General features: G+C 72.9%; 36 protein-coding genes and 1 pseudogene (1 of these 37 running past the window's edge). 18 read left to right on the forward strand and 19 right to left on the reverse strand.

What is annotated here, in order from left to right:
* Positions 1–90 precede the first annotated feature (90 nt).
* Complete coding sequence (locus ABGB01_RS19735) at positions 91–1,365, reverse strand: LamG-like jellyroll fold domain-containing protein (RefSeq protein ID WP_347774999.1); 1,275 nt, start codon at positions 1,363–1,365, stop codon at positions 91–93.
* Here ABGB01_RS19735 and ABGB01_RS19740 point away from each other — a divergent pair.
* Together ABGB01_RS19740 and tuf are read left to right on the forward strand one after the other, a co-directional pair.
* Positions 1,300–1,968, forward strand: coding sequence for a phosphotransferase (locus tag ABGB01_RS19740; protein WP_347775001.1), 669 nt, complete (start codon positions 1,300–1,302; stop codon positions 1,966–1,968). The two genes, ABGB01_RS19735 and ABGB01_RS19740, sit on opposite strands and share 66 nt — an antisense overlap.
* 255 nt (positions 1,969–2,223) lie before the next feature.
* Positions 2,224–3,374: pseudogene (tuf, locus tag ABGB01_RS19745) on the forward strand (elongation factor Tu).
* A 147-nt stretch (positions 3,375–3,521) separates the two neighbouring features.
* On the opposite strand, the gene ABGB01_RS19750 reads toward tuf, so the two are convergent.
* Both ABGB01_RS19750 and ABGB01_RS19755 read right to left on the reverse strand, forming a co-directional pair.
* Positions 3,522–6,290, reverse strand: a complete 2,769-nt coding sequence (locus ABGB01_RS19750; protein ID WP_347775003.1) for a glycoside hydrolase family 2 TIM barrel-domain containing protein — start codon at positions 6,288–6,290, stop codon at positions 3,522–3,524.
* Between the two features lie 64 nt (positions 6,291–6,354).
* Positions 6,355–7,509, reverse strand: a complete 1,155-nt coding sequence (locus tag ABGB01_RS19755; RefSeq protein WP_347775005.1) for an amidohydrolase family protein — start codon at positions 7,507–7,509, stop codon at positions 6,355–6,357.
* A 206-nt stretch (positions 7,510–7,715) separates the two neighbouring features.
* Here ABGB01_RS19755 and ABGB01_RS19760 point away from each other — a divergent pair, with 206 nt between their 5' ends.
* The 7 genes from ABGB01_RS19760 (at position 7,716) to ABGB01_RS19790 (ending at position 13,952) form a co-directional block, all read left to right on the forward strand.
* Entirely contained in the window at positions 7,716–8,090 is a 375-nt protein-coding gene (locus tag ABGB01_RS19760) for a YbaB/EbfC family nucleoid-associated protein (protein ID WP_347775007.1), read from the forward strand.
* Positions 8,087–8,992 (forward strand): hypothetical protein, encoded by a 906-nt coding sequence (locus ABGB01_RS19765; RefSeq protein WP_347775008.1) that lies wholly within the window; start codon positions 8,087–8,089, stop codon positions 8,990–8,992. The genes ABGB01_RS19760 and ABGB01_RS19765 overlap by 4 nt, the downstream gene beginning before the upstream one ends.
* 9 nt (positions 8,993–9,001) lie before the next feature.
* Positions 9,002–9,361, forward strand: a complete 360-nt coding sequence (locus ABGB01_RS19770) for a hypothetical protein (protein ID WP_347775009.1) — start codon at positions 9,002–9,004, stop codon at positions 9,359–9,361.
* 146 nt (positions 9,362–9,507) lie between these two features.
* A complete protein-coding gene (locus tag ABGB01_RS19775) occupies positions 9,508–10,512 on the forward strand; it encodes an NAD(P)-dependent oxidoreductase (protein WP_347775010.1) in 1,005 nt (334 codons plus the stop codon).
* A complete protein-coding gene (locus tag ABGB01_RS19780) occupies positions 10,499–11,188 on the forward strand; it encodes a PIG-L family deacetylase (RefSeq protein WP_347775011.1) in 690 nt (229 codons plus the stop codon). The genes ABGB01_RS19775 and ABGB01_RS19780 overlap by 14 nt, the downstream gene beginning before the upstream one ends.
* Positions 11,185–12,129 (forward strand): methionyl-tRNA formyltransferase, encoded by a 945-nt coding sequence (locus tag ABGB01_RS19785; protein WP_347775012.1) that lies wholly within the window; start codon positions 11,185–11,187, stop codon positions 12,127–12,129. Before ABGB01_RS19780 ends, ABGB01_RS19785 begins: the two co-directional genes overlap by 4 nt.
* Entirely contained in the window at positions 12,114–13,952 is a 1,839-nt protein-coding gene (locus ABGB01_RS19790) for an NAD-dependent epimerase/dehydratase family protein (protein ID WP_347775013.1), read from the forward strand. Before ABGB01_RS19785 ends, ABGB01_RS19790 begins: the two co-directional genes overlap by 16 nt.
* A gap of 72 nt (positions 13,953–14,024) precedes the next feature.
* Here ABGB01_RS19790 and ABGB01_RS19795 read toward each other — a convergent pair whose 3' ends face one another.
* Genes ABGB01_RS19795 through ABGB01_RS19805 form a run of 3 tightly spaced genes read right to left on the reverse strand, consistent with a single transcriptional unit; the run spans position 14,025 to position 17,438 of the window.
* Entirely contained in the window at positions 14,025–15,917 is a 1,893-nt protein-coding gene (locus ABGB01_RS19795) for a N,N-dimethylformamidase beta subunit family domain-containing protein (protein WP_347775014.1), read from the reverse strand.
* Entirely contained in the window at positions 15,914–17,194 is a 1,281-nt protein-coding gene (locus ABGB01_RS19800; RefSeq protein ID WP_347775015.1) for a condensation domain-containing protein, read from the reverse strand. The genes ABGB01_RS19795 and ABGB01_RS19800 overlap by 4 nt, the downstream gene beginning before the upstream one ends.
* A gap of 10 nt (positions 17,195–17,204) precedes the next feature.
* Positions 17,205–17,438 (reverse strand): acyl carrier protein, encoded by a 234-nt coding sequence (locus tag ABGB01_RS19805; protein WP_347775016.1) that lies wholly within the window; start codon positions 17,436–17,438, stop codon positions 17,205–17,207.
* A gap of 147 nt (positions 17,439–17,585) precedes the next feature.
* Here ABGB01_RS19805 and ABGB01_RS19810 point away from each other — a divergent pair, with 147 nt between their 5' ends.
* The 4 genes from ABGB01_RS19810 to ABGB01_RS19825 are packed head-to-tail and all read left to right on the forward strand — an operon-like array spanning position 17,586 to position 32,252.
* The gene (locus ABGB01_RS19810) at positions 17,586–19,040 is read left to right on the forward strand and encodes an AMP-binding protein (RefSeq protein ID WP_347775017.1); all 1,455 of its coding nucleotides are present in this window, start codon (positions 17,586–17,588) and stop codon (positions 19,038–19,040) included.
* A 2-nt stretch (positions 19,041–19,042) separates the two neighbouring features.
* Positions 19,043–20,554, forward strand: coding sequence for a condensation domain-containing protein (locus ABGB01_RS19815; protein WP_347775018.1), 1,512 nt, complete (start codon positions 19,043–19,045; stop codon positions 20,552–20,554).
* Positions 20,551–26,907, forward strand: coding sequence for an amino acid adenylation domain-containing protein (locus ABGB01_RS19820; RefSeq protein WP_347775019.1), 6,357 nt, complete (start codon positions 20,551–20,553; stop codon positions 26,905–26,907). Before ABGB01_RS19815 ends, ABGB01_RS19820 begins: the two co-directional genes overlap by 4 nt.
* Positions 26,904–32,252, forward strand: a complete 5,349-nt coding sequence (locus tag ABGB01_RS19825) for an amino acid adenylation domain-containing protein (protein ID WP_347775020.1) — start codon at positions 26,904–26,906, stop codon at positions 32,250–32,252. The genes ABGB01_RS19820 and ABGB01_RS19825 overlap by 4 nt, the downstream gene beginning before the upstream one ends.
* On the opposite strand, the gene ABGB01_RS19830 is transcribed toward ABGB01_RS19825, so the two are convergent.
* From ABGB01_RS19830 to ABGB01_RS19845, 4 genes are all read right to left on the reverse strand, one after another.
* On the reverse strand, positions 32,223–33,404 hold the full coding sequence (locus tag ABGB01_RS19830; protein WP_347775021.1) for a 2-oxo acid dehydrogenase subunit E2: 1,182 nt from the start codon (positions 33,402–33,404) through the stop codon (positions 32,223–32,225). The genes ABGB01_RS19825 and ABGB01_RS19830 overlap by 30 nt on opposite strands.
* Positions 33,397–34,554, reverse strand: a complete 1,158-nt coding sequence (locus tag ABGB01_RS19835; RefSeq protein WP_347775022.1) for an alpha-ketoacid dehydrogenase subunit beta — start codon at positions 34,552–34,554, stop codon at positions 33,397–33,399. Before ABGB01_RS19835 ends, ABGB01_RS19830 begins: the two co-directional genes overlap by 8 nt.
* Entirely contained in the window at positions 34,551–35,432 is an 882-nt protein-coding gene (locus ABGB01_RS19840; protein WP_347775023.1) for a thiamine pyrophosphate-dependent dehydrogenase E1 component subunit alpha, read from the reverse strand. The genes ABGB01_RS19835 and ABGB01_RS19840 overlap by 4 nt, the downstream gene beginning before the upstream one ends.
* Before the next feature lie 153 nt (positions 35,433–35,585).
* Positions 35,586–38,981, reverse strand: a complete 3,396-nt coding sequence (locus tag ABGB01_RS19845; protein WP_347775024.1) for a phosphodiester glycosidase family protein — start codon at positions 38,979–38,981, stop codon at positions 35,586–35,588.
* A 97-nt stretch (positions 38,982–39,078) separates the two neighbouring features.
* On the opposite strand from ABGB01_RS19845, the gene ABGB01_RS19850 reads away from it, so the two are divergent.
* Complete coding sequence (locus ABGB01_RS19850; RefSeq protein ID WP_347775025.1) at positions 39,079–40,278, forward strand: cytochrome P450; 1,200 nt, start codon at positions 39,079–39,081, stop codon at positions 40,276–40,278.
* 21 nt (positions 40,279–40,299) lie between these two features.
* Here the strand turns inward: ABGB01_RS19850 and ABGB01_RS19855 are convergent, their stop codons facing one another.
* The 4 genes from ABGB01_RS19855 to ABGB01_RS19870 are packed head-to-tail and all read right to left on the reverse strand — an operon-like array spanning position 40,300 to position 45,892.
* Entirely contained in the window at positions 40,300–42,705 is a 2,406-nt protein-coding gene (locus ABGB01_RS19855; RefSeq protein ID WP_347775026.1) for a hypothetical protein, read from the reverse strand.
* Between the two features lie 53 nt (positions 42,706–42,758).
* A complete protein-coding gene (locus tag ABGB01_RS19860) occupies positions 42,759–43,610 on the reverse strand; it encodes a carbohydrate ABC transporter permease (RefSeq protein ID WP_347775027.1) in 852 nt (283 codons plus the stop codon).
* A complete protein-coding gene (locus tag ABGB01_RS19865) occupies positions 43,607–44,602 on the reverse strand; it encodes a sugar ABC transporter permease (RefSeq protein ID WP_347775028.1) in 996 nt (331 codons plus the stop codon). Before ABGB01_RS19865 ends, ABGB01_RS19860 begins: the two co-directional genes overlap by 4 nt.
* A gap of 3 nt (positions 44,603–44,605) precedes the next feature.
* The gene (locus ABGB01_RS19870) at positions 44,606–45,892 is read right to left on the reverse strand and encodes an extracellular solute-binding protein (protein ID WP_347775029.1); all 1,287 of its coding nucleotides are present in this window, start codon (positions 45,890–45,892) and stop codon (positions 44,606–44,608) included.
* A gap of 352 nt (positions 45,893–46,244) precedes the next feature.
* Between ABGB01_RS19870 and pulA the strand changes: the two genes are divergently transcribed.
* Both pulA and ABGB01_RS19880 read left to right on the forward strand, forming a co-directional pair.
* Positions 46,245–48,923 carry a pullulanase-type alpha-1,6-glucosidase gene (gene pulA, locus ABGB01_RS19875; protein WP_347775030.1) on the forward strand — a complete coding sequence of 893 codons (2,679 nt, stop codon included), beginning with the start codon at positions 46,245–46,247 and terminating at the stop codon, positions 48,921–48,923.
* A 198-nt stretch (positions 48,924–49,121) separates the two neighbouring features.
* On the forward strand, positions 49,122–49,760 hold the full coding sequence (locus tag ABGB01_RS19880; RefSeq protein WP_347775031.1) for a hypothetical protein: 639 nt from the start codon (positions 49,122–49,124) through the stop codon (positions 49,758–49,760).
* 31 nt (positions 49,761–49,791) lie between these two features.
* Here the strand turns inward: ABGB01_RS19880 and ABGB01_RS19885 are convergent, their stop codons facing one another.
* The 5 genes from ABGB01_RS19885 to ABGB01_RS19905 are packed head-to-tail and all read right to left on the reverse strand — an operon-like array spanning position 49,792 to position 55,793.
* The gene (locus ABGB01_RS19885) at positions 49,792–51,768 is read right to left on the reverse strand and encodes a sugar isomerase domain-containing protein (protein WP_347775032.1); all 1,977 of its coding nucleotides are present in this window, start codon (positions 51,766–51,768) and stop codon (positions 49,792–49,794) included.
* Positions 51,765–52,709 (reverse strand): BadF/BadG/BcrA/BcrD ATPase family protein, encoded by a 945-nt coding sequence (locus tag ABGB01_RS19890; protein WP_347775033.1) that lies wholly within the window; start codon positions 52,707–52,709, stop codon positions 51,765–51,767. Before ABGB01_RS19890 ends, ABGB01_RS19885 begins: the two co-directional genes overlap by 4 nt.
* Positions 52,706–53,536 carry a carbohydrate ABC transporter permease gene (locus ABGB01_RS19895; RefSeq protein ID WP_347775034.1) on the reverse strand — a complete coding sequence of 277 codons (831 nt, stop codon included), beginning with the start codon at positions 53,534–53,536 and terminating at the stop codon, positions 52,706–52,708. Before ABGB01_RS19895 ends, ABGB01_RS19890 begins: the two co-directional genes overlap by 4 nt.
* Complete coding sequence (locus tag ABGB01_RS19900) at positions 53,533–54,522, reverse strand: sugar ABC transporter permease (protein WP_347775035.1); 990 nt, start codon at positions 54,520–54,522, stop codon at positions 53,533–53,535. The genes ABGB01_RS19895 and ABGB01_RS19900 overlap by 4 nt, the downstream gene beginning before the upstream one ends.
* Positions 54,501–55,793, reverse strand: coding sequence for an extracellular solute-binding protein (locus ABGB01_RS19905; RefSeq protein WP_347775036.1), 1,293 nt, complete (start codon positions 55,791–55,793; stop codon positions 54,501–54,503). Before ABGB01_RS19905 ends, ABGB01_RS19900 begins: the two co-directional genes overlap by 22 nt.
* Positions 55,794–55,914: 121 nt before the next feature.
* On the opposite strand from ABGB01_RS19905, the gene ABGB01_RS19910 reads away from it, so the two are divergent.
* Complete coding sequence (locus ABGB01_RS19910; protein ID WP_347775037.1) at positions 55,915–56,688, forward strand: GntR family transcriptional regulator; 774 nt, start codon at positions 55,915–55,917, stop codon at positions 56,686–56,688.
* A 152-nt stretch (positions 56,689–56,840) separates the two neighbouring features.
* Positions 56,841–57,671: the 5' portion of an endonuclease/exonuclease/phosphatase family protein gene (locus ABGB01_RS19915; protein ID WP_347775038.1), read on the forward strand. It continues 213 nt past the right edge of the window; only the first 831 of its 1,044 coding nucleotides appear in the window; the start codon lies at positions 56,841–56,843; the stop codon falls past the right edge of the window.

Genomic DNA, 57,671 nt, shown 5'->3' on the forward strand with positions numbered 1-57,671 from the left:
TCCGAAGTCGATCTGTCGCAAGACCAACTTCTACCAGGGGCTTTACGCTTCTCGATCATCGGGGGCGCCGGCGTCGGGGCGGCCCGAGGATCACACTCTGTCGCGGGGGCTTACGCGGAAGGGCTCAGTGATTCGCTGCTTGTCTGCGATGCAAGTGGCGGAGTTGCTGAGGCGTACAGACATAGGGCGGCCTGCCGCCTCGGGGAAACCTCCCGGATAGAACTGGTCCACCTTGATCCACGCCTTTATCTGGCGGCTATGGATCCCCGTCTCACCACGCGCTGCCGTCGGGTTCGGGTCGGATGCTTCGTGGCCCACGTATGTGTGGACGACGATGCTGATGCGCGCCGACCATTTGATTCCGGTCTGTACATCGTTCTCGGTCAGAGTTTCGCCGATCCGGCCGGTGTAGCAGACATTGAACGAGTTCTTGATCCAGCGCCACCTAGGGTAATTTGCGTGTCTGCTCAGCTGGCAGTCGATCTGCTTCGCGATGCGGTCGTAGGGAAAAGGCATACCGGCTGCCTGGACCGCCTGTGTACCGGTGGACGATTCGGCAGTGGGTGCGCTGGCGCGAGTCTGAGCCTGCTTTGTCTGTGTGGCCTGGCTGGGCAACGAATCGCCAACAGGCGTATTCATGTCGGCCAGCGGTTGGGCCAACCCCTGCTGCTTGACGGTGAGGTGCTGCCAGCGCGTCCAAGCCCTCGTGGTTCTGGAGTCGGTGATGCGGGCTCGCCATCTCACGTCTTCGTCGGCCCGCAGCTTGCCCTTGGCAACCTGCAGCGTTACCTGGGAGTCGCCGGGCTTGGCGGTGGCGTGGCCGGACCAGATCAGCCGCGTGTCCGATGTTGTCCTGCCCGCCTTGATGGACTTGCTGGGTGTGCGGGCGATTTCCACTTCCACTTTTGCCTCGCCGTCGCGCCCGGCAGACAGCCACGTGGTCAGGCGGGGAGTGAGGGTGGAGGCGACAGTGACGCCGTCCACGGTACGGCTGCCGTCCACCGTCAGCTTCTCAATCGAGGGGACAGGATCCGCGGCCGCGTGCATACGCCGTTGCTGCGCTGCCGCGATCGTTGCAGCGGTACCGACAGGAGCCCTCATGTCGGCCTGGACCTCTGCCGCGGTCTGGACGCGGTTGTAGACGCGCACCTCATCGATCAGGCCACTGAAGAACTCGCCCCAGAAGCTGTTGCCACCGAGGCGCAGCTCACCGCCTTCGTCAACGAGATGGTCAGGTCGGTGCGGCGTACGTTCGCTGGCCGGACTGCCACCGGTCGGGTGCTCACTCGTGGGCCCGACGTGAGCGAAGTGCTGAAGGTGGCGCGGGCGGCGGGCGTTCCGGCGCCCACGTACGAGCTGGTCCATCCGCCGGTCGTCGTCCAGGAGCTGCTGCCCGGCGCGCCGGCGCACACGCCCACGGCGGAGACCGTCCGTTCCATGATCGAGATCAACCGGCGGTGCCGTGGTGTGCTCGCGGGGCGCTCCGATCTGCCGGGGCACCAGCTGTACCTGCGGGAGGACGGGCCCGGTTACTGCCTGCATGAGCCGCTGCGCGGCAACGACGACCGGACGCGGCGGCTGCTCGACGAGGTGGAGGAGATCGGCCAGGCGTTCCCCGGCACCCTTGAGGGGGACGATCTGGTGCACATCGACTTCCATCCCGAGAACGTGCTGGTGGACGCGGCGGGGGCGGTCACCGGCGTGATCGACTGGGACGGCGCTGTCCGCGGCGACGCCGATTTCGACCTGGTCACGCTCCGTTTCGACCTGGCCGGCCGCGCGCCCCACCTGCTGGCGGACGTCCCAGAGACGGGTTCTGGCACGGGTTCTGGCACGGGTTCTGGCACGGTGGCGCTGGCCTGCTGGGCGCACATGAGCCTGCGCCTGGTCGACTGGGCCATCCGGCATCACTCCGCCTCCGATGTCACCCACTGGCTCGACCTGGCCCACCGGCTCAGGCCCCGCTGACGAGAGCCTCGCGAAGGGCGCACGGCGATGCGCACGGGAATAATGTGTTGCGTTCCCGTGCTGATCCACGCACTATGTTCCGCATGTTCCCGCGCGCTCACCTGACGACGCCCGCCCTGCCGGCGGGCGCGTTCGAGCGTGCCTGCGACGGCCTGGAGCGCTGACCTCTTCCCGTTCGTCCTGAAGTGACCCGGCGGGGGGAGGTCGACCGGCCCTGACGGGTCACGAAGCTCGGGAGTCTCAAGAGAGGGAATCATGGCCAAGCAGGCCTACGTGCGCAACAAGCCGCACCTCAACATCGGCACGATGGGCCACGTCGACCACGGCAAGACCACGCTGACCGCCGCGATCACCAAGGTGCTCGCCGCGCGGGGGCAGGCGACGTTCACGCCGTTCGAGCGGATCGACAGGACCCCGGAGGAGGCCTCCAGGGGGATCACGATCAACATCTCGCACGTCGAGTACGAGACCGCCACCAGGCACTACGCGCACGTGGACATGCCGGGGCACGCCGACTACGTGAAGAACATGATCACGGGGGCGGCGCAGCTCGACGGCGCGATCCTCGTCGTGTCCGCGCACGACGGGATCATGCCGCAGACCAGGGAGCACGTGCTGCTCGCCAGGCGGGTCGGCGTCGAGCACCTGGTGGTGGCCGTCAACAAGGCCGACGGCGCCGACCCGGAGCTGCTCGACCTGGTGGAGCTGGAGCTGCAGGATCTGCTGAGCGGGCAGGGCTACCACGGCGTCCCGATGGTGCGGGTGTCCGGGCTGCGGGCGCTGGAGGGCGACCCGGTCTGGACGGCTTCGGTCGACGCGCTGCTCACGGCGGTGGACGAGCACATCCCCGTGCCCGTGCGGTACGTCGACGCGCCGTTCCTCATGCCGGTGGAGAACGTGCTGACGGTCACCGGCCGCGGCACGGTCGTCACCGGCGCCATCGAGCGTGGCGCGGTGCGCGTCGGCGACACGGTGGAGGCCGTCGGGTTCGGCGAGGGGTTCGGCGCCGTCGTGACGGGCGTGGAGACGTTCGGCAAGACGATGGAGCGGGGCGAGGCCGGCGACAACGCCGCCGTGCTGCTGCGCGGCGTGCGCCGCGAGCAGGTGCGGCGGGGGATGGTGCTGGCCGAGCCGGGCAGCCAGCGGGCCCGCTCGTCGTTCACCGCCCGCGTCTACCTCCTGACCGCCGAGGAGGGCGGGCGGCGCAGGCCGATCGTGTCCGGGTACCGGCCGCAGTTCTACGTGCGCACGAGCTGGCGCTGCCCGAGCCTGCGCAGCCCGGCGACACGGTCGAGGTGGCGGTGGAGCTGGGCAAGGCGGTGGCGCTGGAGCCCGGGCTCGGCTTCGCGATCCGCGAGGGCGGGCTGACGGTCGGCGCGGGCACGATCCTCACCGTGCCCGGCTGACGATCCCGTCCCGGACCGGTCAGCCTGGTCAGGCTCGGCCGGTCCGGACGGTCTCGCGGGTGCGCGGCGACGGCGGCCCTGCCTGCCGTCGTCAGGTCGGGGTGCGAGGGCCGGGTCCCGCGGCGCGCGGGGCCCGGCCTGCCGGGGTCAGGTCCGGTCGAAGCGGATCCGGAGCGTCGACCGGCGTGCCCGCAGCTCGTACGCGGGCAGCACCCCGGGGCCGCAGGTGGCGGTGCCGACGCCCTGGTGCGCGAGGTCCAGGTGGAGGTGGACGCGGTCGTCCGCCACCAGGTCGGGCCGGTGGCGGGCGCGGGTCAGCGCGTCGTTGCTCCACGGCCGCGCCGCCATCCCGAACACGGGATCCCCCGTGACCCTGAACCCGCCGAAGTCGGCCCACCGCACCTCGGCCCGGTGGCCGTTCTCCTGCGGCTGGACGTACGGCGTCTGGAGCTCGTCGATCGTGGCCGACCAGCGGCCCATGCGGGCGGCCAGCCCGGTGTCCGGGTACGCCTCGCCGGGCCCCATCCCGAACCACGTGACCCGGTCGAAGGTGCGGGGCAGCGACATGGTGACGCCGAGCCGCGGGATCGGGTCGCGCCAGTCGCCGGTGGGCTCGATGTCGAGGAGCAGCCGGAGCCCGCCGTCGAACGTCCACCGGTACGTCGCCCAGATCCCGTGGTCGGTGGCCGCGGGCGCGACCCGGGTGCGGACGGTCAGCTCGTCGCCCTGTTCGACCGCGTCGACCCGGTGGGTGAGCCGGTGCAGGCCGAGCCCGCGCCAGGCGCCTTCGAGCCCGCCGTACCTGTCGTTGTCGGTGGGCGGCCGCCACAGGTCGAGCCGCGGGCCTTCGACGTCGATCCCGAAGAGCCGGACGAGCCGGCCCGAGGCGGCGTCGAACGCGCAGTCGCCGGCGGTGATCTCCGAGGCGCCGTGCACGAGCGCGGCGGCCGGCCGCTCGAAGCGGGCGGGGTGCCGGACGAGCAGCGCCTGACCCCACGCGACCTCGTGGCCGGCCCGCGCCCACGGCTCGTCGCGGGCGAGCACGGCGCGCACGGTGAGCCACCGTTCGCCGTCGGGGCCGCTCGCGTCGGGCACCTTGCACTCGCCGCCGCCGGCGGGCACGTCGAGCCGGTGCTCGGCGACGGCCTCGCCCTCCACCTCCACAGAGGCGACGAACTCCAGGTGGGACAGGTCGCGGAAGCCGTGTCCGTTGACGATCCGCACGACCCCGTCGCCGAACTCGAACCGGACCGGCTCGAACACCTTCTTCAGGTCGAGCAGCCCGGGGGACGGCGTGCGGTCGGGGAACACGAGCCCGTCGATCACGAAGTTCGAGTCGTGCACGGGCTCGCCGTAGTCGCCGCCGTAGGCGTACTCGTGGTCGGGGTGCTCGAGCCCGTGGTCGATCCACTCCCAGACGAACCCGCCGGCCAGCCGCGGGTAACGCTCGAACAACTCCTGGTACTCGGCCAGCCCGCCGGGCCCGTTGCCCATGGCGTGGGCGTACTCGCACTGCAGGAACGGCATGGCCCGCCGCCGCGCGTCCTGGCCGGGGTCGTCGAGCGCCTCCTCCTCGTAGCGGCCGATGGCCTCGACCTCGGCGTGGGAGGCGTACATGCGCGAGTAGACGTCGGTGTGCGCGCAGGAACGGTCGCCCTCGTAGTGCAGCGGGCGGGACGGGTCGCGCTCGCGGGTCCAGCCGGCCATGACGGCGAGGTTCCTGCCGACGCCCGCCTCGTTGCCGAGCGACCACATGATGACGCTGGGGTGGTTCTTGTCCCGTTCGACCATGCGGCGCATGCGGTCGAGCAGCGCGTCGGCGTAGCGGGGGTCGTCGGTGGGGTTGCCGTGCCAGCCGACCTGGCCGAATCCGTGGGTCTCGAGGTCGCACTCGTCGATCACCCACAGGCCCAGCTCGTCGCACAGGTCGAGGAAGGCGGGGTGCGGCGGGTAGTGGCTGGTCCTGACGGCGTTGACGTTGTGCCGCTTCATCAGCAGCACGTCCTCGCGCATCGTGTCGTAGGTGACCGCGCGGCCGTGCCGGGGGTGGAACTCGTGCCGGTTGACGCCCTTGAGCAGCAGCGGGCGCCCGTTGGCGAGGAGCACACCGTCCGCGATGGAGATCGTCCGGAAGCCGACGCGCAGGTGCACGGACTCGCCGGGGCAGGTCAGCACGGCGTCGTACAGGCGGGGTGTCTCGGCCGTCCACGGCTCCGCCTCGACCGTGATCTCGGCGCCCGGCTCCAGCCCTGCCACGCCGAGATCGGGGACGCTCAGGGTGCCCTCGCCGTCGAAGCGGAGCGTGCCACGCCCGTCAGCGTAGGAGGCGTGCACGAAGACGTCGGCGGTGGAGCGGGTGAGGGTGACGTCGCGGAAGATGCCCGGCAGCCACCACATGTCCTGGTCTTCCAGGTAGCTCGCGGCCGACCACTGGTGCACGCGCACGGCGAGCACGTTGCGTCCCGGCTTCAGCCACGGGCCGGCGTCGAACTCGGCAGGCACCCTGCTTCCCGTCCAGAAGCCCAGCTCGTGGCCGTTGAGCCAGACCCTGGCGAAGGATTCGGCGCCCTCGAACCGCAGCCGCCCGCCCGTCCACCCCTCGGGCAGGTCGAACGCGCGGCGGTAGTCGCCCGTGGGGTTCTCCCCGGGCACCCTGGGCGGGTCGACGGGGAACGGGTAGGAGACGTTGGTGTAGGCGGGGGCGCCGTGGCCGTGCAGCGGCCAGTGGCTGGGGACGGGCAGGTCGTGCCAGCCGGCGTCGTCGTAGTCGGGCCGGGCGAAGTCGTCGGGGACGTCGGCCACGGGCGAGAGGCGGAAGCGCCACGTGCCGTTGAGGTCGACGGCGGGGGCGTCGGAGCGGAGGGCCGCGCGTGGTTCGAGCAGGCCTGAACCGGGGCGGAAGCTTTCGAGGTCCATCGCCGCCGAGCCTAAGGCTTCGCGGCGGTTTCGTCATTGTCGCGTTGTCTGTCCGGTGCTCCGTTCACGTGCCGGGGCCCAGGTCGTAGACGCGGCGGGCGTTCTCCACGCCGATCATCGTGGCGACCCGTACCGCCTGGGCGGCCGACCACTCCCCCTCGGCCACGAACCCGCCCACCACGCGTGCCATCGCCCGCCGCCACAACACGGCTCCGAGAAGGTGCAGCTCGGCCGGGCCCCAGGCGTCGGAGGAGAAGAGCACCTTCGAGAACGGCGCCACCTCAAGGCTCTCGGCCACCAGCGCCGTGCTCCGCGCCCCCGTGTGGGTGACGCCGAGCCCCACGTCGAAGAAGACGTTCGGGTACGCCTCCGCCAGCAGCCCCGCGTGCCGGTGGTAGGGGTAGCAGTGCAGCAACATCAGCGGCACCCCGGTGGGCTCGGCCCGCTCGATGAGGCCGCGCAGCAGCAGCGGGTCGGAGCGGCGCAGGTCGATGTCGGGGTCGCCGTAGCCGATGTGGAACTGCAGGGGCAGCCCCCGGTCGAGCCCGGCCCAGATCAGGTGCCGCAGCAACACGGGATCGTCCAGCCGCCCGCCTCCCCCGGCGAGCCAGCGCCCGGCGGCCTCGGCGACCTCCGCCGCCGCGGGCGGCTCAGGGTCGAAGTCGAGCCCGTGCCGGTAGGCGACGATGGTCTTGAGCCCGCGCGCCGTGCGCGTGCGCTCCCACAGGGCCTCCGCGAACCGGCCGGCGAACGCGCCCGCCTCGCATCCGGCGGCGGCGACCTGCTCGGCCACGGTCTCCAGCCGCACCACCTCGTCGGCGGGCGAGCCGCTGGCCTCGGCCATGCCGGCAGGACCGAGGAGCTCGTCGCCGCGGTAGCCGGTCTCGACGAGGAAGTGCCCGGCGCCGCAGGCCGTCAGCAGCAGCCGGTTGACCTCGCCGGTGCCGAGCCTGGCCCGCCTGGCCAGGTATTCCTCCGGCGCGCAGTGCGGGCCGAGGCCGAGCACGGGCGCGCAGTGGCGCAGGATCGCGTGGCCGAGCTGGGAGTCGAAGCGGGTCATCCACTCGGGCACCGGCCGGTCGGACTCGCCGATCATCTCCTCGAACGCCCTGCGCGGCAGGTCATGGGTGGTGGCGCCGTGCACGTGGTGGTCGACCAGCGGCAGCTCGTCGATGACCCGCGCGAGGCCGCTGGGCACGAGGTCGAGCTCCATGGACATCGGCGATGTCTCCCAAGGTCAGCGTAGGCGACCAGGATAGGCGCAGCACCGTGCCCGCCGGGGTTCACGCGCCGCCGTCCCGCGGATGGCCAAACGCAAAAGGTCCGGGACGTCCATATATGTCCGGCTTTGTTTGTGGATAAGGTAGAAGATCTTCAATGACAGCAGCGACGTGCCAAGGCAGGGTTGTGAGCCAGGAGACGGGGATGACACCACCGGCGGATCCTCTCGACGCAGCAGGAGATCAGGAGCTCGGGAGGCTGCTCAAGGGCTACCACGAGGACGTGGCGGCGCTGGAGCGGCTGAACGAGCAGGTCACCGCGGTCAGGGGCCGCGGCGAGGCGGCGCAGGGACGGGTGGTCGCCGAGACCTCACAGACCGGCGGGCTCACCGGGCTCACCATCGACCCGCGTGCCATGCGCCTCGGCTCGGACGCGCTGGCGAAGGCCATCCTGGAGGCGGCGGGCGAAGCGGCACGCGACGCCGAGCAGGCGGCGGCCGACCTGGTGACTCCGTTCCTCGCCGGGACACCGCTGGACGACGGCATGCAGGACGACCCCCGCGGGGGTCGCAGACGTTGAAGTTCAACTTCGGCCGCGCGGGGATCCTCGGTTTCGGGACCCTCGGTCTGGCCGGCTTCGTCTCCCAGATGCTCGCCGTCGACTATCCGAAGGGGGACCCCGCCAAGGCCCGCCAGGCCGCCGCCGTCTGGAGGCGGCTCGCCGACCGCATCGAGCGGAGCCCGCACCGTACCTTCCCCGCGGCCGAGGCCGTCTGGCGGCGCAACGGCGGTGACGGGGTGGACGCCTACAAGCGCGCCGTGACCGCCGATCTGTATCCCGCGGACGAGAGCGCGGGATACGCCGCCAGGCTCGCCCGCCGCTGCCGGCAGAACGCCTCGGCCTGCGAGGAGTTCGCCGACGTGATCGACGCGGCGCGGCGCACGTACGAGACGCTCGCCATGGCCAACTTCGCCAGCTTCGTCTACATCGCCACCTTTCCCTGGCAGGCGGGAGCGGCGTACCAGGTCACCCAGTTCCTCATGCGCCGGGCGCAGGCGGGCATGCTGGCGAAGCTGCTGGAGCACAGCATCGCCAGGATCGTGCTGAGCAAGCTGACGGAGTACTCCCTCGGCAGCGCCATCTTCGCGGTCGGCGACGTGTCGGTGATGGCGGGGGTCAAGGCGCTGCGGGGCGAGGACGTCGGATCGTTCCAGGAGAACGCGACGCGGGCGCTGAAGGAGTTCGCCGCGTCGGTCGCCTTCTACGGCGTCTTCGACGCCGCGGCGCCCCTGATGAAGAGGGTGAGCGCCAACCCCGACGTGCAGTACTTCCTGAGCCGGCTGGCCGGGGGATCGATCGGCTACGGCCCCACGTACGACGTTCTGAGCGGAGAGACGGGCTCCGAGCTCACCCCCACCTGGAAGGAGACCATCGGCAGGACGCTGGTGTATTTCGCCATGGCTCACAAACCCGCGCGCTGAAAGGACCACATGGAGATCGACCGACCGGGGATCGAATCGTCGGCGGAGGAGTTCGAACTCGAGGCCGGCGAGTTCGCCGCGTTCGTCCAGCTGATGGGGGAGGAACTCAACGCCATCGGCGACTTCTGGGGCGACGGCAAGGAGGGCGTGACCTTCTTCAAGGGCCAGGGCGGCGGCATGGGGTACGAAGCGGTCACGGGGCAGGTCATGGAGGGTATCGACGTGTTCCACTCCGCGCACCACGAGATCGCCATGCGGCTGCGGGCGATGTCCGGCAGCGTCACGGTGGCCGACTGGGAGAGCGTGGCTGCCCTCCTCCGGGCCCTTCCTCCACCCGACCCCGGCACGCCCGTCTGGGGCACGATATAGCCGCGTGGACGTGCCGATCCCTGCCCCGGTGAAAAGTTGTGGCCATGGGTGACAAGAAGGGCGAAAACTGTTTTAATCCCGCCTAGATGACAAAGGGGCCACATGGCCCCGTGTGACCGTTTTCCTCGAGCGGGAAAGGCGGGTCCGTGCGAGCACCAGGTGGCGAAGTCGTCATCACCGGCGGTCTCGGTTTCATCGGCTCTCATCTCGTGGACGCCTACCTCGCGGCCGGCCACCGCGTACGGATCATCGACTCGAACGCCGGCGCGGTCATCGACGGCGAGGACTACGACGGCGACCCCCGATGCGCCGTCATCCGGGAGCGCGTCGAGGACTACCTGGCCGCGGGCGGCGACTTCGCGGGCGTGGACCGGGTCATCCACGCCGCCTCCTACGTGGGACCGGCCAGCATCCTGTCCCGGGCGGGACGGCTCGGCCACGACATCATCGGGAGCACCGCGCCGGTCATCGAAGCGTGCATGAACGCCGGGGCGCCGCTGTGCGTGTTCAGCTCCGCCGAGGTGTACGGCCGCAGCGGCGTCCTGGACGAGAAGGACGACATCGTCGTCCCGACGCAGTACAACACGCGCATCGAGTACGCGGTCGCGAAGACCCTGGCCGAGGCGATGGTCTGCAACAGCCGCAGGCACGGGTTGCGCGGGATCGTCATCCGGCCGTTCAACGTGGCCGGGGCGCGGCAGTCGCGGGCCGGCGGGTTCGTGATGCCGACGTTCGTGCAGCAGGCGCTGGCCGGCCGGCCCATCACCGTCTTCGCGGGCGGGGACCAGATCAGGGCGTTCATCGCGGCCGGCGACCTGACGGGCTTCCTCACCGGCTACATGGACCTGGCGCTGCAGGGCGACGAGGTCATCATCAACGTCGGCAACCCCGCCAACGCCGTCACCATCATGGACCTGGCGGAACGCGTCAAGAGCCTGCTCGCCAGCCCCTCCCCCATCGTCAGGGTGGACGGCAGGAGCGTGCACGGCCCCCACTACGCGGAGGCCGAGTCGTTCCACAAGATCCCCGCGCTCAGGGCGGCCACCGACCTGGGCTGGCGGCCCCGGATCCCGCTCGACGAGCTGATCCTGACCACCGCCGACTATTACCGTGCCAGAGAGGACCGAAGGGCAGTGAATGCGCCGCTTTGACCGCGTCTTGGTGATCTCCCCCCACGCCGACGACGAGGTTCTGGGCTGCGGCGGCCTGATGGCGGCGCAGGCCGACGCCGGAGCCGAGGTGCACGTCCTGTACCTGGCCGTGGACGGCATGCGCCACTACGGGCTCGACGGGGCCACCACCTACGGCCAGCGCCTCGACGAGATCGAGACCGTGCGCGAGCTGCTCGGCTTCACGTACGAGATCGCGTACGGGGACCGCGGGCTGACCGAGCGGCTCGACACGCTGCCGCGCAGGGAGCTGGTCGACCTGTTCGAGCAGGCGCTCAACGAACGCCGGCCCGACCTGCTGCTGCTGCCCAGCTTCGCCGACTACGACCAGGACCACTGCGCGGTGTTCCACGCCGCCTTCGCCGCGGCCCGGCCGATCGCGCCGCAGTTCGGCAAGTGGCTGGTGCCCAACGTCCTCATGTACGAGATGTCGAAGATCCAGTGGGCCTCGGAGCCGATCCCGCGCTCGACGGCGTACTGCGACATCGGCGCCCACCTGCGGCGCAAGCTCGGCGCGTTGCGCGGCTACAAGAGCCAGCACCGGCCCTCGCCGCACATCAGGAGCGAGGAGTCGGTGACGGCGCTGGCCACGCTGCGGGGGGCGGAGATCGGCGTCGCCCACGCCGAGGCGTTCGGGGTGCTGAGGGAGGTCCTGTGAAGACGTTCGCGTTCGCCACCGGCATGGAGTTCGCCGCCCCGGCCGTGGACGTGCTGGTCGCGCAGGGCACACCGCCGTCGCTGCTGATCGGCTACCCGCCGCGGCTCAGCCACCGCTCCGGATACGCGCCGCTGCGCGAGGCGTCGGACAAGCACGGCATCCCGCTGCTGGAGACGGACGACATCAACGACGGCCAGGCCTACGAACGGGTCAAGGACATGGACCTGTTCGTCATCGCGGGATGGTCGCAGCTCGTCCGCGAGCCGCTGCTGTCGGCCTGCCCGAGGGGGTCGATCGGCCTGCACCCCACCCGGCTGCCCGAGGGGCGGGGTCGGGCAGCGCTGCCGTGGACGATCATCAAGCGGCTCACCACGAGCGCGGTCAGCCTCTTCTTCCTGGACGAGGGCGCCGACACCGGTGACCTGATCGCGCAGCGGGAGTTCACCGTCAGCCGGCGCGACGACGTCACCGCGGTGTACCGCAAGGTCACCGAGATCAACATCGACCTGCTGGCGACGTACATCCCGCTGCTGCTGGACGGGCGGGTGGTGGCGCGGCCGCAGGAGCCCGGCGGGTCGTGGTGGGAGAAACGGCGGCCCGAGGACGGGGTGATCGACTGGTCGCGGCCCGCCTCCGACCTCTACGACTGGGTGCGCGCTCTGGCGGCCCCCTACCCGGGCGCGTTCACGTCCGTGGCGGGACGGCGGCTGTACGTGCACAGCGCCGACCTCATCGAGCTCGGCGGGCCGGTCGTAGGGGCGGAGCCCGCGGGCACGGTGCTCGCGCCCGTCTGGTCGACCGGCACCGGCGGGATGCTGGTGGCGTGCGGGTCAGGGCTGCTGGTGGTGCGCGAGGTCCAGTGGGAGGGCGGCGAGCGGCGTGACGCCCTCGACCTGCTGGAGTCGGACGAGCTCGCGGTCGGCGCATGCCTGGGCACCTGAAGCCGTCCGGCGGCCCGCCCCCCGGCGCGCGGCACGCCGGCGGCACGGATCCGGAAGGGCGCGTGCGGCTGACCGGTGCGGTGATGGCGCATCCCCGGCGCAGGGAGGCGGCCGCCCGGCTGGCCGGGGACGTCCTGGACGTGGTGACCGACCCCGATCCCGCGGGCAGGCCCTCGGCGTTCCGTACCTCGCTGCTGGCCTGGTCGAGCATCCCCGAGCACGCCACCCACCACGTGCTGCTGCACGACGACATGGCCCTGTCCGGCCGGTTCTTCGAGCGCGCCGAACGCGCCGCCCGCGCCATGCCGGGCGCCGCGCTGGCCCTGTTCGCGTTCTGGAACTCGCGCAACGGCGCCGCCGTGCGGATGGGCGCGCTGGCCGGGGCACGCTGGGTGCGCGGGGCGGGCGAGTACACACCGGTGGCGGCGCTGCTGCTGCCCAGGAACGTCGCCGCGGGGTACGTGGAATGGGCCAGGGGCCGGGGCGAGACCTGGCCCGACGACGTGCTCATGGGCCGCTACCTGCGCCAGGCCGGGGTGCCGGTGTACGTGGCGGTGCCGAACCTGGCCGAGCACGAGGACCTGGCCAGCCTCGTGGAGAACGACTTCCAGGGGGTGCGCCGCTCCCCGTGCTTCTTCGCCGACGACCCGCCGGCCGGCGCGGGCGAGGAGCGGGTGCTCGACCGGCTGCCGGTGATCCCGTTCTTCAAGCGCGGCGTGGCCCAGTGCGCGGTACGCGTGCCGGAGTCCGGCCGGTGGCGGGACCTGCGCTGCGACGACTACCTGGCGGGCCTGGGGATCGACGCGGGCTCGCTGCGGAACCAGGCAGGTGCGGGACCGCACTTCCCGCTGTGGCTCACGGCGTACACGATGGGGGTGGTCCACCGCGGGCCGCGCGGGGACGCGCGGGTCGTGGACGAGGCGCTGGCCACCATGGGCCCCGGCGGGCTCTGCCACGAGCTCGGGGCGCGCGAGCTCGCCCGGCTGTGGCCTGGGTTGCACGAGGTCGCCAGGGCCGGCCTCGAGGCGGGGCTGGCGGGCGCTCCGGCCGTCCTCACACCACCGGTCGCTTCCGAGCGTTCGGAGGTGGCCGTGAGCGGCGCGGCGACGTTCGTCCGGCAGCACGTGGCGGACGCGCTGGCCGACCGGGGCTTCCGCCTGTCCGGCGGCGACGGGGGCGACGCCGGCGTCGTGGTGCACGTCTGCGCGCTCGGCTGGGACGCGGACGCGGACCCCGAGGAGGAGGTACGGCTGGCCCGCGCCGCCTTCGCGGGCGGCCGGGGCGGGGTGCTGCTGAGCTCGTGCCACGTCTATCCGGCGCGGAAGTGGGTGGACGAGGAGACGCCTGTCGACCCGGCGGCCACACCCCTGGCCCGGGCCCTCAGCGCCGTCGAGTCGGCCGCTCCGGGCTCCGTGGTGCTGCGGCTCGGCGAGCCGTACGGGCCCGGCATGCCCCAGCGCGGGGCGGTGGCGGAGCTGGTGCTGCGCTCGTCGCTCAACCGTCCGGCGCCCGTCGACGGCCCTCCCGTGCAGCTCGTGCACGTGCTGGACGTGGCTCAGGCGGTCCTGGCGGCGCTGGAGAAGGGGGTCGCGGGACGGGTGTACAACGTCGCGGGGCGGCGGCGGTGGCGCATGCGGGATCTGGCCGAGGCGGTGTCCAAGGCGGTGCGGCCGGTTCACATGGAGACGTCGGAGAGTCCCGGCGGGCCGCTGGTCAACGTGGAGCGGGCGGGCGTGGAGCTGGGCTGGCGGGCCGGGGTGACGCTGGACTACGGGCTGCACACGTTCGCGCAGTGGCTGGCGTACGAGAGCGACCGCGCCTGACCCGGCCCCGGAGAGCACCCGCGCCCCGCCTTCGCCCGCCGACCTCCACCGGCCGCGCGTGCCCGGTCCCGGTCAGGCGATCGGCCGCCAGCGGAGGGTGCCGTCGGGGCCCGTGCCGATGAGGCGGCCGGACGCGGCGGCGAGGACGGTGTGTCCGGCCGCGGGGCCCAGATCCTCCCAGGGGGTTTCGTGGCGGTTCACCGATCTGGTGAGGATACGGTCGCCCGCGACGCCGAACAGCCTGCCGTTCATCGCGGCCAGGGTCCCTGGGCCGGTCCCCGGGCCGGTCGTTGCGCCGGGCGTTGCGCCGGGCGCTGGGCCGATCAGGGTCCAGTCGTGTGCGGGGAGCCGCCGGATGGGGAGGTGCCGGAGTTCGTTCGCGGTGGTGATGGCGAACAACCCCTCGTCGGCGGCGGCCAGTCCGGTGGTGCCCTCAGGTGCCTGGCCGACGTCCTGCCAGGGTGCGGGACCGGGCACGGGGTCTCGGTAACGGATCGTGCCGTCGGGGGCGACGCCGTAGAGACCGGCGGGCGGGCCGCCGTGCGCCTCCCTCGGAGCGGCCAGGGCGATCGCGTCCGTCTCGTCGATCGTTCGCCACGGGAGGTTCTGACCGGAGATATCCCGGTACGCGAGCGTGCCGTCCGCGCAGGCGGCGAAGAGCCGGCCCTCGCAGCAGACGAGGGCCCGCGCGACGCCGGGCGGCGCGGGGCCGATGACCTCCCACGCGGGTGCCGGCGGGGGTTGGGAGAGGCGGTCGAGGACGTTGCGGGTGATGCGGGCCAGGGCCGGGTCGTGCAGGGTGTTGCCCCAGTTGATGGTGCCCGCGTTGAAGACGGTGCCCGCGCCGAGGCGGTGCACGCTCATGGTGGCCGCCCCGGCCCTGCCGTAGCGGCGCCAGTGGGCGAGGTCGGCGGTGGCGAGCACGACGAGTGACGCAGGCGCGCCGTCGCGGCCGGAGGCCCGGGGGACGCCTTGCACCCAGTCGAGGTCGGCGGCGTCCGTCTCGTAGCCGATCGCCCCCCGCCCGAACGTGTCGCCGTCGGCCAGCCCGGCGCCCTCGAACGCCCAGTGCCCGGCGAAGCGGACGGTGTAGGACTCCTCGGCCATGACACGCGAGTCGACCCAGCAGCCGGCGCCGTTCCTGAAGGACAGGCCGGTCAGGAGGTTCTCCGGGCGGTTGACGGGCTCGCTGGGCCATTCGACGGTGACGCGGCCCGGGTCGGTGGCGGCCATCGGGTCGGCGACGGCGTCGCGGTAGCAGACCATCGTGCGCAGGTCGTCCTCGAAACGGACCTGCCACCAGCAGGTGTTGCCGGAGAAGATGGCGATGTTGCCGCCGCGGCGGGCGAACTCCTCGGCCGCGTCCCGCATCTCCCACGACCAGTACTCGTCGTGCCCGTTGACGACCAGCAGCCGGTAGCGGCTCAGCAGGTCGAGACCATCATGCGAACCGAGCCCCTCACGAGGGTCGGGGGCAGGGCGGGCGGGGGCGCCGTGCAGGTCGAGGGCCGAGCAGTAGTCGACGGTGTAGCCGGCCGGCGCGAGCCAGCGGAGCAGGCCCAGCTCCCACTCCTCGATCTGCGGCCCGGCTCCCGGCCGGTCGAAGGTGACCTTGACGGCGCGGTCGGGCTGCTCCGACTGGTAGAGGCCCTCACCGGGGACGCCGGGCCGGTTGTACGCCTCCCAGGTGGGGAACGGGATCGACACCAGAATGGGCGAAGCGGGCACAACACTGCGTACGACGAAATATGCGGAAGTTTCGTGGTAGACGGCTCGGTAGAGCGAGCTGTGCCAGTCCGCCCCGACCTTCAGCGTCCAGTCCGGCCCCGGCGCGGCGGCGCCCTCCAGGACGGTCCGCCCGGACGGCACGTCCTCCACCCTGATCGGTCCGCCGCCCTCGTCGAGCAGGCGGAAGCGCAGTGCCTCGCCCTGCGCGCACGACGTCGCCGTGGCGTACAGGCTCATGAGCGGGCCTCCCCCAGAACCAGCTTCTCCAGGTCGAGCAGGTAACGCTCGGCGTCCGGCGGCGGCAGCAGCGCGGTGTCGGCGTAGCACGACACCTCCATCCGGCCGGGCTCGCCGCCGACGTGCACGCGGAAGTCGCAGATGTTGCGGTCCATCGCGTCCGTCCTGGTCACCTCCGTCACCCCTGGTACGGACTCGCGCGGTGCCCCGTCCTCCTGCACGAGCCGCTGGTCGTTGAAGCAGCCGAACGACCTGATCCCCGGCCCGGCGGCGCCGACCGCCTCCGCCATCGCGCACGGGTCGTACTGGGCCAGCCGGTAGGCGCGCAGCGCGCTCCCCCACGCCTGGCGTACCAGCGCGTCGAACGACTCCGTACGGAGGTCGAGCACCACGAGCGCCTCCTGCGAGATCGTGCCCACCACGTCGCGGCGGCCGGCCGCGAACCGGTTGTTCACGATCACCCGCATCCCGTGGAACCGCTGCCCGGTGAGCCCGCCGGCCTGCCGCATCGCGGCCGCCAGCAGCACGGTGGAGGAGCTGACCCGGTTGCGGGCGGCGACGTCCTGCGCGGCGTCGTCGAGGGCGGGCGAGCGGAGGGTGACCTCCACGAACCGGGGCCGGCCTGGCGGGTGGGACGGCGGCGGGACCGGGTCGAGGCGGGCGTGCTCGGCGAGCCAGGCGGCGATGGTCTCGCTCGACAGGCGCAGGCCCTCGGCCGAGCCCTGCCAGGCGGCCAGTTCCCTGGGGGTCGGGCCCTGCGGGGGCGGCAGGGAGTCGCGCAGCAGGAGCAGCCGGAAGTCCTTGACGACGAGGTCGGCCGCGTGGCCGTCGGCGGCGAGGTGGCTGAGGACCAGGACGACCTGGCGTAGGTGTCCTCCCTCCGTCACGAACGCCACCCGCAGCGGCCACTCCTGCTCGTACCGGAACGGCACGGCGGCCAGCCGGTCGCACACCTGCTGGGCCGGCTCGTCCCCGGTCACCTCGAAGGCGGGCCGCGCCTCGGGGAAGATCAGCTGCAGCGGCGCGTCGCGCGGTCCGGTGAGCCGGGTGCGCAGGGACTCGTGCCTGGCGACCAGCCGGTCGAGGGCCTGGGCGGCGCGCTCCACGGTGACGGGCCGCTTCCTGGGGGCGTCGAACACGCGGCCGATGGTCAGGTAGTGGTCCTGTGGCTCGGCCGCGAGGACGGCCCGCCAGATGTCCTGCTGGCCCCAGGTGAGGGGTGCGGTGAGGGGTGCGGTGAGGGGCGCGGTGAGCGGCGCACCGACCGGTTCAGCCATGCCGGGCGGGTCAGCCGTGCAGCCGTACGTAGTCCACCAGCTCGTCGAGGCCGTCCAGGGTGGCAGGTTCGAGCTGCACCCCGAACTCGGCCTCCACCGCGTCGATCAGCCGCAGGTAGGCGAGCGAGGTGACGCCGAGATCGCTCAGCCGGGCACGCCCGGCCATCACCTCGGCCGGGTCGACCGCGCCGTCCGTGGCCTTGACGATCATGCCGGCGAGCCGCTCGCGGAGCTCTCCATCCATCTGCACCTGGCGAACCCTCCGTGATCGGGGAATCCGCGGCGAGTGTGTCATGCGTCACCAGATGTCGGCAAGCGCCAGAAGGTGAGGGCTTGACGCCATTGTGCATTTTTTCTAGCGTCAAGCGGCACGACGAAAAAAATTCTGGGGGTGGTTCCGTCGGCCCTTCCAGTCCCCGATCTCCTGTCGTCCCGAGCAGCCACCGAACCCGAGCACGAAGCGCTCGTCGTCGCCGGTCAGGGAGCCCTGACCCTGCGCGAATGGGACGAGCGCTCCACCGCCGCCGCCCGCGGGCTGCCGGGGCCGCTCCAGGGCGATCGGGTGGCATTGGTGTTCGGCGGCCAGGACTGGCTGGACTACGCCGTGAGCTGGATGGCCGTGCTGAAGGCGGGCGGCGTGGCGGTGCCGCTGCCGGACCGGGCGGCCCCTCCCGAGCAGGCGTACATGATCGGGCACTGCGGCGCGGCGGCGGTGGTGCACGGCCGCGACGCGCTGCGGGAGCCGCCGGCGGGGCCCGCCGTCATCGCCTTCGAGGAGCTGTTACGCCCCTCGGAAGCGCCGCCTCCGCCCGCGATCGACCCGCTCTCGCTCGCGCAGATCCTCTACACCTCCGGCACCACCGGCCGGCCCAAGGGCGTGGCCGCCACCCACGCCAACCTGACCTCCCCGCCCGTGCACCCCAAGCGCCGCCCGTTCGCCCATTCCCGGCATCTGGTGCACGCCTTCCCGATCGGTACGAACGCCGGCCAGGTGATGTTGCTCCACGCGCTCACCGCGGCCCCCACGGTGGTCACGCTGCCGATGTTCACCCCGGCCCGCTTCGCCGCCCTGATCGAGGAGCATGCGGCCGGCACCTGCTTCGTGGTGCCCGCGATGGCGATCGAACTGCTCAACGCCCGCGTCCAGGACCGCCACGACCTGTCGAGCGTGCTGCTGCTCGGCTCGGCCGCCGCCGCGCTCCCGCCGGCCGTGGCCGCCGAACTCACCGGGGCGTTCCCGAACGCGACCGTGGCCAACTACTACACCTCCACGGAGGCGGCCCCCGCCCAGACCATCATGATCTACGACGGCGACCGGCCCGGCTCCCTCGGCCGCGCCGCGGGCGGGTCGCGGCTCCGGATCGCCGGCCCAGCGGGCGAACCCGTACCCGCCGGGACGACCGGCGAGGTGTGGCTGCGCGCGGCGGCCCACCCCCGGGCCTACTACGGCGAGCGGGACGACGCCTTCCAGAACGGCTGGGTGCGCATGGGCGACCTGGGCTACCTCGACGACGAGGGCTACCTGTACCTTGTCGACCGCGACGGCGACGTGATCAAGTCGGGCGCGTTCAAGGTCTCGACGCTGCAGGTCGAGGCCGCGCTGCACGAGCATCCCGCGGTGGCGGACGCGTCGGTGTTCGGCGTGCCGCACCCGGTGATGGGCATGGCGGTGGCCGCGGCGGTGGTGGCCCGCGAGCCGCTGGCGCTCGGCGACGTGCGGTCGTTCCTCGGCGGCCGGCTGGCCGGGCACGCGCTGCCGTCGAAGTTGCTCTGCCTCGACGTCCTGCCGAGGAACGCCGCGGGCAAGGTCATCAAGCGGGAACTGCGCCGTCTGGCAGAGGAGTGAACATGGTCCTGGCATCGCAGGCGCAGCACGGCATGTGGATCACCGAGGTGTTGCACGGCACCGGCACGGCCTACCACATGCCGTTCGCCCTCTGGTTCGACGGGCCGCTCGACCGGGAGGCGATGGTGCGGGCGTGCGAGGCGGTCGTCGACCGCCATCCGGTGCTGAGGTGCGCGTTCGAGCAGCGCGACGGCGAGTTGCACCTGGTGCCGGCCGCAGGGCGGCCGCCCGTGGTGTTCACGAGCGCGCATGATCCGGAGCACCTGCTGCGTACGGAGATCGCGCGGCCGTTCGACCTCGGGCGCGGGCCGCTGGCCCGGTTCACGCTGGCCGAGGTGGCCGCGGAACGGCACGTGCTGCTGTTCGTCGGGCACCACCTGGTGTTCGACGGCATGTCCAAGGACCTGCTGACGCGCGACCTGGCGGCCGCCTACGCGGGTGAGGCGCCGCCGCCGCTGCCCATGCCGTACGGTGCGCCGCTCGCGATCCCGCCGGAGGCCTCCGCGTACTGGCGGTCCCGCTGGCGGGACGCGTCCGAGGTGGTGATCGACGGGACGGCCAGGACCGTGGGGACGGCGGGCCGCGCCGAGGAGGTCCTGCTCGACCTGACCGGCGAGATGGCCGCGGCGCAGGCGGCCGGGGTCACGCGGTTCGAGGCGTTCCTCGCCGCCGTGCACGGCCTGCTGTACGCCTACGGCAACGCGGAGGTCGCGGTCGCCATCGCCATGTCCACCCGGCATGCGGGGACGCGGGACCACATCGGGTTGTTCGCCACCGAGCTGCCCGTCTACTCCGCCCCCAAGCCGGACACCACGTTCAGGCAGCTCGCCCACGCCCTCAGGGCGGAGGTACGCGAGCTGAACCGCTTCCGCGACGTCCCCGCGGCCCGCGCCGCGGGCGGGGTCAGACCGCGGCCCGCGCTGGCGCCGGTGTCGATCAGTTTCCGGCGGCGGGCGGCGAACGTGGTCTTCCCCGGCCTGCGGACGTCGGCCGAGTGGAAGATGTCCAACCGCACGGTCAGGAACGTGCTGCACCTGCAGGCCGTGGACGGCGACGACGGGCTCCGGCTCACCCTGCACTACAGCCCGGACCTCGTGTCCGCGCAGGACGTGGAGACGGCAGGCAACGATCTGAGGGCCGTGCTGGCCGCCGCCGGTGCCGACCCCGACGTGCCCCTGACAGCTCTGGCGCCGGCCCGCGCGCGGCCCGCCGCCGCCCCGCCGCCGGTCGCCGCGGGCTCCGGCGGCCCGCCCGCGCCCGCGCCGGCGCGGGAGGCGGGGGCCGTGGACGGCGAACTGGTCGAGCAGGTACGGCTCATCTGGATGGAGGTCCTGCGGATCGACGACGTCGCCCCCGACGAGGACCTGTACGACCTGGGCGGCCACTCGCTCACCATCACCCAGATCAGCGCCAGGATCAGGAAACGGCTCGGCGTGGAGGTGCCGTTCGACGTGTTCCTCGACGATCCCACGGTCACCGGGGTGGCGGCGGCGGTGAGCGAGCTGCGCGCATGATCTCTTTCGGGCAGGAGCGGCTCTGGTTCCTGCAGCGGCTCGACCCGGCCGACCCCGCCTACCGGGTGGTCGTCGCGCGCCGGCTGCGCGGCCCGCTCGACGCCGGGGCGCTGACCGGCGCGTTCGCCGACGTGGCGGCCAGGCACGAGGCGCTGCGCACCAGGTTCCCCGAGGCCGACGGCCAGCCGGTCGCCGTGGTCGACCCGCCGGGCCGCGTACCCGTCGAGCTGGCCGAGCTCGCGACGCCCGAGCAGGCCGAGCGGCTGTGCGAGGAACGCGCGAACACCCCTTTCGAGCTGGGCGCCGCACCACCCCTGCGGATCACGCTGATCCGGCTGGCCGACGGCGACCACGTGCTCTGCGTCGTGCTGCACCACATCATCGGCGACGGCTGGTCGCTCAACGTGCTCATGGACGACCTGGCCAGGTGCTACGCCGCCCGGGCGCACGGCACGCCGGCCGCGCTGCCCGAGCTGCCGGTGACGTACGCCGGGTACGCCGACGCGCAGCGGGCCGCGGACGCCGACGTCGGCTACTGGACGGGCAAGCTCGCCGGCGCCACGCCGCTGGACCTGCCCGCCGACCGCCCGCGCCCGGCCCGTCGCGGCAGCAGGGGCGGCGAGTCGCACTTCGACCTCGACCCGGCGCTGATGGGCGGTCTGCGGCGGCTGGCGCGGGCCGGGCGCTGCACGCTGTTCATGGTGCTGCTGGCCGCCTACCAGGCGCTGCTGGCCCGGCACGCCGGGCAGGAGGACATCCTGGTCGGCACGCCCACCGCCGGGCGGGCCCGGCCCGAGCTGGAGCCGATGGTGGGGCTGTTCGCCTCCACTCTGGTGCTCCGGGGCGACGTGTCGGGCGATCCGCCGTTCACCGAACTGCTGCGCAGGACCCGGCGTACCGTGCTGGAGGCGATGGCGCACGGCGAGACGCCCGTCGAGCGGGTGCTGTCCGCGCTCGACATCGACCGCGACCTCAGCCGCACGCCGCTGTTCCAGACCATGTTCGGGCTGCACAACGCGGCGGTCGGCTACGGCGAGGCGGCGACGTTCGCGGGCCTGGAGAGCACGCCGTTCCCGCACGGGGTGCCGCCCGCCATGGTGGACCTGCGGGTGGACCTGTGGCCCGACGGCGACGGGCTGCACGGCGCGTTCGTCTACAGTGCCGACCTGTTCGACCAGGCGTCCGCCGACCGGCTGGCCGCCCGTTTCCGTACGCTGCTCGCCTCGGTCGCCGGCCGCCCGGAGGCGCGGCTGTCCGAGCTCGACGTGCTGCCGTCCGGGGAGCGCGAGCTGGTCGCCACGACCTGGAACGGCGCCGCGCTCGCCGTGCCCGGCGGCACCGTGGTGGACCTCTTCCTACGGCAGGCGCGGGCGCGGCCGGACGCGGTGGCCGTCGAGTGCGACGGGGAGCACGGCGGGGGGCACGACGGGGAGCGGCGCACGTACGCCGAGGTGGCGGCGCGGGCGCGGGCGGTCGCCGGGCAGTTGCGGGCGTGCGGGGCCGGGCCGGGGTCGGTGGTGGCGGTGTGCCTGCCCCGCACGGCCGACCTGCCGGGGACGCTCCTCGGCGTCATGCTGGCGGGGGCCGCCTACCTGCCGGTGGATCCGGCGCTGCCGGCGGCGCGGGTCGCCGGGATGGTGGATCGGGCGGGGGTACGCGTGGCGCTCGCCGGACCGTCGGCCCCCCTCCCCGAGCACGTCAGGACGCTGCCCCTCTCCGTGCCGATCGAGACGACGCCGGGCGGCACTCCGGTCCAGACGGTGCCGGACACCGCGCCGATCGAGACCGGGCCTATCGAGACCGGGCCGGGCGGCGGAGCGCCGGAGACCGGTCCCGGGCCTGGCACGGCCGCCTACGTGTTGCACACGTCGGGGTCCACCGGGGTGCCGAAGGGGGTGGCCGTGCCGCATTCCGCGCTGGTCAACCTGCTGGCCGGGATGGCGGACCTGCTCGGATCCGGCCCAGGGGACGCGTGGCTGGGCAGCACGTCGCTGGCGTTCGACATCGCAGGGCTGGAGCTGTTCCTGCCGCTGGTGACGGGCGGGCGGCTGGTGCTGGCCGGCGACGCCACCGCGCGGGACGGCGTGGCGCTGGCCGGGCTGGTCGCCCGGTCCGGGGTGACGCACGTGCAGGCGACGCCGTCCGGTTGGAGCATGCTGCTGGCCGGCGGGCTGGACCCGGCCGGGCTGGTCGCGCTGGCCGGAGGCGAGGCCCTGCCACTCGCGCTGGCCAGGAGGCTGCGGCGGCGGGCGCGGCGGCTGTTCAACATGTACGGGCCGACGGAGACCACCATCTGGTCGACCGCCTGGGAGGTGCCCGAGTCACCCGAGCGGGTCAGCATCGGCCGGCCCCTGACCAACACGACCGTCGAGGTGCTCGACCGGTGGGGGTCGCCGGCTCCGGTCGGCGTGCCGGGAGAGCTCGTCATCGGCGGCGCGGGGGTCGCCCTCGGTTACCTGCGCGGGCCCGGGGAGCCGCCGGAGCCGTTCGACGGCGGCCGGTACCGGACGGGCGACCGGGTCCGGTGGCTCGGCGACGGCACCCTCGAGTTCCTCGGGCGGGACGACGGCCAGGTCAAGGTGCGGGGCCACCGCGTCGAACCCGGCGAGATCGAGGCCACGCTGCTGCGGCATCCGCGGGTGCGCGAGGCCGCCGTGGTGGCGCGGGACGATGTGCTCGTGGCCTACGTGGCGCCCGGCGCTCCCGGCGACCTGCTGGATCGGGCGGCGGAGTGGTTGCCGGCGTACATGGTGCCTTCGGCGGTCGTGGCACTGGACGCGCTGCCGCTGACCCCGAACGGCAAGGTGGACCGGCAGGCGCTGCCCGCCCCGTCGCGTCCCGCGGCGGGGCGGGGCGGACGGCCGGCCACCGCCAGGGAACGGCAGGTGGCGCGGATCTTCGCCGAGGTGCTCGGCACCGGCGACCTCGGCGCCGGCGACGACTTCTTCGCGCTCGGCGGCCACTCGCTGCTGGCGACCCGGGTCATCGCCCGGCTGGCGGCCGCGGGCACGCCCGCGCCGCTGCGGGCGTTGTTCGCGCACCCGACCGTGGCCGGGTTCGCCGCGACCCTGGACGACCAGGGGGACGCGCCGGGCAGGCCGCTGCGGCCCCGCCCCGCGGGCACGCTGCCGCCGCTCTCCCCCGCCCAGGAACGCCTGTGGTTCCTGCACCGGCTCGATCCCGGCGACGCCTCGTACAACATGTACGTCGTGCGCAGGCTCCAGGGCCCGCTCCACGACGAGGCGCTGCGGCGGGCGCTGACCGGGCTGGTCGCCAGGCACGAGTCGCTGCGCACCCGCTTCCCCGAGGTGGACGGCCGGCCGGTGGCCGTCGTCGAGCGCCCCTCCCCCGTCCGCGTCGAACGGCTCGACGCCCGCGACGAGGACGAGGCCCGCACGCTGGTCGCCGCCCGCACCAACGCGCCGCTGGATCTCGGTGCGGCGCCACCGCTGCGCGTCTCCCTGATCCGGCTCGGCCCCGCCGACCACGTGCTGTGCGTGGTGCTCCACCACATCGTCGCGGACGGCTGGTCGATCACCGTCCTCCTGGACGACCTCGCGACCCTGTACGAAGCGGCCCTGCTCGAAGCGGCGCCGGACACTGTCGCGTCCGGCCCGCCGGGGCTGCCCGCCCTGGCCGTGCAGCACGGGGACGTGGCCCTCTGGCAGCGCGAGCAGGACACCGGGGAGGCGCTGGAGTACTGGCGGGCCCAGCTCGCCGACCCGCCGGCGCTGGACCTGCCCACCGACCGGCCGCACGGCGCGGAGCCCTCGCGCGGCGGCGTCCACCTGCTGGACGTGCCCGGCGACCTGCTGGCCGCGCTGGAAGCGACGGCGCGCCGGCATCAGGTCACGTTGTTCATGGTGCTGCTGGCCGCGTACCAGCTGCTGCTGTCCCGGCACACCGGGCAGGACGACGTGCTGGTGGGCTCGCCCACGGCGGGGCGGAACCGGGTGGAGCTGGAGCCGCTCGTCGGTTACCTCAGCACCACGCTGGTGCTGAGGGGCGACCTGTCGGGCGACCCGACGCTGGAGGAGCTGCTGGCCCGCACGCGCGGCACGGTTCTGGACGCGATGGCGTACCAGGACGTGCCCTTCGAGCAGCTGCTGGCGGAGCTGGACGTGGAGCGGGACGTCACCAGGAAGCCGATGTTCCAGACCATGTTCGCGCTGAACGGCCAGACGGCCGAGCTCGCCGGTCGCGACGGGGCGCGGGACCGGCTGGGCGATCTGCGGATGTCGTTCTTCGACGACGGGTACCGGCAGGCGAAGTTCGACCTGACCGTGGAGGCGTGGCGGGCGTCCGGGCGGTTGCGGGTGGCGTTCGGGTACGACGCCGGGCTGTTCGACGCGGCGACGGTGGCCGGGCTGGCGGGGCGGTTCGAGGTGCTGCTGCGCGGGGTGGCCGACGCCGGAAACCGGCACGCGCCGCTGTCACGCCTGCCGGTGCTCACGGCCGCCGACGAGGCGCTGATCGAGACGGCGAGCTGCCCTCCGCCCGGCTGGGCGGCCGCGGGCGGGGACGGCCCCGATCCCGCGGCCCTGGTGCCGGAGTTGATCGCGCAGGCGGTGGCGGCGTACCCGGACCGGGTGGCCGTGAGCCGCGGCCAGGACGCCGTCACGTACGCCGACCTGGAACGGCGCGTGGCCCAGCTGGCGGGGAGACTGGCGGGGGAACTGGCCGGTGACACGACTGGTGACTCGCCCGGGCGGGGCGCGACGGTCGTGGTGGGGCTGCGGATGGCCGGCGGCTCGGTCGACGCGGTCGTGGCCATGCTGGCGATCTGGCGGGCCGGCGCCGCCTACCTCCCGCTGGATCCCGCCTACCCGGAGGAGCGCCTGCGCGCCATGGCCTCCGTGGCGTCCCTCGTCGTCATGGACGGCCTCGTCATCGAGGACGGCCCGGCGCGAGGACCCCACGTCGCGCCGGAGGGGGAAGCGGTGGCGCACGAACACTCCGGCGGGGCGACCCACGAACACTCCGGGGCGGCGTACGAACGCTGTGGCGGGGCCGCGTACGTCCTCTACACCTCAGGATCGACCGGCGCGCCGAAGGGTGTCGTGGTCGAGCACGCCGGGCTGGCCGAGCGGGTGCGGTGGATGCGGGCCGTCTACGGCCTGCGTCCCGGTGACCGCGTCGTCCAGCTGGCCGCGCTCGGCTTCGACACCCACGCGGAGGAGATCTACCCGGCGCTGGCGGCGGGCGCCACGGTCGAGCTGCTGCCCGGTGGCGGCACCGCCCTGCCGGAGCTGCTCGCCAGGCGGCCCGGCGTCACCGTGCTCGACCTGCCGACCGCCTACTTCCACCACCTGGTGGGCATGATCGACGAGGTGGCCTGGCCCGAAGGGCTGCGCCTGGTGATCCTCGGCGGCGAGCAGGTGCGGGCCGGGGCGGTGGAGCGCTGGCGGGAGCGGTTCGGGGACCGGGTGCGGCTGGTCAACACCTACGGGCCGACCGAGACGACGATCATCGCCACGGCCGCCGAGTTGCGCGGCGGCGACCCGCGCCCGCCCATCGGCCGCCCGGTCCGCGCGACCACGGTCAGGGTGCTCGACGCGTACGGAAGCCCGGTGCCTCCGGGCGCGCCGGGCGAGTTGCACGTCGGCGGGCCCGGCGTGGCCCGCGGCTACCTCGGAGGGGACGACCCGCGCTTCGCCACCGGGCCGGGCGGCCGCGTTTTCAGGACCGGCGACCGGGTGCGCCTGCGGCGGGACGGGCAGCTGGAGTTCCTCGGGCGGCTGGACGACCAGGTGAAGGTACGCGGGTTCCGGATCGAGCCGGGCGAGATCGAGCACTGTCTCCTCGGGCACCCGGACGTGCGCCAGGCCGCGGTGCTCGCCAGGGACGGCGACCTCATCGCCTACATCGTCCCCGGCGAGTCCGGCACGTCCGGCGGGTCCGCGCCCGCGCCCGAGCCCGCCGAGTACGTCGCCCGCAGGCTTCCCCCGCACCTCGTCCCCACCCACTGGGTCGTGCTGGACGCCCTCCCCCTCACCCGCAACGGCAAGCTGGACCGGCACGCGCTGCCCCTGCCAGGGCCCGCCGAGGGCGGCGACGTGCCGCCGCGCACCGACGCGGAGGAGCTGGTCGCGGACGTGTGGGCGGAGGTGCTCGGCGCCGGCAAGATCGGCGCTTTCGACGATTTCTTCGCGCTCGGCGGCCACTCGCTGCTCGCGATCAGGGTGGCCGCCAGGCTGCGCGCCCTGGCGGGCGTGGACCTGCCGATCCGCACCCTGTTCGACCGCCGTACCGTGGCCGCGCTGGCGGTCGCCGTCGAGGAGGCGCTGGCCGCCGAGGTGGCGGTGCTGTCCGACGAGCAGGCGAGGAGCCTGCTGGATCGGGAGGGCCCATGACGGAACTGAGCGAGGCGCAGCGGGCGCTGCTGACCCAGCGGCTGCGCAGGCGCCGCCCGGCGGCCGGGCCGTCGATCCCCGCGCTGCCGCCCGGGCAGGCGCCACCGCTGTCGTACGCGCAGGAGCGGCTGTGGTTCATGGAGCAGTACGCCCCCGGCAGCCCGGCGCACACCATCCCCCTGGTGCGGCGGGTGCGCGGCCCGCTCACCGCGGACGCGCTGGAGGCGGCGCTGGAGCGGATCGTGTCCCGGCACCAGCCGCTGCGCACGACGTTCCCCACGGGCCCTGACGGGCAGCCGTCCGTACTGGTCGCGCGGGAGGCGGCGCTGCCCCTGACCGTCGCGGACGCGGAGTCGGCCGAGGCCGCCAGGGAGCTGGTGGGCCCGTTCCTGGCCGAGCCGTTCGACCTGGCGTCGGGGCCGGTCATCAGGGCGCTGCTGGTGCGGCTGGCCGCCGGCGACCACGTGCTGGCCATCGCCGTGCACCACATCGCGGCCGACGGCTGGTCGGCGAACGTGCTGCTGCGCGAGATCGTGGCGCTCTGCGGCGGGGAGCCGGTGCCCGACCTGCCCGTGAGCTACGGGGACTTCGCCGCCTGGCAGCGGGACCGGCCCGGCGGCGACGTGGAGTACTGGCGGGAGCGGCTGGCCGGGCTGGAGCCGCTGGAGCTGCCCACCGACGCGCCGCGCCCTCCCGAGCCGACCCACGCGGGGGCGGCGCACCACTTCTCCGTCGGCGCGGAGCTGGCCGGGCGGCTCGACCGGGTGGGGCGCGAGCACGGCGCAACGCCGTACATGGTGCTGCTGGCGGCGTTCGCGGTGCTGCTCGGCCGGTACGCGGGCCAGCGGGACGTGACGATCGGCTCGCCCGTCGCCGGCCGGATGGTGCCGGAGCTGGAGGGGCTGGTCGGGTGCTTCGTCAACATGCTGGCGATGCGGGTGGACCTGTCAGGCGAGCCGACGTTCGCGCAGCTGCTGCGCCGGGTGCGCGACACGGCCACGGACGCGTACACGCACCAGGAGGTGCCGTTCGAGCGGCTGGTGTCGGAGCTGAACGTGGCGCGGGAGCCGTCGCGCTCGCCGGTTTTCCAGGTGATCCTCGCCATGCAGAACTACGGCGGCGAGCCGGAGGCGGGGGCGCTGGCCATGGAGGGGTTCGAGCCGGGGCGCTGGGCCACCCGGTTCGACCTGGAGCTCTACACCGGAGGCGACGGGTCGTTCCTGTTCGTCTACAACACCGCGCTGTTCTCGGCCTGGCGGGTCGAGCGCATGGCGGGGCACCTGGCCACGCTGCTGGCTCAGGTGGCGGACGCCCCGGAGACGCCGGTGGCGGAGCTCGACCTGTTGACTTCCGCCGAGCAGGAGGAGCGGCGGCGGTGGAACGACACCGCCGCCGACCTGGGCCCGCCCGGGCTGCTGACGGACCCGGTCCGTGACGGCGGCGCCGTCGCCGTGGTCCATCCGGGCGGCGCGCTGACCTACGCCGAGCTGCTCGGGCGGGCCCGCGCGCTGGCCGCCGAGCTGGTGAGCGCCGGCGCCGGCCCCGGGCGGCTCGTGGCGGTGGTGATGGAGCGCGGCTGGGAGCAGGTCGCCGCCGTCCTGGCGATCAACCTGGCCGGGGCCGCGTACCTGCCGGTCGACGCCGATCTGCCCGACCAGCGGCGGTTCGAGCTCATCGAGCGCGGCGGGTGCGAGATCGCCGTCACCCAGCCGTGGCTCGGCCTCGCCTGGCCGGCCGGGCTGACCCGCCTCACCGTCCCGGAGGCCCCTGGCGATCCGCTGGAGAACCCCGCCACACCTGGCGACCTCGCGTACGTGATCTTCACCTCGGGTTCGACCGGCACCCCCAAGGGCGTGGTGATCGAGCACCGGGCCGCCGTCAACACCGTGCGCGACCTCAACCACCGCTACCGGATCGGCCCCGCGGACCGGTTCCTCGCCCTGTCGGCGCTCAGCTTCGACCTGTCCGTGTACGACGTCTACGGCGCCCTCGCCGCGGGCGCCGCCCTCGTGATGGGCGACCCGTCGGGCGACAAGGATCCGGCCGCCTGGGCCCGCCTGGTCTCCGAGGAGCGCGTCACTGTCTGGAACTCCGTGCCCGCCCTGATGGAGCTGCTCGTCGACCACGCCGAGCACGAGGGGACCGACCTCGGCTCACTGCGCCTGGTGCTGCTCTCGGGCGACTGGATCCCGCTGACCCTGCCGGACCGCATCCGCGCGCTCGCCCCTGACGCGGAGGTCGTCAGCCTGGGCGGCGCCACCGAGGGCTCGATCTGGTCCATCTCGTACCCGATCGGCGCGGTGGACCCGTCCTGGACGTCCATCCCGTACGGCCGACCGCTGGCCAACCAGACCTTCCACATCCTCAGCCCCGGGCTGCGGGAGGTCCCCGTGGGCGTGCCCGGCGAGCTGTACATCGGCGGCGCGGGCGTCGCCACCGGCTACTGGCGCGACCCGGACAGGACGGCCGCCTCCTTCGTCACCCTTCCGCGCACCGGCGAGCGCCTCTACCGGACCGGCGACCTGGGCCGCTATACCGGCGACGGCACCATCGAGTTCCTCGGCAGGGCCGACGCCCAGGTCAAGATCCGCGGTTACCGGATCGAGCTCGGCGAGATCGAGACCCACCTCGCCCGTCACCCGGACGTCGCCGAGTGCGTGGTGACCACCGACGGGGAGGGCACCGCCGCGCAGCTCGTCGCGTACGTGGCCGGCGCCGGCCCCGACCCGGTGCGGCTGCGGGCGCACCTCGCCGGGACCCTGCCCGCGTACATGATCCCCACCCGTTTCGTCCCGCTCGACCGGCTGCCCCTCACGGCCAACGGCAAGGTGGACCGCCGCCGCCTGCCCGCGCCGTCGGCCGCCCCCGAGGCGGGCGGCACGCGCGCCGAGCCGGGCACCGGCACCGAGCGCCTGGTGCATTCCGTCTGGGCGGACGTGCTCGGCGGCGCGGACTTCGGCATCGACGACGACTTCTTCGACGCCGGCGGGCACTCGCTGCTCGCCATCAAGGTCGTGGCACGGTTACGCAGGGAGCTGCCGCAGGGGTCGGCGCCGGTCGCCGTGGTGGACCTGTTCAAGCACCCGACGGTCAGGGAGCTGGCCGCCCACGCCGACGGAGGAGCCACCGGGCCGCGCCCCCTCCTGCACGAGCTGACGCCGCGCCGGGCCGGGCCCGCCGACCTCACGTACGTGTGCGTCCCGTACGGCGGGGGCGCGGCGGTGGCGTACCAGCCGCTGGCCGACGCCCTGCCGGCGACGCACGCGTTGTGGGCGGTGTCCATCCCCGGGCACGACGTGGGCCTGGACGAGGACCCGCAGCCCCTGGAGGAGGTGGCGGAGCGCTGTGTGGAGGAGATCCTGCGGAACGTACGGGGACCGCTGGCCCTGTACGGTCACTGCGGGGTCGGGTCGGCGCTGACCGTGGCCATCGCGCGGCGGCTGGAGGCGGCCGGGCGGTCGCTCGAAGCGGTGTACATCGGGGCGATCTTCCCCTTCGCCCGGCCGGGCAACCGGGTGCTGGCGGCTCTGTCGCGGCTGGCCAGGCGCGAGTACATGCGCAGCGACCGCAGCTACGCCAACTGGCTGACGTCGATGGGGCTCGACATGAGCGACCTCGACCCGGGGCAGGCGCGGCACATCATCAGGAACATGCGCGAGGACACGGAGGCGGCCGAGGAGTATTTCACCGGGCTGTTCCGGAGCTCCGTGACGCCGCTGCGGGCGCCGATCATCAGCGTGGCGGGTGAGCGGGACCCGGCGACCGAGTACTTCGAGGAACGGTTCAGGGAGTGGCACTTCCTGACGCCGGTGGCGGCCGTGGTGGAGCTGGACGAGGCCGGCCACTTTTTCCTGAAATATCGGGCGGAAGAGCTCGCCGAGATCGTCACCGGCGTCCACGGGGCCGTGGCCTCGGGAGGCGAGGCGTCAGGACCGAACTGGCGCCTGCGCGAGGTGTCCAGGACGGACCCCGGCCACCGGCCCGCGGCCCGCGAGCACCCCGGCGAGCCGGCGGTGGCGCCGGAGCCGAGCATGCGGCGCTTCCTCGGCGTCGTGAGCGGGCAGCTCATCTCGATCATGGGGTCGGCCCTGACCGAGTTCGCCATCCCCATCTGGATCTACCTGACCACGGGCTCGCTCGCCCAGTTCGCCCTGCTCGCCGTCATCGGCCTGGTGCCGGGGATGCTGGTGGCGCCGCTCGCGGGAGCCGTGGTCGACAGGAACGACCGCCGCACCGTCATGCTCGCCGGCGACTACGCCGCCATGGGCACCCAGCTCATGCTGGGCGTCCTGCTCTGGACGGGCAACCTGCAGACCTGGCACGTCTACCCGCTGCTGGCCGTGTTGTCCGTGGCGCTCACCTTCCAGCGCCTGGCCTACAGCTCCGCCATCCCGCAGCTCGTCCCCAAGCGCCACCTCGGCCACGCGAACGGCATCGTGCAGATGGCCGGGGGCATGACGCAGCTGCTCGTGCCGCTGGCCGCCGTCGGGCTGATGGCCGTCATCGGGCTGGAGGGCATCCTCATCCTGGACGTGGCAGGGTACGCGTTCGCGATCGTGGTGACGTCGCTGGTGCGCTTCCCCGCGAGGCTGGCGTGGCGGCGCAAGGAGCCGGTCGTGGCCGAACTGGTCGCCGGGTTCCGCTACTCCTGGGGCCACCACGGTTTCCGGCGGATGTTGCTGTTCTTCGCGGCGCTGAACATCTTCCTGTCGCCGCTCTTCCTCATGCTCTCGCCGCTGGTGCTCTCGTTCGCCGAACTGCGGGACGTGGGGCGCATCTCCTTCCTGTCGGGGCTCGGGGTGCTGATCGGCGGCCTGGCCATGACGGTCTGGGGCGGGCCGGGGCGGCACCGGATGCGGGCGGTGCTCTGGTGCACGCTCGCGCTGGCGGCGTTCTGCCTCGTCACGGGGTTGCGCGCGGATCTCGTGACGATCGGCGTCGGCGCGTTCGGGATGTCGTTGTGGCTGACGCTGCTCAACGGCATCTACGCCACGATCGTGCAGGTGAAGGTGCCGCAGCGGTTCCACGGCCGGGTGTTCGCGCTGAACACGCTGATCGCCTGGTCGACGCTGCCGCTCGGGTTCGGGCTCGTGGCGCCGTACGGGGCGGCGGTGTTCGACCCGCTGGTGGCCCCGGACGGGCCGCTCGCGTCCACGGCCGGCGCGCTGGTCGGCACCGGGGAGGGGCGCGGCGTCGGGCTGATGTACGTGCTGTTCGCGGTGGCGATGGCGGTGCTGGCGCTGGCCGCGCTGCGCTCCCGGCTGCCGTCGCTGGTCGACGACGGCGCCGACGCCCTGCCCGACGACCTGGTGGGCCTACAGGCCCTCGGCCGGCGCCCCCTCTAACGTCTCCCGCAGCGCCTGGAGGAACAGCACGGCGTCCCTGCCGTTGATCAGCCGGTGGTCGTACGCGAGGCCGACCACGGCCACCGTACGCTCTCCCTCCGGCTGTGGGGAGGTGAGGGCGACGGCGCACGCCTGGCCGGGGAAGACGATCGGCACGGCCATGACGATGCCGGCGTCGTGGTGCAGGGTGACGACGATGTTGCCGCCCGCCAGCTGCTCCTCCCTGAACCCGCCGCGCTGCGCCAGCCTGCGGTACGCGCCCAGCTCCCCGGCGATCTCGGTCACGGACTTCGTGTTCGCGTCCCGGATGACGGGGACGTACAGGCCGGTGCCGAGATCGATCGTGACGCCAACGTGCGGCGCGTCCGGGACCCTCGCGGCGCCCTCGTCCACGAGGGTGGCGAAGAACAGCGGGAAGTCGTGGTGCAGGCGGGCGACGGCGGAGATGAGCAGGTCGGGCAGGCCGACCAGCATGCGCAGCCGCCGGGTGAGGTCGCGCGCCGCGGCGACGGCCTCCCCCACGTCCACCTTGACGGCGGCGAACGCGGCGGGGACGGTCCGGTGCGAGAGGCTCACGGTCCTGCCGACGGCGCGCTGGTTCCCGCTCAACGCCCGCAAGCTCCCACCGCCGGTCACGGGCGTGCCTCGATCGACGGTCACCGATCCGGGCTCGCTGCCGTCGAGACCACCTTCGCGGCGTGCCGGGCTCGCGTGCGGGCCGGCGGCGGCCAGGCGTTCGACGTCCGCGCGGCGCACCACCTTCACCGGGAGCGCGCGTACCCGCTCAGGGTCGACGCCCAGCTCGTCGATGAGCGCCTGAGCGGGCGCGGTGACCAACGGCCCATCACCGGTCCCCGCCCCCGTCGGCGCGGCGGCGGGGGAGGCGGGCGGGTGGCGGGAAGGCGGGCCGCCGGCGGCGGCCGGGGAGGTGACGCGGGCGATGGGGTCGCCGGGGGCGATGTCGCGGCCCGCCGGCGCCAGGTGGGCCAGAACGCCGTCGTGCTCGCTGACCAGCTCCTCCACCGTCTTCGATGTCTCCACCTCCGCCACCGCCTCGCCCGCGCGCACCGCCGCCCCGTCCGGTGCCAGCCAGGCGACCAGCACGTACTCCGAGTCGTTGGAGTTCAGCTTGGGCACCCGGATCTCAACCATCGAGCCCTTCCAGTACGGCGCGGCGGATCGTGCTGTCCTGCACCAGCACGTCCCGTTCCAGGTGGGCGGCCGTGGGGATGACGCTGTCGGCCGAGCTGACCAGCTTGACCGGCCGCCGGAGCCGCCCCCAGAGCCGGGTGTGCAGGTCGGCGGCGACGTGGCCGCCCCAGGTGCCGCCCGCGCTGCCGTCCTCGGCGACACAGATCAGCGGCGCCCGCCCGAGCAGGTCGGCAAGGGGCGCCGGGTCGAAGGGGTACAGGCGGGAGGGGACCAGGAGCACTCCTGCCAGGTCGTGATCGAGCAGCAGGGCTCGCATGGCCGCCAGCGCGCGGTGGGCCAGCCCGCCGGGAACGATGACGACGTAGTCGAGGTCGCCGGGAGGGATCTCCGGAGCACCGGCGAGCGGCGCGGAACCGGGACCGGTCACCGCCGGCACGGAACCAGTGCCGGATCCGGTCCCGGGGCCGGTCACCGCCGGGTCGAGGCGCACAAGCGCCACATCGCCCACGAGATCCCATCGGAACAGTTCCTCCGCCACTCCCGGCGGATACATGCGCCGCGTGTAGAGCACCTTGTCCTCGAAGAGCAGGCACGGCTCCCCCAGCGCGAGCATGCGGTCGAGGACGGCCCGGTTGTCGTGGAACGGCGACATCTCGAACAGCGACAGGCCGGGGATGCCGATGAAGTGCTTCTGCGGGTTCTGGCTGTGCGTGGGTCCGTACCCGCGGTGGCCTCCGGAGGGACAGCGGATCACCAGCGGCATGGGGACGCGGGCGCCGTACATGGTGACGGACTTGCTGGCGAAGTTGAGGATCTGGTCGAAGGCGAGCGCGGCGAAGTCGGCGAACATGATCTCGGCGATCGCCTTGCCGCCCGCGAGAGCCAGCCCGGAGGCCGCCCCGACGATGGTGCCCTCGCTGAGCGGGGTGGTCAGGACGCGGTCGGGGAAACGGGTCGACAGGCCCTTGGTGATCTTGAAGGCGCCCCCGTAGGGGTCGAGCAGGTCCTCGCCGAGGACGTACACGGAGGGGTCGTCCTCCAGAAGGCCGTGGAGGGCGCGGTTGAGGTCCTCGCCCACCCGGGCGCCGCCACGGTCCGCGACCGGCCGGACGGCGGGCCCCGGACGCCCGGCGGGCTCCCCCGGGCTCACGCCGCCGTCCAGGCCGCCGGTGGGCGGGCGGCCACCTCGGCGGCGACCTCGTCGACGCGGGCGCGGGCCTCGGCTTCGATCCTGGCCGCCTGGGCGGGGTGGGCGGCCCGGTAGGCGGCGTACCAGTCGGTGCGGGGGAAGCCGGGCGGGCGGGTGTCGTCGCCCTTGCTGTGGGGGCCGAGGCGGTGGGTGGCGAACTCGACGACCAGGGGACGGGGGTCGGCGCGCACGGAGTCGATCAGGGGCGCCAGGCCGTCCCGGATGCGGGGGATCTCGAACAGGTCCACGCGGTGGTGGCCGATGCCGAACGCCCGCGCCCGGCCCTCGATCGTCCCCGCCATCTGGAGTGCCGTGGGCGTGGACTGGGCGATGCCGTTGTGCTCGACCACGACCAGGAGCGGCAGGCGCCACAGTTGCGCCAGGTTCAGGGCCTCGTACACGGAGCCCTCGCCCCACGTGCCGTCACCGATGTACACGCACGCCAGCGCGCCAGGCTCGTGCCGCTTCAGCCGCAGCGCCACCCCCGCGGCGACCGGCAGGCTCTGGCCCTGCACCCCGGTCGACAGGTAACGCTCCCGCCGCAGGTGCTGGCTGCCGCCGACGCCCTCACAGAGGGCGCCCTTCCTGCCCATGATCTCGGCGAGCAGCCCTTCGGGGTCGCCGAACCTGGCCAGGTAGTGCCCGTGCCCGCGGTGGTTGCTGAACACCCAGTCGGGTTCGCGCAGGAGCGGGCGCAGGGACACGGGGACGTACTCCTGCCCCAGGCAGGTGTGGGTGGTGCCGTTGAGCTCGCCCCGCTCGAAGAGCTCGAGGAGTTTCAGCTCGAAGGACCGGATGAGGAGCAGCAGCGCCAGGTCGTCGTCAGAGAGTCTGTCCATAGGCTCCTCGAGCACCAGGAAAACCTCCTGAAAGCGTATACAACACCCGCACATCGCGTCCAGGACGGCGGTGCCGCCGGGGCCGGGCCGCGCCTCGACGACGCGGCCCGGCCCCGGCGTGGAGCGACCTGGACCAGAGGGGATCGGAAGGGGTCAGGCTGCGGCCTTGGCGGTGGTCGCCACCGACGCCCGCTCGGTGACGCCGTTGACCGTCACGGCGACCGTCACCTTCCCCTCGCGCAGCGCCGTGAGCGTGCCCTTCTCCGGGTCGAGCACGGCGACGTGCCAGGGTTTGGCCGTCTTGCGGCTGCCGACGTGCAGGTTGGGCGAGCCCGACCACACCACCGAGACGGGGTAGGCGGCGGGCACCGTCGTGTCGTCCTGCCTGACGGCGGCGCTCACCTCGGCGGACGCTCCGACGGCGACGGTGGCCGGGGCGGTCAGCGTGAGCTCGTCCACGTGCGGGCGCACCTGGGTGCCGATCCAGTCGGGCGCGTCGGCGAACCAGTTCCGCTTGACGTGCTCGGCCTCGGCCGGCGTGACCGGGTCGACGCCCCACAGCGACCAGCCGGTGAACCCGCCGTCGTCGGGTGCGGTGGCCGGGTTCTTGCCGGAGTTGCCGTTGATGAAGTACGGCACCGCGTCCACGTGGGCGGCGTGGAACGTCCCCACGTGCGCCCCGATGTGGGCGGCGCCCTTGCCGGTGGTGCGCTGGAAGTCGGCCAGCCAGCCCTCCACGAGCGCCGCCTCCTTCCGGTCGCCGAGCTGGCTGCCCTTGCCCGGTGTGGGGTCGCGCGGCGGGACGTGGAACAGGACGGTGACCGACCCGATCGAGGTGTCCTTGGCCGCCTTGTCCAGCTCGGACCTGAGCATGGCCACCTGCTCGAAGCCGCCGCCCCGCAGGCTCAGGCGGGAGGTGTCCAGGGTGATGAAGCGGGTGCCCTTGTGGTCGAAGGTCCGGTACGTGTCGCCGAAGGCGGCCTTGAAGGTGTCGATCGCGCCACCCATGACCTCATGGTTACCGGGGATGTAGTGATATTTCAGCTCTCCGCCCAGTTCCTCGTCGAGGATCCGTCTGGCCAGCGCGAAGTCCTCGGGCGACGCCTCGTCCACCAGGTCCCCGTTGATGACCAGGAAGTCGGGCTTGGCCGCCTTGATCTCGCGCAGCGTGCGGCGGGCGTTCTTGACGAGGTCGCTGTCCGGCTCCCTGGCCACGAACTGCGCGTCCGACATGACCGCGAACCGCCACGGCATCGTCGCCACCTCGTCCCTGACCACCGGGTCGGCGACCTTGGGCGCGGGCGGCGCGTCGACCGGCGGCGGCACCTTGGCGACCAGGCCGTCGATCATGATCTCGTTGGTGTACCGCACGTCGGCCTTGGTCTCGGCCACGTAGAAGCGCCGCAGCCGCAGCGGGTGGTTGACGCCGGGCGGCACGGCGAACTCGACGTACTTCCAGCCGGTCCACGTCATGTACGGCCCGCGCAGGATCTGCGACTGCCCGAGCGCGTCGTAGAACTCCAGGCTCGGCCACTCCCCCTTGCCGGTGGAGTGGATCCAGAGCCCGAACGCCTGCGGCTGCCCCTCCACCACGATCTCCTTCGGCGGGCTGGCGTACGCGGCCCGGGTGGCGGTCGAGGTGCTGAAGTCGTACGACAGCTTGAGGCCGCCGCCGTCGTGACCGGGTGCGGCCGACAGCGAGCCGGTGGCGCGGGCGGCGGCGAACTTCCAGGTGGCCGCGTCCTCGAAGTCGGCGACCGGTTTCTCCTCGAACCCCACGGTGACGGGCACGGCGGTGGTGAGCTTGCCGACCTTGGCGGTGATCAGCCCCGCTCCCGAGGCCTGCTTGGCCTTGACGGTGAAGGAGCCGTGGTCGGCGGCGGTCACCTCGAAGAGGTTCCTGTCGTAGTCGAGCTTGAGGTCGGCGGGCTCGATGGGCGCGGAGTTGCCGTTGCGGTCGTAGCCGACCACGCCGAACGTGGCCGCGCCGTCCGCGCCGGCGATGGCGAGCCGGTCGGCGGTGGCGCCGAGCCGCTGGAGCGGCTGCAGGACGGTCAGCTCGATGTCGCCCTTGGCGCGGCCGCGGGAGGCGGTGACGGTGGTCTGGCCGGGCACCAGGGCGTGGAACCTGCCGTCGCGGACGACGCCGTGGACGGCGGGCTTCGCTCGCCATGAGGGCTCGCCCTCGGCGGGGCCGTACGTCTCGTCGTACCCGGCGGCGGTCAGGCGCCTCGTGAGGCCGGGGAAGACCCGGTCGGGGCGGCCACCGGCGACGGGCGCGACGCCGGGCGCCCTGGACGGGTCGCTCGCGGTCTCCAGCCAGAAGCCCTTCAGCTTGCCGCTGCCTTCGGGCGCGTAGAGCGCCAGGCCGTTGGGGACGTGCCGCTCGCCGCCGTCGGAAGGGCTGTTCTCCACCTGGACGTCGGCGGAGCCGGGCTCGCGCGCGAGCATGGTGGAGGAGCCGCCGCCGTCGAGGTTGAGCGCGTTGGCCGCGCCCAGCTCGACCATCATGGCCGCGAGTTCGTTGAGCGTGACGCCGCGGCTGTCGGCCTGGCGGCCGTCCACGGTCAGCAGGTACATCTTCCTGCCGTCGGCCGAGAACCCGACCGCGGTGCGCGGGTGGGCGCTGGTGTCGGTGGAGTTCTGTACGGCGCCGTCCTTGACCAGCACCCGGTTGCCGCCGACGGCCGCCTTGACCGTGCTGCCGTCCGACGCCTTGGGCTGGTACTTCACGTCGATCCGGTCGCCCTGCTTCAGCGCGGACAGCGCCTCGGCGCCGGCGTCGCGGCCGAGCAGGATCGAGGTGCCCGCCGGGATCGGGCCGGTGCCCGCGGAGGTGCGCACCTCGGTGACCACGCCGTCCTTCATGACGACCTCGGCGACGGACGTGGCGCCCTCGACGGCGCGGGCCCGGTTGTAGGAGCCCCACAGCGGCGTGAAGAGCCCCACGCCGCCGTCCTGCACGATCTGGTTGAACTGGGTGAGCGTGATCGGGGAGCCGCCGCCGGGCGTGGCGGTGCCCTCGAAGTACATCTTGAGCACGCGTCCGACGCCGTCGCCGGTGATCGCGACCGCGTTCTCGTGCCCGGCGACGGGCGACTGGACGAGCGTGCCGTCCTGGACGCCGATGCCCTGGGCGGCGCCGGAGTTGTTGATGTCGAAGAAGTCGCCGTTGACGGCGGCGACGGCGTGGGAGCGCCTGGCGGGCCCGGACAGCGGCTCGGTCTTGGACACCTCGCCGGAGAACACGTAGTCCGCCTTCGCTCCGCCGAGGTCCGCGGTGATCGCGTCGGCGCGCAGCCAGCCGAGCGGGTCGTAGGTGTCGAACGAGGTCAGCGAGATGCCCGGCGCGACCGGCCGGGTCCTCTTGGCCGTCTCCAGCCGCTGCCGCCCTTCGGCGGCCCGGGTGATCAGCGTGGACGGCGGCGGGTAGGACGACGCCTGGGGAGCGTCCTCTGCGGGGGGTGCGGCATCGGCCTGCGCGGGCACGCTCAGGGCCACGGGGGCTAACACGAGCGCGGCGGCGGCCAGCAATCTGAGGGTCTGCACGACCGAACTCAATCGTTCATGGATATAACTTTCAAGGCTTACGCATGAACTAAAAGAAAATTTCAGATCTTGTACGCCTCGCGCGGGGCCCACCACGATGGAACGTGTGGATCGAGAGGCCTTCTACCGCGACCCGTACCCCGTCTACGCCCGCGCCCGCGCCTCCCCGGGGCTGACCTTCGCCGACGAGCTGGACGCCTGGCTCGTGGCCCGGCACGCGGACGTGCGCGAGGTGCTGGGCCGGCCGGCCGACTTCTCCTCCCAGGGCGCCTTCCGCGGCGACGTGACGCCGAGCCCGCGCGCGTTCGCCGAGCTGGCCGGCGCGCCCGGCAACGCCCCCGTGGTGCTCAGCACCGACGGCGAGGCCCACCAGCGTTACCGCAGGCCGCTCACCCGCGGCCTGTCGGCCGCCCGGGTGGCCGCCGCACGCCCGTTCATCCAGGCCACGGCGGCCGAGCTGGTCGCGTCGTTCGCGGCCGCGGGCCGGGTGGAGTGGATGGCCGGTTACGCCAGACCGCTGCCCGCCACCGTCATCGGCCACCTGCTCGGCCTCGACCCGGCCGACGTGCCCGCCGCCGTCCGGGCGGGCGACCGCGCCGAGGACCTGATCTTCACGCCCATGCCGGAGGACGAGCAGATCGCCGCCGCCCGGGAGGTGGCCGCGCTGCGGCACCTCCTGGTCGCGCACGCCGCCCGTTCGCGCGGCCAGGAGAGCCTGACCGGCGAGCTGGTCCGCGGCCTGGCCCCCGGCCCCGGCGACCCGACCGACCGGCAACGCGACGAGATCGTCTCCAACACCCAGAACCTCATGCTGGCCGGCCACCTGACCACCACCGCGCTGCTCGGCACCGCCGTGCACCGCCTGCTGCGCGACCGCCGCCAGTGGGAGCTGCTGTGCCGGCGGCCCGAGCTGATCCCGGCGGCGATCGAGGAGGCCGCCAGGTTCGAGGCGCCCGTGCAGGGCTTCCGCCGCCGGGTCACCAGGCCGCTCACGCTGAGCGGCACGGAGCTGGCCGAGGGCGACACGGTGTTCGTGTCGTTCGCCTCGGCGGGCCGGGACGAAGCCGTGTACGCGGATCAGGACGTGTTCGACATCGCGCGGGAGCCGGCGCGTCACCTGTCGTTCGGGCACGGCGTGCACGGCTGCCCCGGCGCGCTCCTGGCTCGCGAGCAACTGCGCATCACGCTGGAGCTGCTCGTGCGCGAGCTCCCCGGGCTGCGCCTGGCCGAAACCGAGGTCACCATGGCGGCCACCCTGATCCACCGCGCCCCCGAGAAGCTCGTCCTGTCCTGGTGATCCGCGCCCCTCATAGGGCCCCTACAGGGCCGTACGCTCGGGCGGCAGGCTCGGAGCGACCAACCGGGCCAGCTCCTCCTGGTAGGGCGGGTCGAGCCAGTAGTCCGAGTGCCAGCGCGCCTCGGGCAGCGGCTCGCCGGGCGCCGGCCGGAGCGGATCCCAGCAGAACCGGTCCACCGTGTTCCCGCGATCGGGTTCGGCGGCGAGGGGGTCGACGCGGCGGAACGCGGGGCCGCCGATGGGATCGCTCAGCCGGTACAGGTTGCGCCAGGCGGCCGCGTCACGCAGGACCGGCAGGCCACGGCCGGCGAAGTACGCGGGGAAGAACGGGGCGTACAGGCGGCGCAGCGGCGACCCGTGGGTGAGCAGCCTGACCCGCCGCCGCATGTCAGGGTCGAGCTGCAGGACCAGGGCGGCCGCGATGACGCTGCCCTGGCTGTGCCCGGACAGGACGACGGTGTCCCGCTCGGTCGCGGCCAGCCTGCCGAGGCGGGCCATCAGCTCGGGGATGACGCGCTCGGTGTAGCAGGGCGGGGCCAGCGGGTGGATGGCCCTGGGCCAGAAGGTGGACACGTCCCAGACGATCCCGACGGTCCTGCGCAGCCGCGAGCTGCCGTACGTGCGGCGGCCGAGCAGCACCAGGCCGACGACGGCGGCCGCCGTGGCCCAGCTCCCGACCGAGGCGAGCAGCCCCGCGATTCCCGCCTTCGGCGTGAACAGCTGCAGCTGGTAGATCACGGTCACCACGGCGAACCCGGCCACCCCGATGCCGGTGAGCAGGCCCAGCACCAGCCCGGCCCGGTCGGTGAGCGCGGCCAGCGCCCACTTCCGCGCGACCGTGGCGCCGCCGCGCTCCCCGTAGTGCTCCTCCAGCTCGGGCGCCAGCCTGCCCGCCTCGGCGCGGCGGACCAGCCAGAGGGCGATCGCCACCCCGGCCAGCGCCGCCCCCAGCAGCGGCACCAGGGCGGCCGTCCACCAGACCGGGTCGTCGATGAAGAGCCTCCTGCCGGGCGGCCCCGGGTCGGCCAGGCTGCCGGGGACGCCGAAGAACGTGGCGGTCCAGAACAGCGCGCCGAGCGCCAGCACGTGTGCGCAGCCCGCGGCCACCATCAGCATGAACCACGCGGCGAGCCCGCCCATCGCCGGCCGGTCGAGCGGGTCCGGGCCGCCGCCTGGCCGGTCCATGCGGGCCAGCACCCAGGTGGCGGCCAGGATGAACGCACCGAGCCCCAGCATGAGCGCGAACTGGACCGGCCCCGCGCCCACGCCGGGCAGCACGAGCCCCTCCACGCCCGGCGGCAGACCGGCCAGCGCCGCCCAGAACGTGGCCAGGAACACCAGCGGCGCGGCCACCCGCAGCGCGTGGCACGCGACCTTGAGCCAGGTGGGCTCGCGCCCGCCGGAGTGCGGGTCCAGCCGCCGGCCGGTCCACGGCAGCACGACCAGCACGGCGGCGGCGAGCTCGACGCCCGCGTTCGCCGACGTGAGCGCCAGCCCCAGCGGGGTGGCGGCGAAGGGCGCGGCGACGGCCATCCCGATCGAGGCGATCGCGAAGGCGACGTGCACGATGCGCAACCGCCACACCGGCGCGCCGCCGTGCCACAGCCGCGCCCGCGCCAGCAGCAGCCGCTCACCGGCAGGCCCGTCCTCAGTGCCCTCGGTGGCACCACCGGGAACGCCGTCAGAACCGCCGCCGTCATCGTGGCCGGGACCGCTGCCGGGACCGCTGCCGGGACCGCTGCCGGGACCGCTGCCGGGACCGCTGCCGGGACCGCTGCCGGGACCGCTGCCGGAAGCACCGGCGGGGACGACCTTGCTCTCGTCGCGGCGCCAGGTGCGGCGGGCGGTCCACCACAGCAGAACGACCACCAGCAGCGGCGCCAGCGCGGTGACGGCCAGGCGTTTGGACGGCTCGTGCCCCCACATCTCGCCCATCCACCGCAACCAGACGGGCGCGAGCACATCGGTGCAGGCCCGTCCCGCGGCCGTGCACTGCCAGCCGACGAGGTCCACGCAGGCCCTGGTCACGGCGCCGACGAGGGTGCCGGTGAGGAGCAGGGCGAACAGCCGCTGCGCCGCCTCCGTCACGTGCCGCAGCCGGTCGCCGCCCCGCGGCCTGGGCAGCATGAAGTAGGACAGGTTCGCCAGCGAGAACGGCAGCAGGAGCAACCACAGCGCGATCGTCCGCCCGCCGGAGGTGAGTCCGCCCCACGCGTACGCCTCCCGCCGGCGGACGCCCGGCACGTCGGCCCGGTCGCCCACCGGCTGCCCCGCCGTCCACCAGCGCCGGTAGAACCCGGTGGTGCCGTCGCCCGCGACCAGCCGGGGATGGGGGTGGTTGAGCATGCCCGCCGGCGGCGTGCCGGAGACACCGTGGACGCGCAGCTCCGTCACCCCGCCGCAGGTCTCGTCGAGGAATCCGTCCATGTGGACAAGGATCCTGCGACTATCCCGTCACGTACAGTTATCGGTAGAATACTTTACGCTTTGGTCGCGCCGGCGGTGAGCCCGGTGACAAGGTGGCGCTGCACGAGAAGGAAGACCACGCCCGCGGGGATGGCGATGAGCACGGCGGAGGCGGTCATCAGCCCCCAGTCCGACCAGTGCTGGCCGACGAACTGCTGCAGGCCCACCCCCAGCGTGCGTTTGTCCTCCTGCGACATGAACACCGTGGCGTAGCCGACCTCGCCCCAGGCGGTCATGAAGCAGTAGAACGCGGTCACCGCGATGCCCGGACGGGCCAGCGGCAGCACGACCCGCCAGAACGTGCCGAACGGCGTCAGCCCGTCCACCATCGCGGCCTGGTCGATCTCCACCGGCACGGTGTCGAAGTAGCTCTTCATCATCCAGGCGCAGAACGGCACCGCGATCGTCATGTAGGCGATCACCAGGCCGGGGATCTGGTTGAGCAGGCCGAGCCCGGCCATCAGGTTGTACAGGGGGACGATGAGGATGGCCACCGGGAACATCTGGGTGATCAGCAGCAGCCACATGACCGAGCGGTGCCCGGGGAAGCGGAAGCGGCTGACGGCGTAGCCGGTGGTAGCGGCGAGGAACACGCCGAGCACCATGGTCAGCCCAGCCGTCAGCACGCTGTTGAGCAGCCACTGCGGGAACGCGGTGTCGGTCAGCACGCGGGCGTAGTTGTCCAGCGAGGAGTCGTCGAACAGCCGGAGCTCGGCCGACAGCCAGCTGTCGCGCGGCTTGAGCGAGGTGAGCACCAGCCACACCACCGGGAACAGCGAGATCGCCACGGCGATGAGCAGGCCGGCGTGCAGGCCGATGGAGGCCAGCGGTCCCCGCTCGCCGCGGGGCCGGGTCGCGCGGGTCACCAGGGGCCTCCTTGACTGCGCAGGGTGCGGCGGTAGCCGATGGCCAGCACGACCAGCATGGCGAGGATGATCACGCCCCACGCGGCCGAGCCGGAGTAGTTGCGGATGCCGGTGAAGGCCTCGCGGAAGGCGTAGGTGACCAGGATCTCGGTCTCGCTGCCCGGCCCGCCCCGCGTGACCAGGAAGATGATCGGGAACATGTTGAACGTCCAGATCGTGCCGAGCAGGACCACGGTGGTGGAGACCTGCCGCAGCCCGGGCAGCGTGATCGCCCTGAAGCGCTGCCACGGGGAGGCGCCGTCGACCTCGGCCGCTTCGTACAGCTCGGCCGGGATCGACTGCAGGCCGCCGAGCATGGCGACCATCATGAACGGCACCCCGATCCACACGTTGACCGCGATCACCGCGATCTTGGCGGTGACCGGGTCGTCCAGCCATCCCACGCCGGACAGCCCGGCGACCTTGAGGAAGCCGTTGATCACGCCGTAGTCGCTGTTGTAGAGGTAGCGCCAGATGAACGCGGCCACGAACGCCGGCACCGCCCACGGCAGGATCAGCAGCACCCGGTAGACCGACCGCAGGCGCAGCTTGCGGTTGAGCATCACGGCCAGGCCGAGCCCGACGCCGTAGTGGAGGCCGACGCACACCACCGTCCACGTCACGGTCCAGAGCACCTTGTCCCAGAACAGGCTGCTGGTCAGGATCTGGAGGTAGTTGTCCAGGCCGACGAACTCGTACGTGGACGGGATCACGTTGACCCCGATGGTGCGGCCCATGTTGGCCTCGGTCGCGTCGGTCAGCGACAGGTAGACGCCCCTGGCCAGCGGCCAGCCGATCAGCACCAGCATCACGACCACCACCGGCGCGATCATCACCCAGGCGTACCAGTGGGCCGACAGGGCGCGTCTCAGCCGTCCGGGGCTGTCACTGCGGTGGCTCCGGCCGCGGGCGGACTCGCCCGCGGCCGGAGCCCGTCCGGTCGAGACTGCCACGGGTCAGCTCCAGTCCTTCATGATCCCGTGGTACTGCTCGTCGACCTTCTTGAGCATGTCGGCGGGCGTGGCCTGGCCGCCCACGAGCGACTGGTAGCCCTCCAGCAGCGGCTGGAACAGCTGCCCGCCCTCGGGGATCCACGGGCGCGGCACGGCGGTGTCCATGATCGGCTTGAACACCGCGACGTCCGGGTTGCCCTGCACGTCGGGGTCGGCGTAGGCGGAGGTGCGGGTGGGCAGCAGGCTGATCTCCTTGGCGATCTTCGCCTGCGCCTTGGCCGTGGTCATGAACCGTACGAACTCGTACGCGGCCGGGATGTTCTTCGACCCGGCGTAGATCGCGAGGTTCCAGCCTCCCGTCGGAGCCCCTGCCTTGACCGAGCCGGCCGGGACGGGGGCGATGCCGAGGTTGGACTTGTCCTTGAACTCCTTGCCCTGGTAGATCTCCGACAGCGCCCACGGACCGTTGTAGATCATCGCCGCCTTGCCCTCCTTGAGAGCCGTCATGGCGTTGGCGTAGCTGTCGGTCGTGGCCGGCTTGGGCGCGGCGCCGGAGTTGATCAGGTCGGCCACCGTCTCGATGGCCTTCACGTTGGCCGGCGAGTTGACCACGATCTTCTTGCTCTGCACGTCGAGCAGGTCGCCGCCCTCGCCGTACATGAACGGCAGCAGGAAGTAGGAGTCGACGTTGAGGGCCAGGCCGTCGGCGTCGGTCTTGTCCTTGACGTCGAGCGCGGCCTGCTTCAGCTCGGCGACCGTCTTGGGCGGCTCCTCGTGGCCGGCCCCCTTCAGTAGCCGCTTGTTGTAGATCAACGCCAGCGTGTCGGTGACCTGCGGCACCGCGTACGTCTTGCCGGTGTACTTGGTGCTGCTCAGCGGCCCGGGCAGGAAGTCGGACTCGTCCTCCACCGCACGGGTGCCGTCAAGGGGCTGCAGATAGCCCAGCGAGGCGAACTGCGGTGTCCACGCCACCTCGGAGCGGATCACGTCGGGCGCGCCGGTGCCGGCCTGCGCGGCCGTCTGGAACTGGTTCTGGGCCTGGTCGGACGGCACGTTCACATATTTGACCTTGATGCCGGGGTATTGCGCCTCGAACTCCTTGATCAACGCCTGGAACGTCGGGCCCTCGCTGTCGGGCCTGGTCGTGTCCCACCAGGTCAGCTCGCCGGTGATCTTCGACGGGTCGGTGACCGAGGCGGTGGGAGCGGCGGCCTCACCACCCCCGCCGCCGCAGGCGGTGGCCGTCAGGGTGAGCGCCGCCACGGCAGAGGCCGCTAAGAGTCGTCGCATGTCCTTGTCCTCACAGCTGTCTGAATCAGAGGTCGGGGTACGCCGGAGGTTACGCCGAGGCGGCGTTCTCGGATAGATGGGGACGCAAGATTTCTGCAAGTTGTTACATTGATCCGCACGCGCGGCCTTCGGCCGGCCGCTGGCCGCAGTTGTAGGCGTTTCCGCAGGTGCAGGCTGATCCGTTTCCCCACGACGGACGGCCGGAAGGCGTGGCGCCGCCGCCGGGCGAGCCGGGAACCGGGCGTTGCGTTGCAGAAATTTCCAGAAATGATTGCAAGCAACGACGGCAGCCATGTCGCTCGGGCGTTCTGCCCAAGCCGGGACATGAATGGTAATATCACGATCACACAGCGTGAACATCGGGAGTGGGGATGCGGGGTTCCGCGTGATCCGCCGTCGGCCGGCTGGCACCGGCGCCGAAGGCGACCGGCCACCGCGGCCACAGCGGCCACCGCGCGCGGACGTCGACCTGACGAGGGCGAGAGCCTGCTGGATCGACCGCGACACGGTGGCCTGGCGCGTCGAGCCGTCGCTGCGGCACGCGCTCGCCTTCAGCGCCCGCGGCGACATCGCCCTCGACGAGGGCGAGCTGACCGGCGACCCGCGGCTCATCCGGCTCGCACCCGGCACGATGAGCGAGGATCAGCAACGCCGCTGGCCTCACCTGGCCTCCTTCACCGCGCTCAAGGTGGACCCTCGCGACGCCGGCCTGGTGAAGGACGCTCTGCGCGGCCAGATCGTGGCCGTGGAGCGCGACGCCGCGGGCGAGCTGGTGGCGGCGACCGGCGTGCAGCTGCCCGGCGTGCTCGACGACGTCTACGCCGAGGCCGCCACCGCAAGGCTGGGCCCGGCGGGGCGGGTGATCCCGTCGTTGTCGTTGTGGGCGCCGACCGCCCGCACGGTCGAGCTGGCGCTCCACACGCCCGGCACCGGCCGGCGCCGCGTGCACCGTATGCGGCGCGACGACCGGACCGGCGTCTGGTCGGTGCGCGGGCTGCCGACGTGGCTGGGCCGCGAGTACACGTTCCTCGTCACGGTCTACTCCCCCAGGGAGGGCAGGATCGTGACGAACGAGGTCACCGACCCGTACGGCCTGGCCGTCACCCCCGACGGCGGGCGCAGCAGGCTTGTCCGCCTGGAAAGCGCCGCGCACAAACCGCGCGGCTGGGATCGGCTGGTCAAGCCCGCGGCCGTGCCGCAGCACCGGGCGTCGATCTACGAGCTGCACGTACGCGACTTCTCCGCCTCCGACACCACGGTCCCGGCCGCGCTGCGCGGCACGTACGCGGCCTTCGGCGGCGACGGCGCCGGGATGCGGGAGCTGCGGGCGCTGGCCGGGGACGGGCTGACCCACGTGCACCTGCTGCCGGTCTTCGACTTCGCCACCGTGCCCGAGCGGGCGGCCGACCGCACCGAGCCCGGCTGCGACCTGGGCGCGTTCCCGCCGGCGTCCGAGCGGCAGCAGGAGTGCGTGGCGAGGACCGCGGCGAACGACTCCTTCAACTGGGGGTACGACCCGCTGCACTACACGGTGCCCGAGGGCTCGTACGCGACGGACCCCGACGAGCGCACGAGAGAGTTCCGCGGCATGGTCGCCGGGCTCAACCGGGCCGGGCTGCGCGTGGTGATGGACGTCGTCTACAACCACACCCACTGCACCGGGGTGCTCGACCCGATCGTGCCCGGCTACTACCACCGGCTGCTCGACGACGGCACGGTGGCCACCTCCACGTGCTGCCCCGGCACCGCGCCCGAGCACACCATGATGGGCAGGCTGGTCGTCGACTCGGTCGTCACGTGGGCGACCCAGTACAAGGTCGACGGTTTCCGCTTCGACCTGATGGGCCACCACCCGAAGGCCGGCATGCTCGCCGTCCGCGCGGCCCTCGACCGGCTGACCCCCGGGAAGGACGGCGTCGACGGAAAATCGATCATCCTGTACGGCGAGGGCTGGAACTTCGGCGAGGTGGCCTACGACGCCAGGTTCGAGCAGGCCACGCAGGCGAACCTGGCCGGCACCGGCATCGGCACGTTCACCGACCGGCTGCGCGACGCGGTGCGCGGCGGCGGCCCGTTCGACGCCGACCCGCGCGTGCAGGGCTTCGGCTCCGGCCTCGCGGGCGCGCCCAACGGCGCACCGGCCAACGGCGCCGAGGAGGAGCAGCGGGCCAGGCTGGCCGCCTGCGCGGAGCTGGTCAAGGTGGGGCTGACCGGCAGCCTGCGCGACTACGTCCTGCCCTCGGGCAGGAAGGGCTCCGAGGTCGGCTACAACGGCTCGCCCGCCGGTTACACCGCAGCGCCGGGCGAGGCGGTGGCGTACGTCGACGCGCACGACAACGAGACGCTCTTCGACGCGCTGGCGTACAAGCTGCCGCAGCGGACGCCGATGGCCGACCGGGTGCGCATGCAGGTGCTCTCGCTGGCCACCGTGGTGCTGGCGCAGGGGACGGCGTTCGTGCACGCGGGCAGCGAGCGGCTGCGGTCGAAGTCGCTGGACCGCAACTCCTACGACTCGGGCGACTGGTTCAACCGGCTGTTGTGGGACTGTTCTGCGGGCAACGGCTTCGGCGCCGGCCTGCCGCCCAGGGCCGCCAACGAGGCCGCGTGGCCGTACGCGAAACGCCTGCTCGAAGACCCGGCGCTGCGCCCTGACTGCGCGGCCGTCAACGCGTGCCGGGCCGGGTTCGGCGAGCTGCTGCGGATCAGGGCGTCGTCACCGGCGTTCGCCCTGGGCTCGGCGGCCGAGGTGCGGCGGCGGCTGACGTTCCCCGCCTCGGCGGAGGGCGTGATCGCCATGCACATCGACACGGCGGGCCTCGACCCGCGCTGGACGTCCGTCACCGTCGTGTTCAACGCGACGCCGTACGCGCACGCGCAGGCGATGCCCGGCCTGGCGGGACAGGCCGTGTCGCTCCATCCCGTGCAGGAGTGCTCCGGCGACGCGGTGGTGCGGAGCTCGGCCTTCGACCCGGCCACCGCCACGCTGTCGGTCCCGGCCCGCACCGTCGCGGTCTTCGTCACGGCCCGGTGAACGCAGCCGGTAGACGACGGGTGTGCTGGGTAGGGGAAACCAGCCGGTCGAAAACCCATGGCTTTCAGCCGCACGACAACGCAGACTGGATAGACGGCGATCGCGTGGAGCAGTGGAGCACCCGTGGACAATCACCTTGATCACATGCCGGTTCTGTCCCGAGGCAGACATCGCAACCCGAAACGCGGTGCCTGTTTCATGGAGCTGGCCTCCTATCTGGCCGGAGAGCGCTGGAGCGACCATCCGGCCTGCACACACCCGTTGCTGGCCGCGCTCGCCCGCCTGGTCAACGACAACACCAGCGACGAGAGCCGGGCCGGGCTCGTCCACCTGGTTCCGTCCATCATCGGCCTGGCCAGCGACGACCTGCGCGTGGACGCGCGGATCGCGCTGCGCTGCGCCACCACGGCGCTGCCTGTGGCGGCGGCCGAGCGCCAGCTCGCGCTGGCGGTGTCGGTGCTGGCGGCCGAGGAGATGCTGGCCAGGCTCGACGGTGCCCCGTCGGGGCGGCTCAGCGAGCCGAGCGTGCGGGTGATGGAGGATGTCCCGCACGCGGCCGAGCAGGCGCGCCGCTTCAGCCGCGCGGCCAGGATCACGCAGAAGGGCTTCCGCCGGTACGCCGCGCCCAACGCGGTGCAACTGTCGGTGGTCGGCATCGTGCAGGCCTGCATCCCCGACCCGGACGCGCTGCTGCGCCGGCTCCTGGAGGAGACCATCGCCGACTGCGCCGCCATGATCCACGGCCGGCAGGCCGACACCTCCGGCACCTCCGACACCTCCGACACCTCCGGCACCTCCGGCACCTCCGGCACCGTCACCACCCCGGCCCACGCCTGAACGGGCGCCGCGACGCGACGCGCACCGCCGGCTACGGCTCGAGCGGGCGCACGCGTTCGCGATAGCGCTCGTACAGCGCGGCGTTGTGATCGTCGCCGCTCGCCAGGTTCGCCGAGACGAACACCGGGAGGTCGGCGCCTCGTTCGAGCAGCTTCCGGCAGACGAGCTCGGCGAGCACCTGCGCTATGAGCACCCCCGTGAAGGAGGAGACCGCGCCGACGCGTGCCCCAGGGCCGAGCTCGACCGTGGCGTCGCCGGCCGGGGCACAGTTGTCGATCACGACGTCCGCGAGATCGGCCAGGCGTGGTCCCCTTTCCTTGCGCGCGGACGACGAGCGGGTGTGTTCGAGCGACGTGAGCGCGATCACGCGATGGCCGTTGCCGCGGGCGAGCTCCGCCATCTCGACGACCGCCGCGTTGATGCCGGAGTTCGACACGATCAGGAACACGTCGGCCGGTTCCGGCCGCGCCAGCGTGTAGATCCGCTCGGCGAGGCCGGGCGTGCGCTCGTACGTCGGATCCAGGATGAGCTCCGGGTCCACGCCCCCGAACATCACCAGGTCCTTGACCGCGAGCATGCTCACGGCCGCCAGGCCGCCGGCCCGACCGGTGAGCTCCAGCGCGACCGCCCGCGAGTGCCCGGTGGCGAACGCCTGGAGCACCCCGCCGGCGGCGATCGAGTCGGCGACGAGCTCGGCCGCCTGGTGGATGGCGGTCATCTGCGTCGTCAGCACCTGGTCCACGAGTGACCCGGCACGGGCCGCGAACTGTGATCCGGCCATGGAGGCTCCGTTCCTTCCCGATGATGTCTCGACGGCATGGACCGCGGCCGCCACGACGCGCTCGCCGCTGCCCTCCGCGACCGGGCTGACGAGGGTCTCGTACGTGGCCGGAGTGCCGCGGCTGGGCAGGTACCCCAGGTAGCCGTTGGCGTAGCCGAGGACGACGGGTGAACCGTGCGCCGGGAACGCCGCGCGGACGGCCTCGCCGAGGTCGAGGAAGAGCTCGCCCGGCACGGCCACGAGGGTGACGTCGCCGAGCCGGATCGCCTGGACCTCGATCTCGTAGGGTCGGGTGCGCCCCTGGCTCTGGAGATCCCGCGCGATTCGCCGGCCCTGGTGGACCACGCTCCGGTGGCGTTCGCCGGCGCCCCGCGCGTCCGCCGCCGCGTCGATGGCGGCGGCGAACGCCTCGGGCCGCTTGGGCGCGAGCTCGACCCGGACGGAAGCCGGTACGAGGACGGACTCCTCCCCCGGCTCGCCCGCGGGAGGCGCCGCGACAGGCAGCCGCTCGGCCACCAGCATGCCGAGCCGGTCGATCTCCGCCCGGTCCCGCGCCCGCCGCGTGTGCCGCGTGCTGATGTCGCCCGCGGCGCCGGTCGCCACCACGACCCATCGGTCACCGGCCTGGAGGGCACGCCGGATGCCGCCGGCGAGGTCCGCGCCGGCACCGCTGTTGCCCGCCGGGAGCACCGTGGGATGCACGGGAGAGACCACGATGACGCCCACGGTCTCTCCCCCGGGGGACGAGACGACAAGCGCGTCGACCGGCAGGTCGGCGGCGTGCCGGTCCGGGAACGCGCGCCGGCCACCCAGGTTCGGGACCTCCGCCCGTACCGTGTGGAGCCGGGCGTCCCGCTCGTCCGCGAGCGCGGCCCTGACGGCCTGGAGCGACGCGCGGACCAGGCGGTCGGCCAGCGAGGCAGGGGTCGGCGCGCCCCCGGGGACGCATCCGGCCTCCGGGCTCGCGTGGGTGTGCGTCGCCGCCACCCAGCAGGAGCCGACGCCCAGGTCACGGACGGCGACCCGGATCCGCTCCACCACATCGGTGTTCACGCACACGAGGTCGGCGACGATCAGGGCGAATCGGTGCCCGCCGCCGGTGAAGGTGACGGCGTGGACCTCCAGCGGGTCGAGGGTGCCGGTGATGCCCTCCGTCCGGTCGGCGTACCCGCCCATGGCCTCGCCCACGACGACGTCGAGTCGCTCGGCGCCATGCCCGGCTCTCACGCCTGGCCTCCCGGCTGGGTGGCGAGCCGCCGCAGCAGGCCTCGATACGGTTCTTGCGAACGGAGCAAGGTCAATCCACCTTCCAGAGATGTGGCGAGCGGCGCGGCCAGGTCCAGCCCGCGGCCGGACAGACTCGCGACCAGAGCAGTGTGCAGGAGGTTGCCGGGAGCCAGGAGGCGCCCGTTGTAGGAGACCCGCCGGCCCGCGTCCGGCAGGCGCGACACCGCCGCCGCCGCGGCGGCGGCGAGATCCTCGGCCGCCTCGACACAGATGCCGCGGGCCACCGCGTCGTGTTCCGCGGCCTCCAGGACGGCAAGCGCGAAGGCGGCGGTCCGCGCGACCAGCGCGGCGTCCCGGTAGAAGCGCTGCAGGCCGGCCAGATCCGTGCCGCCCAGTTCCTCGACGAGCCGGTCGGCCAGCTCGGTCGCCGGCCCCACGCCGTCGTGCGCCGCCGTGGCGGCGCGCAGCCCGGCCAGGCCGATGGCGTGGGCGCTGCCGCGGTCTCCCAGCAGCGGCCCCCAGCCGTCGATCCTGGTGCTGTGCCCGGAGTCGCCGACCGCGAGAACCGTGGTCCCGGTGCCCACGCACAACACCGTGCCCGCGCCCTCCAGGGCCCCGGCGTGGGCTAGCAGGCTGTCCTCCACGACGAGGGCCGGGCCTCCGAAGAACTCCTCGAGGAGGCAGACCAGCCGGCGCCTTGCCGCCGGGTCGCCGGGGACCCCGGTGAGGCCGGCGGCCACGCCTGCCGCCCTCGCCGGCAGCCGGACCGCCTCGGCGGCGGCCCGGACGCTGCCGAGGATGCGGGCGACGCCGTCCTCGCCCGGCTCGTACGACATACCTGGCCCGACGCCGTACTGCCGGTTCCGGCCGGTGCTCACGAGCAGGCGAAGCTCCGACTTGCCGCCGTCGATGCTGATGTGGGCCTGGTGATCCGCCGTCAACGGGACATCCCTGCCGTCAGCCCGGCGATGATCTGCTTGGTCGCGAGCGCGAACACCAGGGCCAGCGGCACGAGGGCGATCACCAGCCCGGCGAAGAGCGTCGCCCGGTCGGTGGCGAACTCGCCGAAGAAGCGGGTCAGGCCGACGGGCACGGTGTACTTGGCGTCGCTGCGCAACAGGACGAGCGGGTAGAAGAAGTCGTTCCACGTGGGCGCGAACTGGAAGACGGTGACCACGGCCAGGGCCGGTCGCATGAGCGGCAGGGCGATCGACACGAAGAGCCGTCCCTCGTTCGCGCCGTCCAGGCGAGCGGCCTCTTCGAGTCCGGTGGGCAGCCCTCGCATGAAACCCATGATCACGAAGATCGAGAAGGGCACGCCGCTCGCGGCGTACAGCAGCATCAGGCCGGGCCGTGTGTCGATCAGCCCCATGGACAGGTACATGTAGAAGACCGGCAGCAGCCCGAGTTTGGCCGGGATCATCAGCCCTGACAGGAAGAAGGCGGCCAGGAGCGCGCGCCCGCGAAACCGCCAGCGCGACAGGGCGTAGGCGGCCGTGGCCGACACCGCTACGCACAGCGTGACGGCGCCGACGGTGACCAGGAGCGAGTTGGCGAAGTACGTGGAGATCGACGCGGTCTCCCAGGCTCGCAGGTAGTTGTCGAGGGTGAGCGACTCCGGCAGCCCGACCGGCTGCCGCAGGATGTCGGCGTTGGTACGGAACGAGCCGATCGCCACCAGGAGGAGCGGGCCGAACGCGACCGCGGCGTAGGACCACAACAGGGCGTGGACGACCAGGACCCGTACGCCCCGGCGTCTCGTGGTCACGGGGTCACCTCCCGGCGCCGCAGGAAGCGCTCCAGGACCGCGGAGGCGCCGAAGACGAGGATGAAGATCATGATGGCGAGCGCGGAGGACTCCCCGATCGCGTTCGTGCCGCCCTCGAAGGCTGTGCGGTAGTAGAGCAGGCCCAGCACGTCCATCGCCCCGCCCGGGCCGCCGTCCGATCCGCCGAGCGCGTACACGAGGTCGAAGAGGTTGAAGCAGCCGATGAAGGTCAGCACGGTGATGACCCCGACCGCGGGCATGAGGAGCGGGAACCGCACGCTCCAGAAGGCCCGGAACGGGGAGGCGCCGTCCATCGCGGCGGCCTCCTCCAGCTCCCGGGGGATGCCGCCCAGCGCGGCGAGAAAGATCAGCATCGGGCCCCCGATCCACTGCCAGGCGTTCACCAGGACCAGGACGGGGAGCGCCGTGTCGGGATCGCCCAGCCACGGCCGGGCCCACGCGTCCAGGCCGGCCACCCGCAGCAGGAAGTTGATCGGCCCGAACGTGGGGCTCAGCAGCAGTGACCAGACGTATCCGACGATCAGCGGGCTGATGAGGTACGGCAGGGAGAAGATCGTCTGAAGGAAGCGCTTGCCGCGGGGGTTGCGGTACAGCAGCACCGCGAGCCCGAGGCCGACGGTGTTCTGGATGGCCATCGTGCCGGCGAAGAACAGCACGTTGTGCCAGAGCGCGGCGGGAATCTCCTGGTTGAGCGGATACCTGGTCAGCACCTCGAGATAGTTGCCGAGCCCGGCGAACTCCCCCTGGCGGATGCCTTCCCACCGGAACAGGCCGTAGTAGAAGGCCGTGACCAGCGGGACGACGACGAACACGCCGTAGAGCACGAGGGCCGGCAGGCAGAACGCCGCGATCCAGGCCGGGGAGGTGCGGCCGGCCCGGTAGCCGGCCCGGTAGCCGGCCCGGTAGCCCGACCGGTGGCGCGCCGGCTCGGGGTGCTCGGCGGTCACTGGGTCGGCTCGAACCACTGGTCCACACCCTGCTGAACGTGCTCGGCGGCGTCCTCGGCGCCGGAGCGCCCGGTGACGAACGTCGAGAACGCCTCCGAGGCCAGGTCCCAGGCGGTCGGCGAGCCGCCGGAGAAGTACGCGTAGGTGACGTATGGGCTGGGGTCGGCCTGGTAGGCGGCCAGCGCCTGGGCGAGCAGCGGGTCCTGGGGCCGCACGCCCGGCACCGCCGAGATCTGCCGGAGCCCGGTGGAGAACGCCTGGCCGAACTCGGGGGAGGCCATCCAGCGCACCAGGTCCATGGCTGCCTTCTGGTGGGGGGACTTGGCCGAGACACCGAACGAGCCGTCGACGTAGCCGGGGACGAGCGTCCGGGTGGCCGCCGCGCCTGGCGGCGGTGGGACGTTGAAGATGCCCAGCTCGAGTTCCGGGTTGGATTTCTCGAAGACCGCCAGCTCCCAGACCCCTCCGGGGAACGTCGCCGCCCGCCCGGAGGTGAACAGCGCTTGGGCGTCGACGTAGCTCACGCCCTCGTACTGCTCGGGCCAGTACTTGCTCGTGCTCTTCCATCTCGCCAGCGAGTCCACCCAGGGCCGGTCGGTGAACTTGGCCTGCCCGGCCAGCATCTTGCTGAGGTAGTCGTGGCCGCCGTAGCTCGTCGCGCCGAAGATCTCCTGCTGGATGGGGAGCATCCACGTGTCGGTCACCGTCGTCGCGAGCGGGACGAGGCCGGCCGCCGCCAGGGTGTCGAAGGCCGCGATCATCTCGTCCCAGGTCTTCGGCGGGGTCAGCCCGTGCTTGCCGAAGAGGGTTTTGTCGTAGATGACGTGCAGGGTCTGGATGGCGAACGGCACGCCGTACACCCGCTTGTCGCGCTCGCCGCGGGCGCCGTCCAGGACCGGCTCGGGGAAGCCGGCCAGCTCCTGGACCTGGCCGTCCAGGGGGACCAGGCTCTTGGCGGCGACGAGCGGCTGGAGCAGCCCGTACGAGCGCAGCTGGGCGACGTCGGGGCCGTTGGCGTCGCTGAGCCCCGTCCGCAGGATCGTGTCGTACTCGTCGGCCTTGTAGGGCACGTACTTCACCTTCACGCCCGGATGGGCGTCTTCGTAGATCTTGAAGATCTTCTCGTAGGCGGCGACGTCCTCCTGGCGCCATCCCCAGACCTCGAGGGTGACCTGTTCGGAGGTCGTGCCGGAGCTCGTCTGCCCATCGGGGGCGCTCGGGGCGCAGGCCGACAGAGTCATGGCCAGCATCCCGGCCGCCGCGATCAAGCCGCGCCGTGTACGAAACATACGCATTTCTCCATATCGGGCACTCATGCGATGGTCTGGAACGTAATACTGGTATAGACCGTAAGTCAACAGGCGCGAGGCCATAGGATGGTGCGCCGACAGGACTGGGAGGGAGCCGGCGGTGGCGAGGCCGCGACACGAACCGCGTGATGTCGCACCAGAGGTGTTCTCCGCGGGCGAGGGAGGCCCGAAGGGCAAGCGCATCCAGGACGTCCTCACCGCGCTGGTGCTCGACATGCGCGACGGCGCTCTGCTCCCCTCCGAACGCGTCCTCGCCGAGCGGTTCGGCGTGGCCAGGATGACGGTCCGCGGAGTGATCAACGACCTGGAGGCGCGCGGGCTGGTCAGGCGCGTGGCGGGGCGGGGCACGTTCGTACAGCAGCCCACCCTCACGCACTCGGAGAACTTCCGCTCCTTCAGCGAGGACATGCGGATGCGCGGGATGGTTCCCGGCGCCAGAAGCTACCGCGGCCGCACCCGGCCCGCGCCGCGCGACATCGCGGCCCGCCTCGGCCTCGCCACCGGCGATCCGGTCCACTCCATCGAGCGGGTGCGGACCGCCGACGGCGTCCCCATGGCGCTGGAGCGCACGAACCTGTCCGCCGCGCGGTTCCCGGGCCTGCTCGCCGAGATGGGACGGGACGACTCGCTCTTCGAGCTCCTGGGACGCCTGTTCGGCGTGCGGCTGGAGACCGCGGAGCAGACCGTCTCCATCGCCCGGCTGAGCCGGTCGGAGGCCAGACGGCTGGAGGTGCCGGACTATGATCCGGCGTTCCTCGTGGAGCGCGTCGCCGTGGACAACATGGGCAACGTGGTCGAGTTCGGCCGCTCGCTCTACCGCGGCGATCGCTACGTCATCCAGATGCACGTCAGCCGGCCTCCGGCCGCCGGCTGACCCCGGCCCGGCGGGCCCGCACCGCGAACTGCCCGGCCCCTTTCCTGCACACGCCTCCCCCTTGTCACTCCCTCCACGCGGTGTTACGTTTCCGCCAAATACTGGTCTAGACAGGAATGTTCGAGCGGAACTCACCCTCCGGGAGACGCACCATGAGATTCGGAGTCACCGCGATCGTGGCAGCCGCCGCATTACTCCTGGCGACGCCCGCCGTCGCCGCCGCGGAACCGTCGGACGCCGCTCCGGCCGGGAAGGCCGAGCGAAGGATCCGGATGCTGGACTTCAACTTCGCCGGAAACGGCTTCAACGGCGGGAGCACGGGAGCCCCGGTCGACGACGCCGTGACGAAGATCTACGAGCAGGGCGCCGAGATCATCTCTCTCAACGAGATGTGCTACACGCAGTGGGTCGCGTTGCGGGACCGGCTGAAGGCGAAGCCGGGGTACGGCGGCCTCACCGAGCAGGTCGTCGTGACGAACCACGACATCCCCAACTGCCACGACGCCGACGTCAATCCCGGCGGCTGGTACGTCATGGGACTGCTGAGCAAGCACCCGTCCGACCGGGTGATGTTCGGCGACACGCCGTACCTGGACCTCGGCTACCACTATCGCCAGCGGTTCCGCAAGCTCGTCTGCGGCGACGTCCACGTGCCCCGCGCCGCGGCCGTGCGCGCGTGCGTGACCCATACCGAGGTGCCCCTGGTCATCATCAACGAGGACTCCTTCCCCGACGACCCGGACATCGCCGCCGACACCCACTACGGCCGCTCCATCAACTACGCCCAGTCGAAGCTGATCGCCGACACCATCACGCCGATGGCCGCCCGGATGCCGGTCGCCCTGCTCGGCGACCTGAACGAGTTGCCGTTCCTGCCCTCGCTCTCCCACTTCTACGCCAGGTGCGGCGGGACCGGGGTGTTCGACGAGGTCGACGGAGCGGACCCGCGCTGGCGCGGCAACATCAGGCGATGGCACCTCGGG

This window comes from Nonomuraea sp. B5E05 (genome assembly GCF_039880665.1).
Taxonomy (GTDB): Bacteria; Actinomycetota; Actinomycetes; order Streptosporangiales; family Streptosporangiaceae; genus Nonomuraea.

Excerpts from the sequence above, each read along its gene's own strand:
- ABGB01_RS19870 (WP_347775029.1), bottom strand. The coding sequence starts at position 45,892 with ATGCGACGACTCTTAGCGGCCTCTGCCGTGGCGGCGCTCACCCTGACG.
- ABGB01_RS19825 (WP_347775020.1), top strand. The coding sequence starts at position 26,904 with ATGACGGAACTGAGCGAGGCGCAGCGGGCGCTGCTGACCCAGCGGCTG.
- ABGB01_RS19790 (WP_347775013.1), top strand. The coding sequence starts at position 12,114 with ATGCCTGGGCACCTGAAGCCGTCCGGCGGCCCGCCCCCCGGCGCGCGG.
- ABGB01_RS19815 (WP_347775018.1), top strand. The coding sequence starts at position 19,043 with ATGGTCCTGGCATCGCAGGCGCAGCACGGCATGTGGATCACCGAGGTG.
- ABGB01_RS19770 (WP_347775009.1), top strand. The coding sequence starts at position 9,002 with ATGGAGATCGACCGACCGGGGATCGAATCGTCGGCGGAGGAGTTCGAA.
- ABGB01_RS19850 (WP_347775025.1), top strand. The coding sequence starts at position 39,079 with ATGGAACGTGTGGATCGAGAGGCCTTCTACCGCGACCCGTACCCCGTC.
- ABGB01_RS19830 (WP_347775021.1), bottom strand. The coding sequence starts at position 33,404 with ATGGTTGAGATCCGGGTGCCCAAGCTGAACTCCAACGACTCGGAGTAC.
- ABGB01_RS19840 (WP_347775023.1), bottom strand. The coding sequence starts at position 35,432 with ATGGACAGACTCTCTGACGACGACCTGGCGCTGCTGCTCCTCATCCGG.
- ABGB01_RS19750 (WP_347775003.1), bottom strand. The coding sequence starts at position 6,290 with ATGGACCTCGAAAGCTTCCGCCCCGGTTCAGGCCTGCTCGAACCACGC.
- ABGB01_RS19735 (WP_347774999.1), bottom strand. The coding sequence starts at position 1,365 with ATGGACCAGCTCGTACGTGGGCGCCGGAACGCCCGCCGCCCGCGCCAC.
- ABGB01_RS19880 (WP_347775031.1), top strand. The coding sequence starts at position 49,122 with ATGGAGCTGGCCTCCTATCTGGCCGGAGAGCGCTGGAGCGACCATCCG.
- ABGB01_RS19760 (WP_347775007.1), top strand. The coding sequence starts at position 7,716 with ATGACACCACCGGCGGATCCTCTCGACGCAGCAGGAGATCAGGAGCTC.
- ABGB01_RS19755 (WP_347775005.1), bottom strand. The coding sequence starts at position 7,509 with ATGTCCATGGAGCTCGACCTCGTGCCCAGCGGCCTCGCGCGGGTCATC.
- ABGB01_RS19905 (WP_347775036.1), bottom strand. The coding sequence starts at position 55,793 with ATGTTTCGTACACGGCGCGGCTTGATCGCGGCGGCCGGGATGCTGGCC.
- ABGB01_RS19855 (WP_347775026.1), bottom strand. The coding sequence starts at position 42,705 with ATGGACGGATTCCTCGACGAGACCTGCGGCGGGGTGACGGAGCTGCGC.
- ABGB01_RS19820 (WP_347775019.1), top strand. The coding sequence starts at position 20,551 with ATGATCTCTTTCGGGCAGGAGCGGCTCTGGTTCCTGCAGCGGCTCGAC.
- ABGB01_RS19800 (WP_347775015.1), bottom strand. The coding sequence starts at position 17,194 with ATGGCTGAACCGGTCGGTGCGCCGCTCACCGCGCCCCTCACCGCACCC.
- ABGB01_RS19780 (WP_347775011.1), top strand. The coding sequence starts at position 10,499 with ATGCGCCGCTTTGACCGCGTCTTGGTGATCTCCCCCCACGCCGACGAC.
- ABGB01_RS19795 (WP_347775014.1), bottom strand. The coding sequence starts at position 15,917 with ATGAGCCTGTACGCCACGGCGACGTCGTGCGCGCAGGGCGAGGCACTG.
- ABGB01_RS19805 (WP_347775016.1), bottom strand. The coding sequence starts at position 17,438 with ATGGATGGAGAGCTCCGCGAGCGGCTCGCCGGCATGATCGTCAAGGCC.